The organism is Anoxybacillus ayderensis, from assembly GCF_013761015.1.
Classification (GTDB): domain Bacteria; phylum Bacillota; class Bacilli; order Bacillales; family Anoxybacillaceae; genus Anoxybacillus; species Anoxybacillus ayderensis.
Genome location: NZ_JACDUV010000008.1, coordinates 32,533 through 90,203 on the forward strand (window position 1 = coordinate 32,533; position 57,671 = coordinate 90,203).

The 57,671-nt window shown below is 39.1% G+C and carries 53 protein-coding genes, 3 pseudogenes and 1 CRISPR repeat array (1 of these 57 running past the window's edge); of the genes and pseudogenes, 35 read left to right on the plus strand and 21 right to left on the minus strand.

Annotated features, from left to right (window positions below):
- The coding region (locus tag HNR63_RS11685; protein WP_246316793.1) for a BLOC-1 subunit 2 family protein at positions 1–387 on the minus strand (387 nt) is incomplete at its 3' end.
- A gap of 365 nt (positions 388–752) precedes the next feature.
- On the opposite strand from HNR63_RS11685, the gene HNR63_RS11690 reads away from it, so the two are divergent.
- Entirely contained in the window at positions 753–1,055 is a 303-nt protein-coding gene (locus HNR63_RS11690) for an ArsR/SmtB family transcription factor (protein WP_009360715.1), read from the plus strand.
- 80 nt (positions 1,056–1,135) lie between these two features.
- On the plus strand, positions 1,136–2,485 hold the full coding sequence (locus HNR63_RS11695) for an aldehyde dehydrogenase (RefSeq protein ID WP_181520816.1): 1,350 nt from the start codon (positions 1,136–1,138) through the stop codon (positions 2,483–2,485).
- Positions 2,486–2,630: 145 nt separating this feature from the next.
- Positions 2,631–3,521: a CRISPR direct-repeat array (repeat unit 36 nt; unit sequence GTCATAGTTCCCCTGAGGTTGTTGCTGTGGTATGAT).
- 99 nt (positions 3,522–3,620) lie between these two features.
- Here the strand turns inward: HNR63_RS11695 and cas2 are convergent.
- The 3 genes from cas2 to cas9 are packed head-to-tail and all read right to left on the minus strand — an operon-like array spanning position 3,621 to position 8,026.
- Positions 3,621–3,941: a CRISPR-associated endonuclease Cas2 gene (cas2, locus tag HNR63_RS11700; RefSeq protein ID WP_343047749.1), complete on the minus strand. Its 321-nt coding sequence runs from the start codon at positions 3,939–3,941 to the stop codon at positions 3,621–3,623.
- The gene (cas1, locus tag HNR63_RS11705) at positions 3,934–4,833 is read right to left on the minus strand and encodes a type II CRISPR-associated endonuclease Cas1 (protein ID WP_246316794.1); all 900 of its coding nucleotides are present in this window, start codon (positions 4,831–4,833) and stop codon (positions 3,934–3,936) included. The genes cas2 and cas1 overlap by 8 nt, the downstream gene beginning before the upstream one ends.
- Entirely contained in the window at positions 4,763–8,026 is a 3,264-nt protein-coding gene (gene cas9, locus HNR63_RS11710; RefSeq protein ID WP_181520818.1) for a type II CRISPR RNA-guided endonuclease Cas9, read from the minus strand. The genes cas1 and cas9 overlap by 71 nt, the downstream gene beginning before the upstream one ends.
- A gap of 577 nt (positions 8,027–8,603) precedes the next feature.
- Here cas9 and qoxA point away from each other — a divergent pair.
- From qoxA to qoxD, 4 genes are read left to right on the plus strand one after another with little or no spacing between them, the layout of a single operon-like run.
- Positions 8,604–9,575, plus strand: a complete 972-nt coding sequence (gene qoxA, locus HNR63_RS11715; protein ID WP_181520819.1) for a cytochrome aa3 quinol oxidase subunit II — start codon at positions 8,604–8,606, stop codon at positions 9,573–9,575.
- Positions 9,565–11,541 carry a cytochrome aa3 quinol oxidase subunit I gene (gene qoxB, locus HNR63_RS11720; RefSeq protein WP_181520820.1) on the plus strand — a complete coding sequence of 659 codons (1,977 nt, stop codon included), beginning with the start codon at positions 9,565–9,567 and terminating at the stop codon, positions 11,539–11,541. The genes qoxA and qoxB overlap by 11 nt, the downstream gene beginning before the upstream one ends.
- Positions 11,531–12,136, plus strand: coding sequence for a cytochrome aa3 quinol oxidase subunit III (gene qoxC / locus HNR63_RS11725; RefSeq protein ID WP_009361853.1), 606 nt, complete (start codon positions 11,531–11,533; stop codon positions 12,134–12,136). Before qoxB ends, qoxC begins: the two co-directional genes overlap by 11 nt.
- On the plus strand, positions 12,137–12,436 hold the full coding sequence (qoxD, locus tag HNR63_RS11730; protein ID WP_021094558.1) for a cytochrome aa3 quinol oxidase subunit IV: 300 nt from the start codon (positions 12,137–12,139) through the stop codon (positions 12,434–12,436).
- Between the two features lie 16 nt (positions 12,437–12,452).
- On the opposite strand, the gene pstA is transcribed toward qoxD, so the two are convergent.
- From pstA to HNR63_RS11750, 4 genes are all read right to left on the minus strand, one after another.
- Positions 12,453–13,364: a phosphate ABC transporter permease PstA gene (gene pstA / locus HNR63_RS11735; protein WP_021094559.1), complete on the minus strand. Its 912-nt coding sequence runs from the start codon at positions 13,362–13,364 to the stop codon at positions 12,453–12,455.
- Between the two features lie 3 nt (positions 13,365–13,367).
- On the minus strand, positions 13,368–14,288 hold the full coding sequence (gene pstC, locus HNR63_RS11740; protein ID WP_021094560.1) for a phosphate ABC transporter permease subunit PstC: 921 nt from the start codon (positions 14,286–14,288) through the stop codon (positions 13,368–13,370).
- Between the two features lie 62 nt (positions 14,289–14,350).
- Entirely contained in the window at positions 14,351–15,226 is an 876-nt protein-coding gene (locus HNR63_RS11745; RefSeq protein ID WP_085788652.1) for a phosphate ABC transporter substrate-binding protein, read from the minus strand.
- 22 nt (positions 15,227–15,248) lie between these two features.
- Entirely contained in the window at positions 15,249–16,979 is a 1,731-nt protein-coding gene (locus HNR63_RS11750) for a copper amine oxidase N-terminal domain-containing protein (RefSeq protein WP_181520821.1), read from the minus strand.
- 199 nt (positions 16,980–17,178) lie between these two features.
- Here HNR63_RS11750 and HNR63_RS11755 point away from each other — a divergent pair, with 199 nt between their 5' ends.
- Both HNR63_RS11755 and HNR63_RS11760 read left to right on the plus strand, forming a co-directional pair.
- A complete protein-coding gene (locus tag HNR63_RS11755) occupies positions 17,179–18,687 on the plus strand; it encodes an HD domain-containing phosphohydrolase (RefSeq protein WP_181520822.1) in 1,509 nt (502 codons plus the stop codon).
- A gap of 64 nt (positions 18,688–18,751) precedes the next feature.
- Complete coding sequence (locus tag HNR63_RS11760) at positions 18,752–19,438, plus strand: hypothetical protein (RefSeq protein ID WP_343047751.1); 687 nt, start codon at positions 18,752–18,754, stop codon at positions 19,436–19,438.
- 38 nt (positions 19,439–19,476) lie between these two features.
- On the opposite strand, the gene HNR63_RS11765 is transcribed toward HNR63_RS11760, so the two are convergent.
- The 4 genes from HNR63_RS11765 to HNR63_RS11780 all read right to left on the minus strand — a co-directional run bounded on the left by HNR63_RS11765 (position 19,477) and on the right by HNR63_RS11780 (position 22,710).
- Complete coding sequence (locus HNR63_RS11765) at positions 19,477–20,109, minus strand: PspA/IM30 family protein (protein WP_181520823.1); 633 nt, start codon at positions 20,107–20,109, stop codon at positions 19,477–19,479.
- A gap of 1 nt (position 20,110) precedes the next feature.
- Complete coding sequence (locus tag HNR63_RS11770; protein WP_181520824.1) at positions 20,111–20,593, minus strand: hypothetical protein; 483 nt, start codon at positions 20,591–20,593, stop codon at positions 20,111–20,113.
- 85 nt (positions 20,594–20,678) lie between these two features.
- Entirely contained in the window at positions 20,679–22,049 is a 1,371-nt protein-coding gene (locus HNR63_RS11775) for a sensor histidine kinase (protein WP_181520825.1), read from the minus strand.
- The gene (locus HNR63_RS11780) at positions 22,039–22,710 is read right to left on the minus strand and encodes a response regulator transcription factor (protein ID WP_181520895.1); all 672 of its coding nucleotides are present in this window, start codon (positions 22,708–22,710) and stop codon (positions 22,039–22,041) included. Before HNR63_RS11780 ends, HNR63_RS11775 begins: the two co-directional genes overlap by 11 nt.
- Positions 22,711–22,881: 171 nt before the next feature.
- Between HNR63_RS11780 and HNR63_RS11785 the strand changes: the two genes are divergently transcribed.
- From HNR63_RS11785 to rlmD, 8 genes are all read left to right on the plus strand, one after another.
- Positions 22,882–24,081, plus strand: a complete 1,200-nt coding sequence (locus tag HNR63_RS11785; protein WP_085788647.1) for an FAD/NAD(P)-binding oxidoreductase — start codon at positions 22,882–22,884, stop codon at positions 24,079–24,081.
- A 12-nt stretch (positions 24,082–24,093) separates the two neighbouring features.
- Complete coding sequence (locus tag HNR63_RS11790; protein ID WP_181520826.1) at positions 24,094–24,618, plus strand: hypothetical protein; 525 nt, start codon at positions 24,094–24,096, stop codon at positions 24,616–24,618.
- 16 nt (positions 24,619–24,634) lie between these two features.
- Positions 24,635–26,044: an MBL fold metallo-hydrolase gene (locus tag HNR63_RS11795; RefSeq protein WP_181520827.1), complete on the plus strand. Its 1,410-nt coding sequence runs from the start codon at positions 24,635–24,637 to the stop codon at positions 26,042–26,044.
- A gap of 66 nt (positions 26,045–26,110) precedes the next feature.
- Positions 26,111–27,130: a PAS domain-containing sensor histidine kinase gene (locus HNR63_RS11800; protein WP_085788644.1), complete on the plus strand. Its 1,020-nt coding sequence runs from the start codon at positions 26,111–26,113 to the stop codon at positions 27,128–27,130.
- Positions 27,111–27,743, plus strand: a complete 633-nt coding sequence (locus HNR63_RS11805; RefSeq protein ID WP_181520828.1) for a response regulator — start codon at positions 27,111–27,113, stop codon at positions 27,741–27,743. Before HNR63_RS11800 ends, HNR63_RS11805 begins: the two co-directional genes overlap by 20 nt.
- Positions 27,744–27,757: 14 nt before the next feature.
- Positions 27,758–28,546: a sulfite exporter TauE/SafE family protein gene (locus tag HNR63_RS11810; RefSeq protein ID WP_181520829.1), complete on the plus strand. Its 789-nt coding sequence runs from the start codon at positions 27,758–27,760 to the stop codon at positions 28,544–28,546.
- 100 nt (positions 28,547–28,646) lie between these two features.
- The gene (locus HNR63_RS11815; RefSeq protein WP_181520830.1) at positions 28,647–29,573 is read left to right on the plus strand and encodes a diacylglycerol kinase; all 927 of its coding nucleotides are present in this window, start codon (positions 28,647–28,649) and stop codon (positions 29,571–29,573) included.
- 65 nt (positions 29,574–29,638) lie between these two features.
- Positions 29,639–31,009: a 23S rRNA (uracil(1939)-C(5))-methyltransferase RlmD gene (gene rlmD, locus HNR63_RS11820; RefSeq protein WP_181520831.1), complete on the plus strand. Its 1,371-nt coding sequence runs from the start codon at positions 29,639–29,641 to the stop codon at positions 31,007–31,009.
- Here rlmD and HNR63_RS11825 read toward each other — a convergent pair.
- Both HNR63_RS11825 and HNR63_RS11830 read right to left on the minus strand, forming a co-directional pair.
- Positions 30,919–32,481 (minus strand): recombinase family protein, encoded by a 1,563-nt coding sequence (locus tag HNR63_RS11825; protein WP_181520832.1) that lies wholly within the window; start codon positions 32,479–32,481, stop codon positions 30,919–30,921. The genes rlmD and HNR63_RS11825 overlap by 91 nt on opposite strands.
- On the minus strand, positions 32,478–32,645 hold the full coding sequence (locus HNR63_RS11830; RefSeq protein ID WP_181520833.1) for a hypothetical protein: 168 nt from the start codon (positions 32,643–32,645) through the stop codon (positions 32,478–32,480). The genes HNR63_RS11825 and HNR63_RS11830 overlap by 4 nt, the downstream gene beginning before the upstream one ends.
- 454 nt (positions 32,646–33,099) lie before the next feature.
- Here HNR63_RS11830 and HNR63_RS11835 point away from each other — a divergent pair, with 454 nt between their 5' ends.
- The 3 genes from HNR63_RS11835 (at position 33,100) to HNR63_RS11845 (ending at position 35,386) form a co-directional block, all read left to right on the plus strand.
- A complete protein-coding gene (locus HNR63_RS11835; RefSeq protein WP_181520834.1) occupies positions 33,100–34,074 on the plus strand; it encodes a phage/plasmid replication domain-containing protein in 975 nt (324 codons plus the stop codon).
- A gap of 79 nt (positions 34,075–34,153) precedes the next feature.
- Positions 34,154–34,378 carry a hypothetical protein gene (locus HNR63_RS11840; protein ID WP_181520835.1) on the plus strand — a complete coding sequence of 75 codons (225 nt, stop codon included), beginning with the start codon at positions 34,154–34,156 and terminating at the stop codon, positions 34,376–34,378.
- A gap of 57 nt (positions 34,379–34,435) precedes the next feature.
- The gene (locus HNR63_RS11845) at positions 34,436–35,386 is read left to right on the plus strand and encodes a DNA-methyltransferase (protein ID WP_181520836.1); all 951 of its coding nucleotides are present in this window, start codon (positions 34,436–34,438) and stop codon (positions 35,384–35,386) included.
- Here the strand turns inward: HNR63_RS11845 and HNR63_RS11850 are convergent.
- Entirely contained in the window at positions 35,376–35,930 is a 555-nt protein-coding gene (locus HNR63_RS11850; protein ID WP_343047752.1) for a restriction endonuclease, read from the minus strand. The two genes, HNR63_RS11845 and HNR63_RS11850, sit on opposite strands and share 11 nt — an antisense overlap.
- Before the next feature lie 589 nt (positions 35,931–36,519).
- Between HNR63_RS11850 and HNR63_RS11860 the strand changes: the two genes are divergently transcribed.
- On the plus strand, positions 36,520–36,897 hold the full coding sequence (locus HNR63_RS11860; protein WP_181520838.1) for a hypothetical protein: 378 nt from the start codon (positions 36,520–36,522) through the stop codon (positions 36,895–36,897).
- Between the two features lie 254 nt (positions 36,898–37,151).
- Positions 37,152–37,367 carry a hypothetical protein gene (locus HNR63_RS11865; protein WP_181520839.1) on the plus strand — a complete coding sequence of 72 codons (216 nt, stop codon included), beginning with the start codon at positions 37,152–37,154 and terminating at the stop codon, positions 37,365–37,367.
- A 99-nt stretch (positions 37,368–37,466) separates the two neighbouring features.
- Here HNR63_RS11865 and HNR63_RS11870 read toward each other — a convergent pair whose 3' ends face one another.
- Complete coding sequence (locus tag HNR63_RS11870) at positions 37,467–37,973, minus strand: hypothetical protein (RefSeq protein WP_181520840.1); 507 nt, start codon at positions 37,971–37,973, stop codon at positions 37,467–37,469.
- 134 nt (positions 37,974–38,107) lie between these two features.
- Positions 38,108–38,719 carry a hypothetical protein gene (locus HNR63_RS11875; protein WP_181520841.1) on the minus strand — a complete coding sequence of 204 codons (612 nt, stop codon included), beginning with the start codon at positions 38,717–38,719 and terminating at the stop codon, positions 38,108–38,110.
- A gap of 260 nt (positions 38,720–38,979) precedes the next feature.
- On the opposite strand from HNR63_RS11875, the gene HNR63_RS11880 reads away from it, so the two are divergent.
- The 11 genes and pseudogenes from HNR63_RS11880 to HNR63_RS11930 all read left to right on the plus strand — a co-directional run bounded on the left by HNR63_RS11880 (position 38,980) and on the right by HNR63_RS11930 (position 48,816).
- A complete protein-coding gene (locus tag HNR63_RS11880) occupies positions 38,980–39,186 on the plus strand; it encodes a helix-turn-helix transcriptional regulator (RefSeq protein ID WP_181520842.1) in 207 nt (68 codons plus the stop codon).
- Between the two features lie 1,454 nt (positions 39,187–40,640).
- The gene (locus HNR63_RS11885) at positions 40,641–41,165 is read left to right on the plus strand and encodes a hypothetical protein (RefSeq protein WP_181520843.1); all 525 of its coding nucleotides are present in this window, start codon (positions 40,641–40,643) and stop codon (positions 41,163–41,165) included.
- 105 nt (positions 41,166–41,270) lie between these two features.
- Positions 41,271–41,513: a hypothetical protein gene (locus HNR63_RS11890; RefSeq protein WP_181520844.1), complete on the plus strand. Its 243-nt coding sequence runs from the start codon at positions 41,271–41,273 to the stop codon at positions 41,511–41,513.
- Positions 41,494–42,204, plus strand: coding sequence for a S8 family serine peptidase (locus HNR63_RS11895; protein WP_181520845.1), 711 nt, complete (start codon positions 41,494–41,496; stop codon positions 42,202–42,204). The genes HNR63_RS11890 and HNR63_RS11895 overlap by 20 nt, the downstream gene beginning before the upstream one ends.
- A 271-nt stretch (positions 42,205–42,475) precedes the next feature.
- Positions 42,476–43,294, plus strand: a complete 819-nt coding sequence (locus HNR63_RS11900; protein ID WP_343047757.1) for an IS982 family transposase — start codon at positions 42,476–42,478, stop codon at positions 43,292–43,294.
- 127 nt (positions 43,295–43,421) lie between these two features.
- Entirely contained in the window at positions 43,422–44,393 is a 972-nt protein-coding gene (locus tag HNR63_RS11905; RefSeq protein ID WP_181520846.1) for an ATP-binding cassette domain-containing protein, read from the plus strand.
- Positions 44,390–45,190 (plus strand): annotated as a pseudogene (locus HNR63_RS11910) (ABC transporter permease). Before HNR63_RS11905 ends, HNR63_RS11910 begins: the two are co-directional and overlap by 4 nt.
- Before the next feature lie 114 nt (positions 45,191–45,304).
- Positions 45,305–45,976: pseudogene (locus tag HNR63_RS11915) on the plus strand (response regulator).
- A pseudogene (locus tag HNR63_RS11920) lies at positions 45,973–47,021 on the plus strand (sensor histidine kinase). The pseudogenes HNR63_RS11915 and HNR63_RS11920 overlap by 4 nt, the downstream one beginning before the upstream one ends.
- A gap of 153 nt (positions 47,022–47,174) precedes the next feature.
- A complete protein-coding gene (locus tag HNR63_RS11925; RefSeq protein WP_181520847.1) occupies positions 47,175–47,660 on the plus strand; it encodes a sigma-70 family RNA polymerase sigma factor in 486 nt (161 codons plus the stop codon).
- A complete protein-coding gene (locus tag HNR63_RS11930) occupies positions 47,647–48,816 on the plus strand; it encodes an immunoglobulin-like domain-containing protein (RefSeq protein ID WP_181520848.1) in 1,170 nt (389 codons plus the stop codon). The genes HNR63_RS11925 and HNR63_RS11930 overlap by 14 nt, the downstream gene beginning before the upstream one ends.
- A 19-nt stretch (positions 48,817–48,835) precedes the next feature.
- Here the strand turns inward: HNR63_RS11930 and HNR63_RS11935 are convergent, their stop codons facing one another.
- On the minus strand, positions 48,836–49,282 hold the full coding sequence (locus HNR63_RS11935; protein WP_181520849.1) for a hypothetical protein: 447 nt from the start codon (positions 49,280–49,282) through the stop codon (positions 48,836–48,838).
- A 202-nt stretch (positions 49,283–49,484) separates the two neighbouring features.
- Between HNR63_RS11935 and HNR63_RS11940 the strand changes: the two genes are divergently transcribed.
- Positions 49,485–50,570, plus strand: coding sequence for a nitric oxide synthase oxygenase (locus HNR63_RS11940; RefSeq protein WP_181520850.1), 1,086 nt, complete (start codon positions 49,485–49,487; stop codon positions 50,568–50,570).
- 119 nt (positions 50,571–50,689) lie between these two features.
- Entirely contained in the window at positions 50,690–52,171 is a 1,482-nt protein-coding gene (locus HNR63_RS11945) for a methyl-accepting chemotaxis protein (RefSeq protein ID WP_181520851.1), read from the plus strand.
- Between the two features lie 66 nt (positions 52,172–52,237).
- On the opposite strand, the gene HNR63_RS11950 is transcribed toward HNR63_RS11945, so the two are convergent.
- The 3 genes from HNR63_RS11950 to HNR63_RS11960 all read right to left on the minus strand — a co-directional run bounded on the left by HNR63_RS11950 (position 52,238) and on the right by HNR63_RS11960 (position 56,897).
- Positions 52,238–54,136, minus strand: a complete 1,899-nt coding sequence (locus HNR63_RS11950) for a protoglobin domain-containing protein (RefSeq protein WP_181520852.1) — start codon at positions 54,134–54,136, stop codon at positions 52,238–52,240.
- Positions 54,137–54,156: 20 nt separating this feature from the next.
- Positions 54,157–56,280, minus strand: a complete 2,124-nt coding sequence (locus HNR63_RS11955; RefSeq protein WP_181520853.1) for a bifunctional diguanylate cyclase/phosphodiesterase — start codon at positions 56,278–56,280, stop codon at positions 54,157–54,159.
- Positions 56,281–56,447: 167 nt separating this feature from the next.
- On the minus strand, positions 56,448–56,897 hold the full coding sequence (locus tag HNR63_RS11960) for a C40 family peptidase (protein ID WP_181520854.1): 450 nt from the start codon (positions 56,895–56,897) through the stop codon (positions 56,448–56,450).
- 225 nt (positions 56,898–57,122) lie between these two features.
- On the opposite strand from HNR63_RS11960, the gene HNR63_RS11965 reads away from it, so the two are divergent.
- Positions 57,123–57,671, plus strand: partial view of a TerC family protein gene (locus HNR63_RS11965; RefSeq protein ID WP_085788628.1) — the 5' portion only. 141 nt of this gene lie beyond the right edge of the window; the window shows 549 of its 690 coding nt (coding positions 1–549); it begins with the start codon at positions 57,123–57,125; its stop codon lies off the right edge, out of view.

Consider the following 57,671-nt stretch of genomic DNA (forward strand, 5'->3'; position numbering starts at 1 on the left):
GTCTAGCGCTTGGACTTTTCCGTCGAGTGTTTGCACTTTCTCGTCTAGCGCTTGAACTTTTCCGTCGAGTGTTTGCACTTTCTCGTCTAGCGCTTGGACTTTTCCGTCGAGTGTTTGCACTTTCTCGTCTAGCGCTTGAACTTTTCCGTCGAGTGTTTGCACTTTCTCGTCTAGCGCTTGCACTTTTTCGTCTAGTGCTTGCACTTTCCCATCGATTGCTTGCACTTTTTCGTCTAGTACTTGAACTTGTTTGCGTAAGGAAGATACTTCTTTTTCAATGGATTCCACCTTTTTCTCAACTGCTTCCACTCGTTTTTCTAGCGATTCGACTTTTTCTCGTGTTGCTTTTACTTCGTGAAGAATTTCGTAAAGCAACTGTTCCACCATGTCATTCACCTCCTTTTCGTTTCCATTTTACACGAATCGACAACGGATGACTAGCGAACATTTTCATTTTTTAGGCAAGCTGCTTATAGATGAGCACATTTTCTCAATGATGTTTTAGTAGAGAACGGCTGGCAAATGGGTGACAAGAAGTAGAGGAAATAAGTAGTGATTGAAGCTGATTATTGTAACGCTTCATGATTTTACAGCTAGTAAAACAAGAAATGTTGTGGCGGAAAAAAGTAGGAGACTAAAAGGTAATTTTGGAATAGTTGAGGAGACAAAGGAGAGTTGACAAACAGGGAAAAAGAGAATATGATGTTTTTATCAAATGTTTAAACTTTTAAACAAAAGAAAGGAAGAGAGGAATGGGACAAAAAGCGATCGAGGTGTTTCGATCGTGCATACCGTTATTTCAAGCGTTAAGCGATCCTCACCGTCAAGATATTGTATTGTTGCTTGCAGAACATGATAAGCTGACAGTCAATGAAATTACAGAACGGTCAAGTTTATCCCGTCCAGCGATTTCGCATCATTTAAAAATTTTGCGCGATCAAGGACTAGTGTCAGTAGAACAAAAAGGGACATTGCGATATTATGTGTTGTCTATTGAAAAGGCCGTTGAATTATTAAAAGAATTGATTCAAGCTGTAGAAAATGAGTGCCTTTAGATAACTAAAGGCCGAATTTTTCATTTTATATGTTTAAGTTTTTAAACATTTGAAAAATAGGTGTGATAAGGGTGAGAAATATGGAGCAGCTACTTCAAAAACAAAAGCATTATTTTCAAACAGGCGAAACACTTTCTCTTGAGTTTCGCTTAAAGCAATTAACACGTTTGAAAGAGACAATAAAAAAGTATGAACAGGCCGTTACGGACACGTTAAAAAAAGAGCTGCATAAATCCCCATTTGAAGCGTATACGACGGAAATTGGCATCGTTTATGAAGAGATTCGTTTTGTAATGAAACGTCTAAGCGATTGGATGAAGCCGCAACGTGTACCGACGCCATTGACACACTTTGGTTCAAAAAGTTACATATATCCAGAGCCATACGGTGTCAGTTTAATTATTGCGCCATGGAATTATCCATTTCAGCTCGCGATAAGTCCGTTAATCGGAGCGATCGCCGCAGGAAATTGTGCGATTGTCAAGCCATCTGAATATACACCAGAGACGTCGTCTTTGCTGAAAACGATTGTTTCTGAGGCGTTTTCAGAGGAATATGTTGCTGTGGTAGAGGGAGGTGTAGACGTTAGTCAAAAGCTACTTCACTTGCCTTTTGATCATATTTTTTTCACGGGAAGTGTGCCGGTAGGGAAAATGGTGATGGCTGCTGCTGCAAAACATTTGACGCCTGTCACATTAGAACTTGGTGGGAAAAGTCCAGCGATCGTCGATGCTTCTGCCCATCTCGACTTAGCTGCCAAGCGGATCGTATGGGGGAAGTTTTTAAATGCTGGGCAAACGTGCATTGCACCTGACTATGTGTTCGTGCATGCGTCTGTTAAATCGTTGCTTATTGAACGAATGAAACAGTATATTGAGCAATTGTACAGTGATAAAAATACGTACAGTCGTATAGTGACGGTGCGGCATACAGAACGGCTCGTTCGCTTCTTAGCAAACGGTACAGTTGTACACGGTGGAGCATACGACATTGAGCAACGTTGGATTGAACCGACATTGCTTGATGATATAACATGGGATGATGACGTGATGCAAGAAGAAATTTTCGGCCCTATCTTGCCCATTCTCACGTTTGAAACGATTGATGAAGCCATTCAAATGATCAACGACTACGAAAAGCCGCTTGCGCTTTATTTGTTTACAGAAGATCGCGACGTACAACAACAAATATTACAGCAAGTTCATTTCGGTGGGGGATGTATAAACGATACGGTTATGCATGTTGCCAATCCTCATTTACCGTTTGGTGGTGTTGGACAAAGTGGCATCGGTGCATATCACGGAAAAGCAAGCTTTGATGCGTTCACTCACTACAAGAGCGTGTTAAAACAAACAACGAAATTCGATATCCCGTTGCGCTATCCAAACTTTCCAAATGCGCTCAAGTGGGTACGGAAGTTGTTGAAATAAAGAGTGTTCCTTAAGGGGCACTTTTTGTTTTAGTGGAAAGTGCATTGGTTATAGTTGAATTTAGTAGTAGGCTGCAATTATATGAGGATGTCTGAGGTTGTTGCTGTGGTATGATGCAGACAGGCGTTGTAAGCGAAGGTTTTTCGTCATAGTTCCCCTGAGGTTGTTGCTGTGGTATGATGGGCGTATAAGTGATTTAGAAATGGATTTAGTCATAGTTCCCCTGAGGTTGTTGCTGTGGTATGATAAACTACTCAAATACGAGATAAAACTACCTGTCATAGTTCCCCTGAGGTTGTTGCTGTGGTATGATCACATGTATGACGAGCAGGAGGTTATAATGGTCATAGTTCCCCTGAGGTTGTTGCTGTGGTATGATTCCCGTTCCAGCAAAATGACCGCCTAGGCTGTCATAGTTCCCCTGAGGTTGTTGCTGTGGTATGATGAAAAAGCGAGATTAAAGTTAAGTATATTGTCATAGTTCCCCTGAGGTTGTTGCTGTGGTATGATTTCAAATGAAACGATAGCGTGTAATATTGAGTCATAGTTCCCCTGAGGTTGTTGCTGTGGTATGATAAATAATGATACGATTTACATAAGAAAAAGGTCATAGTTCCCCTGAGGTTGTTGCTGTGGTATGATTTGACGCTGGGGGGTCGCCCCTGCTAGCAGTCATAGTTCCCCTGAGGTTGTTGCTGTGGTATGATTCCTTTTCCGCACGATCACGCAATATTGGAGTCATAGTTCCCCTGAGGTTGTTGCTGTGGTATGATATCAGGAAATGACAAAGTTGGTTGCTGAAAGTCATAGTTCCCCTGAGGTTGTTGCTGTGGTATGATTTAACGAAGGTGCTTCGAGGTGAAGAAACGTCATAGTTCCCCTGAGGTTGTTGCTGTGGTATGATCTCATTTGTCCGAATACGAACAGGATTTCGGTCATAGTTCCCCTGAGGTTGTTGCTGTGGTATGATGCGCGGACGCAAGGCGTGCCTTGTTGCATAGTCATAGTTCCCCTGAGGTTGTTGCTGTGGTATGATACGTGTGTCAAAAAGCCTGTAATATCAACGGTTACAGGCTTTTTGATCATTTTAAAAAGGCTGAGAAGATGGAAAAAAGATTTGTCCTCCATCTGTTTTTTAAAAAAGTGAAAGTTGTGTTGCCGTAATTGTTTTTTCTCTTGGAGTAGGTTCTCCCAAAAGAAATTGCATTTTTGCATATTGTTTTTCCGTGACAATCATCGCTCGTATTGATCCTTTTGGTGGTAGGTTTCTTTTTAGCCTATTAAGATGTTTATCAGCAGATTCATGCCCATTGCAGATCCGACTATACACAGAGAATTGTAACATATCATACCCTTCGTTTAATAAAAATGTACGGAATTGTCTGTAGTGCCGTTTCTCCTGCTTAGTAACGACAGGTAGGTCAAAAAACACAAGCAATCTCATAAATTTACTCATAGTTGTGTACTTGGATAGGGAGAAGTTCCGGCAATTTTAAAAATGAAGGGTTTTCGTTTCGACTAGCTGTTACGAAGCTCTTCACCATTTCTTCAACTGCATTGGTGACTGTTAGCTTCTCCTTGCCTATTAGTATATCCACATTCACCAAATTATATAAGTCGGATCGAATGGATGATGAAAATTCGTCATCCTCTTGAATATGTTGGGCTACATGCAAATCAATGAGTGGGCGAAGAACTTCCATGAAATCATCTGCTAAATTAAACTTATTTAATTCATTGTCATGATAAATTCCTATACATGGAAAAAATCCGTAATTGACTAATGATCTAGCAACAATTCCTCTCATAATGGCATATCCATAGTTTAATGCAATATTAATTGTGTTATCATTTCGCCGATTGAAACGATCTCCAAACAAGTAACGAAAATATTTTTTGGCTCCATAAGCTTCACGATTGTTTGTATCTCCGGAATCGACCGTTTTACTTATACGATATAGATCATCAGCACCATCCTTACTTAAAAACTCTAAACACTTTCCTTGATTCGTTAATTTTTGTGATACAATTTGTTGCCATATCCTTTTCTTAAACGGTTTAGAGTAAGCGTACTGCATTTGCAGCACGCTTAGTTGACGAGAATGCTTTTGAAATGTATTTAACAGTCCATTTGGAAGCCGTTTTTGATCACATGTAAATAAAGCAATATTATACTCTGCCATTTTACTTAATGCAGCAGCAGTAATGGTGACGACATGTTCCTCAATGACTATGGAACATAAGTCTTCTAAAGGAATAGAAATCGTATCTTCTTGCTCAATCACTAACTGATTGTAACGAATGGACAATTTGCTTGCCTTTCTGATCATGATGTGACGCCAACCCAACCCTCTTTTCCCCTTTCACTTTGTAGACGTTTCCTAACACATCTACTTGGTATTTCTCGAATCGCTTGAGGGTTTTTGAACCGACACCGCGTAAAGAAAAACTTTGATCATGACTTATTAAATCTAATCCGCCGTTTGCAGAGTCAATTGTTTTAAAGTATACGAAAATATCTTTGATTTTTAGTTCTTTTCCTAACGAATCTTTAATGGTTTTTTCTTTCGGTAACTCCACTCGTATAAGATCATTTGGATAAAGACTAAATCGGAAAGTATACTCTTCGGTCATTTCTCTCCATTCAGAATATGGCTTATTTGCTTCGATTGCCTTATTTGGTAGAACCCCTCTCATGATATCCATTGTGTATACTGGTACACAATAAAACTTCCCATCTCTTTCGAAAACGTCAGTACGAACGATATTGCTATTGTAAGCGACTGTTTTCCCATCGTCTAAATGAACGACTAAGTTTTTGACATCAACGATTTTCACAGTTCGAATGATTGGACCAGGCTCCCCGTTTTTCTTTGGTTTATATAATGGTTGTTGAAAAGCTTTTTTTGGATCGTTGCCATGTTCAAGAAGGCGCTGGCGGATCGCCTCATATGTTCTTGGATCGCTTTCTTTTCCATACATTGGGAAGTGACCGTTAGAATCCAACTTAATATCTGTGAGCTTTGTTTTTACTGCTGTTTGGATTTTACCGCTTTTTTTATCTACACCTACGTAACGTCTCAACGTTTCTTGATGAGCGGATCCTGTGATACTTCTTTTTGGCATCCGTGAAACAAAAACTGGTTTCAACGATTCGAGTTTGTTATTATCATAATTTCCGATTTTTAAAGATTTTATACTTTCTTTTGGAAATTTTGATAACCTTGCCTTCAATTCATCTGAAAAGGACGGCCAAGGTTGAGGAAAGAAAGACTCTTTCTTCTTAGCAAGTTCTTTGTTTTGTTCTCGATTTTTATAAAAATTAGTGACTTTTTGTATTATGTCAGGTGAAGCGCAAGCAACGATAACTGCGTCTACTGCATGGTGTAAATCAGATTGTTCACGATTTTTGTTGAAATCCCAACGGCTGCGGAGATGAGCAGTAATTTTCCCATTGACGGTGTATACTTTTTGTTCTTTACCTCCATCGGCAAACTTTAAATGCTCTTTTATGAAGTTAGCAAAAAAGCGTGAAATGTATCTTGTGTCATTTAAATTTCGCTCTTTGAACTCTTTTTCTTCTGTTTCTTGATAATGTAAGCGAAGCAAGTTTCTTTTTTTGGCTTTTGAAAATTGCTTATTTGTTAAAACAAAATTTTCGAACCTCTGCCAACGATCTGTGCCGAATCCCAGATACTCTACCGGTGTGCGGTTACCTTTTTGTCGATTTTCTCTCGTTAGCACGAGTGCTTTGTTGGCATAACCATCATCTAAACTACGGCTATAAGGTAAAATGTGATCGACTTCAACATATCCATCTTCAAGTAGGCGTTCTAACTCAATCCGCTCTAATGAGTACATACATTGACCATTTTGCTCACTCCATAGTTTAAATTTCACAATATCCAATCCAGAGGGGTTTTTTGTTAAACCATACTCTACTAATTGTTTAATAGCTGTTTCATTTTTTTTGCGATTGTCATCTTGAGCCTTCTGTATTTTGCGTCTTTCATCATACGAATGTGATAGGTCCCGAGCTAATTCAATGTGGATAGATACAGGTGATCCATATTTTTTAATAATTGCGTTAACGACTTTACGTGCTTGAGTTAAAGCCCTCATAACGACTGGATTTGTGATGTCAGGTATGTTAGGTAGTAGAACTGTTTTCTCTTTTTTTCTTGGACCATTAAAATTATATCCTGCCAGTTCACATGCCTTTGAATATAATTCTCCGTTCTCCATGTGAGGTAGTATGTTCCTCATAGCTTTCAACGATAGATGACCAAATTTCGAAAAAGATAGTTGAAGCAATTGCTCAATTAGAGGTTCTTCATAGATTTTATTAGTTAAGTTATGAATTACCTTACCGTCAGCACGTACATACACATTTTGTAAATAAGAGTAAATATCTTCATCATTTTTGAAAATTGTAAGAGCATAACCAAAAGTATCAAAATCATCACTTGAAAACATTGTTGATGCTTCTTTTCCATAAACTTGTTCAACACATTTTCGGATTTTATGGTAAGCGTCTAACTCGAGAAAACGAACATTCTCTATCTTTTTCAACGGTTGATTAGCATCATAAACGAGACCTTTAAATTTTATGTCATCTTGCAACTGAAGTAATTTACGGATGTCATAATATGTTACTTTATTTTTCAAAAAAGCTTGCCTGTAAATCAAACGTCTTTCTTCATCGGTTAACGCTCTTATTCCTTCTAAAGAAACTAATCTTAACTTGTTAATATGTTCCCATGCTACAAATGATTGAAATGTGTAAGTGGCTTTTGGAGCCCTTCTCTCTTCTGACTCAAACGTACAAAAACCAACTTTTTTCTCGATGTCATCTTTTGAAGCGAAAGGTCTTTGAGATGACCAAATGCGCAAATATTGTTTCTCAAATTGTTCAGAGCAAACAGGATTGTGAAATTCGCGTTGTTTACTAAAGATACATTGAATTTCTTGTTCTAAACTATGGCGAGCAATCATGTTTGAGTAGTCTTCAGATTTATTGCGTTTATGATTTTTAAATTTTTCATCATGGACAATCATATCAGCCACCGTTCGATAATGACTTAAAATGGACTGATTATGCTCAATCTGTTTAAAAATAATACTATCTTCGTTCGTATTATGTTCACTTTTTCGATTTGACCTAAATCCACGACGTTTGGCAAGGTGTAAGAGTACACGAGCAAGCTCATCGTTATTTAATTTTCTTTCTAGAGCATCAACACGCAATTGCCATACGTCAACTAAATGACGGTTCTTAAACAAGTTGTTCATTTCATTTTTTGTTAAAACACCTTCACGCACTAAAAGACGACGGATACGTTCTAAGCGATGTTTTCTTCGGCGTAATCTCCTGCGTGTAGATCGTGCGACTCGTCGTGGGAGAGAAAGAGGTTCTCCCTGTGGTTGTTCAGCTTTATCAAAAATACGTACTCCAAGATCTTCGATTCTAATCTTATCAAGGTTAATAATAGCCCACCCGACTGAAGTAATACCTATGTCCAATCCAATCTTGTATCTCACGTGTTTCCCCTCCTTATGTAACAAAAAAGACCCCAGCATTCTGCCGAGGTCTTAGTCTGTAGTGAAATGGGGAGTGCCCCTAAAGGGCTTAGGCGATCCCCAACGCCACGGGTCATCTACTCCCTGAAAGTAGAGCCCTTATCATAGTAACCCTGAGATCGTTGCTGTGGTACGATCTTAATGCTATAGTAAAGGATTTTATTAGAAATTTCAACATTAAATTCTATGAATTAGATAGATTTTATTTTTGAACAAATTTCGAAAAAATTTTAACGAAAATGTGACAAGTTTTCGAGTGAAAAACCTATTTCTTTTTTTATTTCCATGTATTATATAAAAGATAACGCTTTTCTCGCTCATTTTTTGAGATTGAGAAAAGTGTTTTTCTTTTTGTCAATCCATTTGCTGCTTATTTTTCCTCGATGCATTTTCTTCCTTCCTTTTTTCGTCACAATTATTTTTACAATACATGTTAAAATCATTTCAATAGTGTTAATACTACAAAGCTAATTAAATTCGTTCGTTTTGTATTTGTTTCTTTGTTCAATGAATCACAATTTTGTTGAGGTGAAGACAGATGAAGCGTTTGTTTGCCTTAGTTATAGCGGGATTGCTTCCGCTTCTTGGTGGCTGTGAGATGGTTGTGTTTCAGCCGCAAGGACCAGCTGCACGAAGCATTACAGAACTGATTAACTGGTCGATTTGGTGGATGCTTCTCGTTGTTGTCGTTGTATTTGCATTGTTTGCTTACATCGTATGGAAATATCGTGATCGCCCTGAACGGAAAGGGGAAGAACCGCCTGAAGAGCACGGAAGTACGGTGCTTGAAATTGTATGGACAGTTATTCCGATTTTGATCGTCATCGCACTAACGATCCCAACGATGAGAACGTTATATGATTTAGAAAAACCGCCGAAAGGGTATGAAGACAAAAAACCGCTCGTCATTCATGTGACGTCAGCCGATTGGAAATGGATTTTTAGCTACCCTGAACAAAATATTGAAACAGTAAACTACGTCAACATTCCAGCAGGTCGCCTTGTGTTATTTAAAATGACTTCCGCGTCCACGATGCAGTCGTTTTGGGTACCGGCGCTAGCTGGACAAAAATATACGATGAACAAAATGGAGACGGAATTGTACGTCGTTGCAGATCGTCCGGGTTCGTATGAAGGGCGGAATACAAACTTTAACGGACGCGGGTATGCGCATATGCAGTTTGAAGTGTTAGCGCAAACGCCACAAGAGTTTGAAAAATGGGTGGAAGAAGTGAAACAAACGGCACCGAAACTAACGAAAGAAAAATATGAGCAATTGTTGTTGCCGACACATTTAGGACGATTGACGTTTGTCGATACGCATTTACAATGGGTAAACCATGCTGATCCGCACTCGAAAACGTACACAAATCCAGAATTATATCGCGGACATGGATATCAAGGGAAAATTTTTATTCGTGAAGATAACTATAAAAACTCATCAACTTGTAACGATGAGGAACAAAAAGCTTTAGAGAGTGATAGTGGAGGTGAACATCATGGGCATTAAGTGGAATGAAATATTTGTTGGAGGAGACCCGCTTCTTGTCGGTTCACAAATTGCGATTGTATTGACTGTCGTTGCGATTGTCGTTGGGTTAACGTACTTTAAAAAATGGGGTTGGTTATGGCGCGAATGGCTTACGACAGTTGACCATAAAAAAATTGGGATTATGTACATTTTATCAGGTGTACTCATGTTTTTCCGCGGTGGGATGGATGGACTGTTAATGAAGGCGCAAACAGCTCGCCCAGAAATGAACTTTTTAGATGCGCAACACTACAATGAAATTTTTACAACACATGGCGTCATTATGATTTTGTTTATGGCGATGCCGTTTTTGATCGGTTTAATGAACGTTGTCGTTCCTTTACAAATTGGGGCGCGCGATGTGGCGTTTCCTCAGTTGAACGCACTTAGCTTTTGGCTATTTTTTAGCGGGGCGATGTTATTTAACATTTCGTTCGTTGTCGGCGGTTCACCAGATGCAGGATGGACGTCGTACTTCCCGCTTGCTGGAAAAGAGTTTAGTCCGGGAATTGGAAATAACTACTATGCCATTGCGCTGCAAATTGCAGGTCTTGGGACGTTAATGACGGGGATTAACTTTATCGTCACGATTTTAAAAATGCGTGCACCGGGCATGACGTTGATGAAAATGCCGATGTTTACATGGACAACATTCATTACATCAATCATTATTGTCGCAGCGTTCCCGATTTTTACAGTTGCCTTAGCGTTAATGACGTTTGACCGTTTGTACGGAACGCATTTCTTTACGCTTTCTTCAGGCGGAAGCGATATGCTTTGGGCAAACTTGTTCTGGCTGTGGGGCCACCCAGAAGTGTATATCGTTATTTTGCCGGCGTTCGGTATTTTCTCAGAAGTGATTGCGACGTTTTCACGAAAAACGTTGTTTGGATACACATCCATGGTCGTTTCGATCGTTGGTATTGCGTTTTTAAGTATGATCGTATGGGTGCACCATTTTTACACGATGGATGCAGGTCCTGCGGTGAACTCGTTTTTCTCGATTACAACGATGCTCATCGCTGTTCCGACAGGGGTGAAAATTTTTAACTGGCTGTTTACGATGCGAAAAGGACGCATTCAATTTACAACTGCCATGTTATGGGCGCTCGCTTTCGTGCCAAACTTCGTCATCGGCGGAGTGACAGGGGTTATGTTAGCAATGGCGGCTGCGGACTATCAATATCACAATACGCTATTTTTAGTCGCGCACTTCCATTACGTATTAATTCCGGGCGTTGTGTTTGCGGTATTTGCAGGATTGTACTATTGGTGGCCAAAAATGTTCGGTTTTATGTTAAACGAAAAGCTTGGCAAATATCACTTCTGGTTGTTTGTGATCGGATTTAACGTCACGTTTATGCCGATGTTTTTCCTTGGCTTAAAAGGAGCGGTTCGTCGCGCGTATACGTATTCAGCAGAATCAGGGTTTGCGCCGCTGTTTCTCGTTTCTGCGATCGGTTCTATTATTTTGGCGATCGGCTTTGCGGTATTTTGTTATAACATTTATTGGAGCTTCCGTTATGCGAAGCGCAATGTTTCCCACGATCCATGGGATGCGCGCACGCTTGAATGGATGACTGCATCGCCAGTACAATTTTATAACTTTGCGGTCGTTCCAGAAGTGAAACAATTAGATGCGTTTTGGCATATGAAAAAACGTGGCGAAACGCTTACGTTGAAAGAAAGCGACATCAAAAAAATTCATATGCCGAGCAACTCCGGTTTGCCGTTTTATATGGCGGTCGTGTTTGGGATTACAGGTTTCTTCCTCGTCTTTGAAGCGCACATCGCAGCAGCTGTTGCGGCAATTGGGATTGTCATCGGGCTTGTCATTCGTTCGTTTGATTACAATGATGGCTATTATGTAAGCGTCGATGAGATTAAACGAACAGAACGTACGTGGAGAAACGTAGAAGGGGGGACGGAAAATCATGTCGGCTAACGTCAATCATTCGCTTCCACTCGAATATCAAACGGAACAAAACCGATTAAATATTTTAGGTTTTTGGATTTTTCTCGGTGCAGAAATTGTGCTATTTGCGACGTTGTTTGCCGTCTATGGTGTATTAGGTCACCGCTATGCCGGTGGCCCAACACCAAGCGACATATTTAAGCTGAACGATGTGCTTATTGAAACGTTGTTGTTGTTGACGAGTAGCTTCACGTGTGGGTTAGCTGTCTTTTTCATGCGACAACGCGATATGAAAAAACTGCTCGTTTGGTTTATTATCACCCTTTTATTAGGGGCAGGCTTTTTATTCATGGAAATTCGCGAATTTATTCATTACGTGCATGAAGGAGCGACGATGCAAACGAGCGCATTTTTATCGAGCTTTTTCGTGCTGCTTGGCACGCACGGTGCGCACGTGACGTTCGGAATCATTTGGGCGATTATGCTCATTATTCAACTCCTTCAACGCGGTTTGACGCCAATGACTGCAAGAAAAATGTTTATCATTAGTTTATATTGGCATTTCCTTGATGTCGTTTGGATTTTCATTTTTACGTTCGTTTATTTAAAAGGGATGGTGGGGTAAATGGAACATAAAAGCAAATATCCCGTTAGCCACGTTGTTGGGTTTTTCTTTTCGCTTATTTTAACGTTTGTCGCGGTGTTCGTCGCATTAAAAATGAACGTATCATATACGATCGTCATGTGGATCATCGGTTCACTCGCGGTCATTCAAGCGGGACTTCAACTATTTATGTTTATGCACGTCACAGAAGGAGAAGATGGAAAAACGAACGTTATTAATATGGCATATGCGGTGTTCGTTGCGATCGTCATTGTCGCAGGATCGATTTGGGTGTTAACATCTGGACATGCGGCGCATTAAAATGAGAACCCCTCGCTTAACTTTTGCGAGGGGTTGCTTTTATTTTTGTAATTAGCGTTTGAATCCAAAGAGGGAAACGAACAGTAAAGCTAATCATTAAAACAATAAGAACAAGAATGGCCGCAGACTTTTCAGCAATTTCTTTTGCATCTGGTACGAGCGCTTCTGATTGAACATACCATAAGTGGACAGGAAGTGTACCGCCTTGTGATAACAAGTTGAAATCCCACATAAATCCTGATGTCGATGTTCCGCCTGCCAAAATAATGATGGCTGATTCACCAAAGGCGCGACACGCAACGAGGCTAATTCCAGTTAAAATACCATTTAATGCAGCCGGGAGTACAACTTTTAATATCGTCTGTGATTTTGTCGCTCCCAGCGCGAGAGATGCTTCACGAATGTCTTGTGGCACTGCTTGAATCGCTTCTTCTGTGACGCGAGCTAGCACAGGTAAGTTTAACAACGCGAGTGTAATGGCAGCTCCAATGATCGTTAAGCCGATGCCGACATATTCAACAAACAATACGTAACCAAACAAACCGAAAACGATAGAAGGAACGGATGCTAAGCTTTCGACAGATGTGCGCACAAACTCCGTAAATCGGTTGTTCGGTGCGTATTCTGCAAGAAAAATGCCAGCTCCAATGCCAATTGGCAACGACAAAATGAGAGATAAAATGAGAACGTAAAAGGAGTTGAATAAGAATGGTCCGATCCCACCGCCAGCTTCTAATTCATCAGGTAATTTTACAAGAAAATCGAGCGATAGTTTCGGCAAACCTTTTCCTAAAATGTTATACAATAATCCGATGATGAGTAGAAATGTCGTGACTGTAATAATAGTAACAAAAATATGAAACAGACGGTTTGTATAAATCGCACTGGCGATTGTTTTCCGATGATTATGAAACAACGAATCTTTCATGGATTACTCTCCCTTTGGACGAAGTTGACGAATAATAATAATTAATACGAGAGAAATGAATAAAAGTAAAAATGCCATCATGTATAGTGCATAGTTCCATGTCGAGTCAAATTGAACGTTTGTAATTTGCATAACAATGTTGCTCGTTAACACTGATGTTGGTGTAAGCAAGTCCCAACCGAACTGTGCAGTATTCCCGATAACCATAACAACAGCCATCGTTTCACCGATTGCACGTGTCATGCCTAAAATAATAGCTGTTAAAATACCTGGTCGGGCAGCTGGAAGAACGATGCGTGTAATGACTTGAAGCTTCGTGCTCCCAAGCGCGTAGCCCGCCTCGCGCAAATGTTGCGGTACCGCACAAATGGCATCATCACTAATGCGAGTGACAGTCGGTAAAACCATCATCGTTAATACGAGAGCAGCAGCGAGAAAGCCATCACCAACGAGCGTGCCTGTCGTTTCACGAATGAATGGAATTAAAATCGTTAACCCTAAAAATCCGTACACAATGGAAGGAATGCCGACTAGTAAATCTAGCATCGGGCGCATGATGTTTTTTAACCAGGTTGGTGCAATCTCAGCGATGAAAATGGCGATTGCTAGGGCAATAGGTGTACATATTATTAACGTTAAAAAAGTTAAGTACAACGTGCCGAGAATAAATACAGCTGCTCCGTATTTTTCTTCAAAAGGCTCCCACGTAGCTGAAAAAAAGAATTCTTTCCATGATACATCTTTAAACACGAGAAACCCCGTTTGGCTAATAAAAATGACGATCGAAAAGAGAGCGACGCCTAAAGAAAGTGCACTTGCTAAACAAGCGTAACGAAAGGCATTATTTTTCATATACTTTGTGCGCCATTGTTTTGTTTTCGTTTGTTCATGTTGGATGCGAACATGTTCGGCAGGTAACGCCATGTTGTTTCCTCCTCGTTTATCATATAAAAGACAGCCCCCTCATGAAGGAGGCTGCAAGTCACTTATTTCTTTTTCATTGCTGTAATTGGGATAAACTTTAATTTTTTCAGCGAACCTTCTTGGAACTTTTTGCTTTGAACAAAGTCGATGAACGCTTTATTTGCTCCTGTTGCAGGACCTTTTGTTAACAAATAGCCGTAACCCCAAACAGGATATTTCCCGTTAATGACGTTTTGTACTGTTGGCTCGACACCGTTATATGCTACTGCTTTAATATCACCTTTAATGTATGCAAGGTCTGTGTAACCAATTGCGTTTGGCGTTGTACGAACAGCTTCAATCATATTTCCGTTTGAAAGAACTTCTTTATAATTTTCACCTTGTGTCATAAAAGGAGCACCTTTAAGGGCGCCAAGTTGGTAGTTTACGCGCGTTCCCGACCCGTGCACGCGGTTGACAACGATAATTGGTTCATCTTTTCCGCCGACTTCTTTCCAGTTTTTAATTTTTCCAGCGAAAATGTCTTGCAATTGTTTTGTAGTTAAGTTTTTGACAGGATTGTCTTTATGGACAATTGTTGCAAACGGAATGACTGCAATTGGGTACGCGTTTAACCCTTTAAATGCATTAAATCCAGGTACAGGTTTTGTTGCATCCCAGTCACAAGCTCCGATCGTTGATGATCCTTTTGAAACTGATTGAGGTCCGACGATAGATGCTGTCCCAGATACAGAAACTGCAACTTTTGGATTTGCTTTTTTAAATTCTTTTGCTGCTTGTTGTGTTAGTGGAAGCAGTGCTGACGAGCCAGCGATAACGATTTTACCTGTTTGTTGAGATGCTTCTGTTTTTTCTGTCACAGCAAGAGAAGAACCGAATAACAAACTAGTAGACAATGCGACAAGAGAGAACTTTTTAATAAATGATTTTAAATTCATTACTTTTCACCTCTTACAAAATTTATTTTGTGATATCAATTAATTTATTGTTCATGACGATAGCAATCTTTTCTCCTTCATCAGTTGGAATCGTTACAGCAATTTCATTACCGAATGGAGAAGGAGCAATTGCTGTTATCGTCGTTTTTGTGTTAAAAATGCGCGTCCATTGTGCTTGTGGTGCTGTGGCGCGATAGATTGAGTAAGATCCATCTTTCTCTTCTACTAAGACGAACACGATACTTCCTTTTGTTGCGACATATGTGATATTCATAGTTGTCGCCATGTTTTGCTCTTGACCGGAAACAATCGCCTTTAATACAGGAAGCGCGTCTTCATCGTCTGGATTAGCGCTTAAATAAACGATCGCATCACCAGCGAAGAAAGAAAATGTTTTATTGTTTGTATCTGTTGTTACTGCTGTTGGCTTTTTATCGGCTGTCGTTAAATCAACAACGTACAATTGTGGCTCTGTACCAGTTGTATCAATTGAGTCGATTTCTGTTTTTGAATCATCTGTATAGTTTGCCTTTGCTTCTTTTGCGGCCGTGTACATTAGTTTTGTACCGTCATTTGATAGACGAAGGTCGGATTTATATTTTACTTTGTCGTCAACAATTTTTGTCACTTCACCTGTTTGAACATTGATGGAAGCAATTACATCGCTATTATTTCCTTTAAAGAAGTAAATGATAGAACTGTCTGGTGACCATGTAAGTTCCACTTTTACATCGTCATCTGTGCCTACAGGAATCGCTTTTTTTGTTGCTAGGTCGACGATGAACAATTGACCATTATCGTCTACATATGCCCCTTTTTTCTTATCCGGAGATAAAGCAAGGTCTCCGCTTTCGAGCGTTGCGATCACTTTACGCGATGGAATGTGCACAATTTTCGATACAGGCTCATCGTTTTCGTTTGTGACGATGACGTATTCATTGCTGAGCCATTGCGGGTTAAAGTTTGTTCCTTTTAAAAATCCATTTGTGGCGATAAATAATGGATTACCGTGCTCGATTTCACCGCCTAATTTTGTTACCATACCGCGTAAGTCAGCATAAAACTTACCGTTTACTTTGACTACCGACGAGCCTTGTTGATGAAGAAGGAAAGAAGCTTTTTTTCCTTTTCCACTTAAAGTGATTGTTTTTGTTTTCCCATCGACATTCATCGCTACACCAAATGCTTTTGCCATATCAGACAGAGAGTAGAGTGTTTTTTGACCGATCGCTATCGCGTCGAATGGAGTTGCTTGTCCATCAACTGAAAGGGTCACTTTTTTTGTTTGCACGTTTCCGTTTGTGGAAAGAAGAATAGGGCTCGCATTTGTTTGCAACTGTCCGCCAAACGCTTGAACGATCGCTACAGCTGGGACGTATAACGTGTTGTTTACCATTTTAGGTGCGACGTTCATCGTTACTTTTTTCCCATTGATGACGGCAACTTTGTCATTGGCTTTGACTTGAACAACTGCTCCTTTTTTCGCTAGTTTGTATGTTTTTTCCTTCTTGTCATAAGAATACGTAGCTCCTAATAATTTAGCGAGCTCTGGAGCAGCTATAATCCAATTTCCACCAGAAATCGTCGTAGCGGAAATTGGTATCACCGTTCCGTTAACACTCCAATTTGTTTTTTGGATTGTTTGTTTTTCGACAGCCTTTGCTTCCACGTTCCATGTTGTCGTTGAAACGAGTGGAGAAGCAAGAACAGCTGATGCGATCAGCGTATGTGCAAGCACTTTCTTAACGGACATTCTTTTCCCTCCTAAGTTTGTATATCAACACCGTTGATTATAGAAGGTGAATATTAATGCAGTTTAATAGTTTTGTATAGTTTGTAAAAAATATGTTTAATTTTTCAGAATTTTTATGAATGATATGTAAAGAAAAGGATCGTATCGGATTTTTTTCATTCTTGTTATAATGAAAAAAGAATAGGGAGGAGGGACGGGTGTGCACGTATATGAAGAAACGTTAAAGAAATTGTTTATAAACTATACGATTGGCTCGGTTTTAGCCGTTGTCGGTGTCGGTAGTACGCTAATGGTCATGGCGCTGCATATTCGGCAAGTGGATTTAATGATGTTGTTATTTATTCAATTTTTTTCATTTTGCATCATGTTATTTATTGAATATCGCGCCTTTCAAAAAGATATTGATCCGATTCGGCGTATTTTTTATGACAACAATATAACGGAACAACAGTTTTATTGGGCGCTTGTTCAGGCGAAGCGCTTTCCGCTTCTTACAGTGAGACGTATTGCGCTTCCACACTTTTTAGGGCTTTCTATTCCGGCCATTGCGTTGACGCTTTCGCTTATTTTCATAGATGTGTTGCGCATTCCATATATGTATGTTGTTTATGCTTTGTTTGGCGCGTTGCTTATCGCGATGCTTCATGCGATGATTGAGTTTTTTTTAACGCTACGCACGATGCGACCGCTTATTCGCGAGATGATGCAAATCGGGAGAATGCACGGGTTTCATGAAACGATCCGAGCAACGAATGTCGTATATGTGCCGATGAAAATAAAAATAGGGTTAAGTGTGTTATTCATTGGTATTTTCCCAGTTTTATTATTTGTGTTAGCGACGGAAGTGAAGTTGTTTGCTGAGGGGAAAAATACGTTTTCAGGCTACTGGACGTGGACGATTGTTGTTTTAGTCATTTCTGTTTTGTTTTCTTTATTTGCGGCTCGTGTGTTGTCGGAAGATGTGGAACGAAGCATTGAAGATTTGCTTCAATATATGAACCGCGTGCAAAGAAAAGAGTATGAACTGATGTGCGACAACGTATATATTGATGAATTTTCCGAGCTTACAAACGGCTTTAACCATATGGTCGATGCGATTGTTGAACGAGATGAAAAAAATAAGCAATTATTAAATAGCTTTATTTCGGTCATGACGAAAGCGCTCGATGCGCGCGATGAATATACAGCTGGTCACTCGCAGCGTGTTGCAGTATATGCTGTAGAAATTGGTAAGCGTCTAGGAATGACAAATGAACAACTTGCGCGTTTATATCGTTCTGCGATTTTGCATGATATCGGCAAAATCGGTATCCCTGATCACATTTTATTGAAAGACGGAAAATTAACAGATGAGGAATTTGCATGGATTAAGAAACACCCGGTGCTCGGTGAAAACATTATTCGCCAAGTGCAGCCAATTGAGGAAGTAAAAGATTTGCTTCCAGGCATTCGATCACATCATGAACGGATCGATGGAAAAGGATATCCTGATGGCTTAAAAGGGGAAGACATTCCGCTATTTGGTCGCATCATTGCGGTTGCTGATGCGTTTGATGCGATGACGTCTGATCGTCCATATCGAAAAGGAATGCATATAGAAAAAGCCGTTTCGATTTTGTTAGAAGGTCGTGGAACACAATGGGATGCCCAAATGGTCGATTGTTTTATTTCTTTTTTAAAGGAGAGAGAACAAGAAAAAGTGAGTTAGATGCCAACGACGGCATCTATTTTTCTAAGTAAGTGATATACTAAAAGAAAAAGGATGTGAGATCGTGAAACGGCTCATTATTAGCTTTATTATTTTGCTTGCAGGATGCGCGAATGAGCAAGATACATCGAACGTGAAACAGTTAGAACAAACGATTGAAAAACAACAATCGGCCATTGAACAACTGCAAGAAAAAAATAAACAGCTTCAAAAAGAAAACGAGCAATTAAAAACCGAGGAAAAGCAAATTTCTTCTTCTCTTTTATCTGTTGCGTTAGATGTTGTGACCGCGTTAAAAAATAAAGATATGAATACGCTTGCTTCTTATGTCCATTCGACAGCTGGGGTACGGTTTAGTCCATATGGACATGTCGATGTTCAAAATGATTTGCAGTTTTCTGCTTCTCAGCTTCCTTCCCTTTGGGCTTCAATGCAAGTATATCAATGGGGAGTATATGACGGTTCAGGCGATCCTATTCAATTCACGTTTCAAGACTATTTTGATCGTTTCGTCTATGATGTAGATTTTGCGAATCCACATATGATCGGAAATAATGTTGTTGTTGGGACAGGAAATATGATCAACAACATTCAACAAGCGTATCCGAACGGCTCATTTATTGAATTTCATTTTACAGGGTTTGACCCTCAATATAGTGGGATGGACTGGCGAAGTTTGCGCCTTGTTTTTGAACAAGAAAACGGTCAGTGGAAACTTGTTGGAATTATTCATGATGAATGGACGACATAACATATACAAAAGGTGCCCGGATAGGGACACCTTTTGTATTATTCGCCTTTTAATTGCTTTAGTTGTTGCTCGACTTCTATATCAAATGATTGAGGGGGCATCGTTTGAATGACAGAGCGAGCTTTTGCTTCTGCTTCAAGCAACATTACTTTTTCTTCCATACGCGCAAAACCTTTTATGACATGATCGTAATGAAAAGACGTCATCGCTTCGTCCATTTGTTTCATCGTCTCTGCGACATAAAAGCGCGTCATTAACTGCATTTGTTTTAGCTTTAATTGCTCATATGTTTCGTACAGTTGCTTCACTTTTTCTGTTAAAACAGTTGTTTTTTCTTTTAATGTATTGTATTGTTGCGTATATAACTCTAATTTTTTTTCATAAGCGATTTTTTCTTGAAGAGCCATTTTTGCGATCGGCTCTTCATTTTTTTCAACGGCTAATTTTGCTTGACGAGCACGTTTTTCAATCATTTCTTTCGCATCTGCGATCAAACGTTCATATTTTTGTTCGAACACGAATTGCTGTGCCAATGCTTGTTGTGCTTTTTCTAGCTGTTCTTCTAGTTCGCGAATGTATTGTTTCGTCATGCGAATTGGATCTTCGCATTTGTCAATGATGTCATGTAAGTCGGCAAGGACGACATGTTTGACGCGTTTAAAAATGCCCATCTTATTTTTCCTCCTTGTTTATTGTTTTTTCCCATTCATCTAAAAAGCTATGGTTTTGAATAGGTGAAACGAACGGTTCAAATGCAGGCGCTCGTTTCGTTTTGCTTCTAAACAACACGTAAGCTGCAACAATAGCTACGATAGCAAGCAACGCTTTCGGTAAAAGACCAACGAGCCCGATCGCCATGAGCGCCCCGCCAATCCATTTTCCGCCGCTTTTTGTCGTTTTCCACACGATCCATCCGATGATGACTAATGTCAACTGAATAAGGAAAGGAATCCATCCGAACATTGGCATGCCGTGTGGTCGCATCATTTGTGGACCGTGGTGGCCAAATGCGCGATGATGTTTCCCCATTCCCATCATGTGCTCTGCCGGCATTCGTCCGCTCCAACCGATGTGAATGAAATAAGTAGCGACGTGTGCGAATACGGTGACAACAACTAGTCCACCTAGCAAAAAGAAAAGGGTTCGTTTTTTCACATCACTCACCTCCTTTGTTATTTACAATTTGAATTGTACAAGCGAAAAGAGAAAATTAGGTGAAAAAGAAAAAAACGTGCAACATTTATGCACGTTCATTCGGAAAAGTGAGAGTAAATGTTGTTCCTTTCCCCACGTCGCTTTCAACTTGAATGTGTCCGTTATGTGCTTCAACAATCCATTTTGCGATGGAAAGTCCAAGACCGTGGCCGCCAATTTGCCGTGTTCGCGCTTTGTCTGCACGGTAAAAGCGATCAAAAATATGAGGAAGATGTTCAGGTGCAATGCCAATCCCTGTGTCAGAAACAGAAATTTCTACAACTTTTCGTTGTTTCGTCACATGTTGTTTGAGAGAAAGGGAAACTGTGCCACCTTCAGGAGTATATTTGATGGCATTATCAAGTAAAATGTACAACAGCTGGGTACATTTATCTTCATCCCCGACGAATTCAATTTGTTCAGACGCATGAAACTGAAGTGTAATTTTCTTTTTGTTTGCAAGCTCTTGTAACGACTGCAACGTATGTTGGGCACATGCCCGCAAATCAAACGGTTTTTTTTCGATTTGGAGCTTTGCGTCGTCTGTTCGTGCAAGGGTGAGAAGGTCATTAATAAGTTTAGTCATTCGTTTTGTCTCATCCCCTAGACGTTCAATCGTTTTTCGACTAAATGCATCGGACGTTAACGACATATCCATTTTTAATGCTTCTACAGAAGAAAAAATGACGCTAAGTGGCGTCCGCAGTTCATGAGAAGCATCGGCGACAAATTGACGTTGGCGATTGTATGCGTCTTGAATTGGAACGAGCGCACGTTTAGACATGAAATAACTAAAAGCAACAGCGACTGCGATAAATAACACGCCGAGGCTGAGTAAAATGAATGTTGACCATTTGAGCAAACGAAACATGCTTGTCACATCCATACCGACATATAACACGCCGACGAGTTGTCGATCGACAATTAAGGGACGAGCGACAGTTAATATTTTTAATTCATCGGCACGAAATCGTTTCAATTCGTGTCGATGATGAGGGATATGAATATCTACATATCTTAATTCATTTTTTTCTGGCGTCCACGGCTGAAGGGTAGAGAGGAGAAGCGGTCGCAATCCTTCATTCACTTCATCCCCCATCATTAACCGTCCGCGCGCATCCATGACGTAAAAAAACAGTTGGTCTTCACTTAAAAAAATGACATTTTGATCTGTTGGCCAACCGATGAACGGCTGCTCTGTAAGCAAGGTTTGAATCGTTTGTCCTTCTTGTTCGGCGAGCATACGAATGCGTCGCTCTTGGTCATTTGTCATGACGGTATGAATAAGGAAAGAAACAACCGCAATGAAAATGGCCAAAAACGCGATAAGAATCCCGCTGTATGTGGCAGTTAAGCGCCATTGTGTGCGGCGAAACATATCGGAATGATTGAAAAAAGAACGAATGTTATTTTTCAATGGTATATCCCACCCCGCGCACCGTTTTAATGAGCTGTTGTTGTTCATCACCAATTTTTTTACGCAACAACTTGACTGTTGCATCAATCGTCTTCATCGAGACGTCTGCATCATAACCCCAAATACGATCAAGAATAATGTCGCGCGTTAACACCCGACCTTTGTTTTGCAGTAATAAATCGAGTAGTTGAAATTCACGTGGAGTTAATATCATTTGTTCTCCGTTTTTCGTTAACGTATGGGTTGTACGATTGACTTCAAACGCTCCCCAGCGGACAATTTCTTCTTGAATCGGTGCAAATGTGCGCCGCGATAACGCTTTAAGGCGTGCCATGAGCTCATCGATTTCAAACGGCTTCACTAAGTAATCATCTGCTCCGGCTTCTAACCCTTCGACGCGGTCTTGTACCGCATCTTTCGCTGTTAACATTAAAATGGCTCCATGATAGCCATGTTTTCTTAAACGTTGACATACGCTAACGCCATCACCGTTTGGTAACATCCAATCTAAAATAATAACATCATAAAACGAAGCGAGTGCATAATCGTAAGCCTCTTCTCCTTCTTGTACCCAATCAACATGTTCGACACCTTTTTTCTTCAACAAATGGACGGTCAGTTCACCTAAATATACATCATCTTCTGCGAGCAACACTTTCATTCTTCTCACCTTTTTTTCTTTCATCATACCAAATCCCGATGAAAAACAGGTGAAAACAATATACAAAAGATAAGGGAAATCCCCTATGGGTATATAGGTTAACAACATATACAATGTAATTAAGTTAAGAAAACAAAATTGAAAGCGGATACAAAAAAGGAGCGATGAACGATGGCGAACGTCTACGATGTGAAAGTAGCAATTGTTGGAGCTGGCTCAGCAGGCATTTCGATTGCAGCACGGTTATTAAGAAAAAATCGTCAATTGCGTGGACAGGTGTTGCTGATTGATCCATCAGATAAACATTATTATCAACCGCTTTGGACGCTCGTAGGGGGCGGTGCAGCTAAAGTAGAAGACTCCGTTCGCGAGCAAGCTACACTTATTCCAGATGGAGCGAAATGGCTAAAAGAAGCGGTCGATACGTTTTCACCAGAAAACAATACATTAAAAACGAAAGAAGGGTCAACGGTTCGTTACGACTATTTAGTTGTAGCGGCAGGTGTCGAAATTTATTGGGATCAAATTAAAGGGTTGAAAGAAACGATCGGCAAAAACGGTGTTTGCAGCAACTATTCATACGACTACGTGCAAAGCACGTGGGAAAACATTCGCAACTTCCGCGGAGGTACAGCCATTTTCACACAACCAAGCACACAAGTAAAATGCGGTGGTGCACCACAAAAAATTATGTATTTAGCAGACGACTATTTCCGTCAATCTGGTGTTCGCGAACAAACAAACATCATCTTTGCTTCAGGATTACCAAACATTTTCGCTGTCAAAAAATATGCCGATACGCTTGAACAAGTCATTCAACGAAAAAACATCGAAACGAAATATCGTGTCGAGCTAGTTGAAATTGACGGAAAAGCGAAAAAAGCGACATTTGAACATCTCGATACGAACGAACGCTTTACGTTAAGTTTCGATATGATTCACGTGACACCACCGATGGGACCACCAGCTTTTATTAAGAATAGTCCATTAGCGGATGCGGCCGGATGGGTCGATGTTGATCCGTATACGTTGCAACATAAAACGTATGAAAATGTATTTGGGGCAGGTGACTGCACAAATTTACCAACATCTAAAACAGGGGCAGCGATTCGAAAACAAGCACCAGTCGTGGCAGAAAATTTACTCGCACTTATGAACGAAAAACCGTTAAAAGCTCGTTACGATGGCTATACATCATGTCCACTCGTAACCGGTTATAATAAGCTCGTTTTAGCTGAGTTTGATTATGAAAAAAATCCACAAGAAACGTTCCCATTCGATCAATCAAAAGAACGAATGAGCATGTATGTCATGAAACGAAACGTACTACCGATCGTCTACTGGAACGGAATGTTAAAAGGACTTATGTAGAGGGGGGAGAACATGTTGCAATTAATTGAAAACGATGAACAACAAGAGGCACTCCGTTATTTTATTGAAAAACTCCCACAACTAAAACAAACAATGGAATCGCTAGAAGAAAAAGTCGCATTTGTTCAACATGTACTAAATGATAAACAATCGCTTGAAGCGATGTTTACGGAATGGGAGGAAAAAGCTGCGCCATTTCGACTGACACCGGAACACCTTGAAGCGCTTGCGACGCTCGTTCAGCTGCTGCCAACGCTTGTCCAATGGCTACAAAAAGCAGAACAGTTCATTTTATTTGTGACAAGCGTGATCAATGATCGTGAGTCGATGGCGTATGCGATACAAGGGGCAAAAGATATCGTCCCAATTGAAAAAGGATTAACAATTTTAAAAGAAACAAACGAACGCTTTCAACGCGAACGCGATTCGTCTGCCGTATCACTATTACGTATGTACCGTTTGTTAAAACACCCACTCATTCAAGATGGGGTGAAATATATAGAAACGCTACTTGATGTAGCAAGCAAACATAAATAAATTGGAGGGGATGTATATGTTATTTCGTTCATTTTTCGATGAGCAATTAGCGCACATGTCTTATTTAGTTGGATGCCAACGCACAGGGGAAGCAATCGTGATCGATCCAGGTCGCAATGTCGACTGGTACATCGACACAGCGAAAAAAGAAGGATTGCAAATTGTCGCCGCAACAGAAACGCACATTCATGCAGACTTCGTTTCAGGTGCAAAAGAACTAGCAAAACGTTGTGGCGCAAAGCTGTATTTATCTGATGAAGGAGATGCGAATTGGAAATATCAATATTTGGATGAAGTCAATTACGAACTTGTGAAAGAAGGAAGCGTTTTTACTATTGGAAATGTCGAGTTTCAAGTGCTTCATACACCAGGACATACGCCAGAACACATTTCCTTGATCTTAACGGATAAAGGTGGCGGTTCAACAGAGCCGATGGGTATTTTCACAGGCGACTTCGTTTTCGTTGGTGACATCGGTCGCCCAGACTTACTTGAAAAGGCAGCAGGAGTGGCTGGCACGGCAGACGTTGGCGCACGACAAATGTTCCAATCGCTGAAAAAATTTAAAGCGCTCCCAGATTATTTACAAGTATGGCCAGCACATGGGGCGGGAAGCGCATGCGGCAAAGCGCTTGGTGCAGTTCCAGTTTCAACGGTTGGATATGAAAAGTTAAACAACTGGGCATTAAAAATTGAAGATGAAGAAGAGTTTGTGAAACTATTGCTTACAGGGCAACCAGAGCCGCCAAAATATTTTGCGATGATGAAAAAAGTGAACAAAATCGGTCCAGCGTATGTAAATGAAGATGAAGTGCCAGCGTTGCAAACGCGTGAGCAGCTCGACGAGTATAAAGCAAACGGAGCGTTTATTTTAGATGTTCGTCCGTCTCAACAATTTGCGAATGAACATTATGTAGGATCAATAAACATTCCGTTTAACAAATCATTCACAAATTGGGCAGGTTGGTTAATCAACTATGACCAAGATATCGTAATCATCGCAAATAAAGAAGATGTACAACCGATTCGCAAAGCGCTTGCTTATATTGGATTGGATCGTGTCGTTGCTTACGTAGAGCCATCCGTTGCATTAAACGGTGAGGTTGAAAGCTACGAAGAAATTGATGTACATCAGTTGCAACAATATATAAAAGACGATCGTTATCATCTCATTGACGTACGGAATCAAGCAGAATGGGACGAAGGGTATATTGAAGGTGCACAACATATTATGCTTGGCACACTTGCCGATCGTTTACATGAGATTCCAGAAGGAAAAACATATATTGTTCAATGCCGTTCAGGTGCGCGCTCAGCCATTGGCGCAAGCATTTTACAAGCAAAAGGATTCAAACAAGTACTCAACTTAAAAGGCGGATATTTAGCGTGGACGAGAGAAAAGCTTCCTGTTGTGAAACAATCATAAGGGCTGACGATGTCAGTCCTTTCTTTTCATCTTTCTCCTCTCCTATAATGGAAGAGAGGTGAGAATATGCAATTTTTAGATAAAATTTTTGCATACATTCAAGATGGGATTATTGTCATGAATCATGAACGAACGATTGTAGAAATGAATCCAGCTGCTAAACGACTTACAGGCTGGAAACTAGGTGAGAAAGTGCCGTATTGCTCGTTTTGTCAACAGCGCAATGTACGTGAAGGACAAGAGCGATGTTATTTAATCTCAACGGAAGAAGTACCGTATTTTTTATCCGAAATGCCGACGTATCATGGACAGTTCATTGATGTAGAAATGAGCACAGCGCTCATCCTCGAACAAGATGATGCGAAATATTATTTGCTTGTTTTGCGCGATCAAACGGCAAAGAGAAAAGAAGAGGAAGCACGTCGTTCAAAGTGGATGGTGAAAAAACTAACCGAAGCAAAGGAAGAGGAACATAAACGTTTAGCGCAAGAATTGCATGACGGTGTCGGACAGTCGCTCTACAGCATTTCCATCGCGTTAGATAATATTATTCAACGCGTGCAAGACGAAAAGCTCCATGCATACGTCAAAGAAGTGCGCGAAGAACTTGGGCGCGTCATGGAAGATGTAAAACTATATGCTCAACAACTTCGCCCAAAAAGTTTAGATGCGCTCGGGCTTATTCCAACGATTCAATCGCTTATTCAGTCCCTTCAATCGAAAATGCCAAATACGTTATTTTCATTTCAAACAAACGTATATACACGTTTGTCACCAACGATGGAAATTAACTTGTATCGCATCATTCAAGAGGCGTTACATAACGTGATGAAATATGCAAAGGCAACAGAAGTGCGTATTTCGATTGAACAGACGGAACGGGAATTACTTGTATCTGTTGTAGATAACGGTGTTGGTTTCCACGTTGAAGAAAAGCGTGAAGGGCTCGGCTTAAAACATATTCAAGAACGTGTTTTTCATCTCGGGGGAGAAACGACTATTACATCAGCACCAATGAAAGGAACAACGATTTTTGTGCGCGTGCCGTTAGAGGAGGGCGGAGAGGATGAAAGTGTTAATCGTTGACGATCATGATTTAATTCGAAAAGGTATTCGCCTCCTTCTTGAAGGATTTTCGGATGTGGAAGTCGTCGGGGAGGCAAGCAACGGTTGCGATGCCATTACACTGGCATTAAAACATCGTCCAGATGTCATTTTGCTCGACCTTTCGATGCCGACAGGGCTTGACGGATTTACAACCGCCAAAACGATTATGGATGAATTAGAAGATGTGAAAATTATCGTTTTAACGATGCATGATGAAGAAATATATGTACAAAAAGCGATTCAATATAATATTCACGGTTACTTGTTAAAAAACAGCCAAACAAATGATTTGCACGAAGCATTGCAAGCAGTATATCACGGCAAGCGATTTTACCGTACCCATATTCCTGAGGAACGGCTTGAAAAAATGTTTGCGGAAAAAGAGCCGAAGTCACCACTTACTAATCGCGAACGTGAAATTGTTCGGTTAACCTTTTTAGGATATACGAACAACCAAATCGCAAACAAGTTAAAAATTAGTCCGAAAACGGTCGAAAATCATAAAACAAACATTATGCAAAAACTTGGCATTAAAGAAAAACATGAACTCATTCAATACGCCTTAAAAAATCATATTGCCGACTTAGTGTAAAGGGAGCGTTTGATATGGAATATACATTTTTCCATTTGCTTGTTCTTTTCTTTATTGGTGCCATCGGCTCGATTTTATCAGGTATGGTCGGCATCGGTGGCTCGGTCATTAAATATCCGATGCTTTTATACATTCCACCTCTCCTTGGCTTGACTGCTTTTACCGCGCAAGAAGTGTCCGCCATTAGTGCGGTGCAAGTATTTTTCTCGACACTTGCCGCTCTTGTCGTGTTTAAAAAAGGGGGATATGTATCGGGTCGGCTCGTTGGCTACATGGGAACAGCCATTGTCATTGGCAGCTTCATTGGTGGATACGGTTCAAAGTTTTTAGCCGATGAGACAATTAATGTTGTATATGCCATTTTAGCTTCGATTGCAGCCGTATTAATGTTTTTCCCAAAGCCAAAGAGGAGCGAACATGTCTCATCAGAGCAACTTGTATTTAACCGATTGTATGCGGTTATGTTATCTTTTATTGTTGGAATTGCTTCCGGTATCGTCGGAGCAGCAGGAGCGTTTATTATTGTACCGATTATGCTTGTCATTTTAAAAGTGCCAACGCGCATTGCGATTGGTTCATCGGTGGCCATTACGTTCATTTCATCGATCGGGGCGACGGTTGGAAAAGTGATGGGGGGGCATATGCTTCTCGTTCCATCGCTTGTGATGGTCATTGCTAGTTTACTAGCGGCGCCGATCGGGGCAAAATGGAGCCAAAAAATGAACACAAAAGTGCTCGAATACATTTTGCTTGTATTAATTGTAGCGACTGTGATAAAAATTTGGTATGAAATGTTTGCGTAAGCTGGCTCATTTGAGTCGGCTTTCTTTTGTTCGTTGCAACATCAATGAAAATTTGGTATGATGTTAAATAGTGGAAAAATAAAGAAATAGGATGATGAGGATGAAACGAGCACGTATTATTTATAACCCGACGTCAGGAAGGGAAATATTTAAAAAACATTTGCCTGATGTACTGATTCGACTTGAACAAGCAGGATATGAAACGTCATGTCATGCGACGACAGGGGCAGGGGATGCGACGGAGGCGGCAAGAAAAGCGGTAGAACGCGAATTTGATCTCGTCATTGCTGCAGGTGGAGATGGAACGATTAACGAAGTAGTAAACGGGCTAGCTGAGGCTTCGTATCGTCCAAACCTTGGCATTATTCCAGTCGGTACGACGAACGATTTTGCGCGTGCGATCGGCGTACCACGCTCGATTGAAGGAGCGTGTGATGTCATCGTAAACGGGGAAGCGGTGCCGATTGATATTGGCGCAGTTACGAACGAAGGGAAAACACATTATTTTATTAACATCGCAGGTGGTGGGCGCTTAACGGAATTAACGTACGAAGTGCCAAGCAAATTAAAAACGATGATTGGTCAACTTGCCTACTATTTGAAAGGAATTGAGATGCTCCCTTCGCTCCATCCTGTTCATGTAAAAATTGAGTACGACGGCAAAATGTTTGAAGGTGCTGTGATGCTTTTTCTCGTTTCGCTTACGAATTCTGTTGGCGGCTTTGAAAAATTAGCCCCAAATTCATCGTTAAATGACGGCATGTTCGATTTAATTATTTTAAAAGAAACGAACTTAGCAGAATTTATTAAAATCGCAACGCTCGCACTACGTGGGGAACATATTCACGATCCACACATCATTTATACGAAAGCAAACCGTGTAAAAGTGTATACGGAAGAAAACATGCAGCTCAATTTAGACGGCGAGTATGGCGGAATGCTTCCTGGGGAATTTGTCAACTTGTATCGTCATATGAACGTATTTGTTCCGAAAGAAAAGGCTGAACAAATGAGAACAGGGGAATAAACCTGTTCTTTTTTATTCGACTATGCTACAATCTTGACAGCAATTTTGCGGAAGGGGAAAGAAGCATGGAAGCACCAGTAACAAAAAACGAATATTACGATGTCATCTTTGAAGATTTAACGCACGACGGTGCAGGAGTAGCAAAAATTGATGGCTTTCCAATTTTCGTTCCAAACGGTTTACCGGGCGAAAAAGCGAAAGTGAAAGTTGTCAAAGTGAAAAAAGGGTACGGCTTTGGCCGTCTAATCGAGCTATATGAACAAAGCGAAGAGCGCATCGATGCGCCTTGTTCGATTTATAAACAATGCGGTGGATGTCAGCTTCAACATATTCGTTACGAAGGACAGCTAAAAGCGAAACATAAACATGTCAAAGAAGTGCTTGCTCGCATCGGGAAAATTGAACATGCGATCGTTCATCCTGTTCTTGGCATGAAAGACCCATGGCGATATCGCAACAAAGCGCAAGTGCCGGTCGGTGAGCGCGAAGGCGGTCTTGTGGCAGGCTTTTATAAAGAACGAAGCCATGACATTATTGATATGGACACCTGTTTAATCCAACAAGAAATGAACGATATTGTCGTTCAGACGGTTAAAGAAATTTGCGAGCAATACAACATTCCAGCCTATAATGAACAAACGCATAAAGGCGTTCTTCGACACATCATGGCGCGTTACGGGGCGACGACGAAAGAAGTGATGGTCGTGCTTATTACGCGCACAGAAGAGTTGCCTCATAAAAAGAAAATCATTGAAGCGATTATTGATCGTGTGCCGAATGTGAAATCGATTGTACAAAATATTAATCCGAAGCGAACAAATGTCATTATGGGAGAAGAAACGCGTGTGCTTTGGGGTTCTGAATATATTTATGATTATATCGGTGACATTCGTTTTGCCATTTCTGCCCGTTCGTTTTATCAGGTAAACCCTAAACAAACGAAAGTGTTATATGATCAGGCGATTGCATATGCGAACTTAACAGGCGAAGAAACGGTCATTGATGCTTATTGCGGCATCGGCACCATTTCTCTCTTTTTAGCGAAAAAAGCGAAAAAAGTGTACGGCGTTGAAGTCGTTCCAGAAGCGATTGCCGATGCTAAACGAAACGCTCAACTAAACGACATCACAAATGTAGAATTTGCGGTTGGGGAAGCAGAAGTCGTCATTCCGACATGGTACGAACAAGGAGTGAAAGCAGACTGTATCGTGGTCGACCCACCACGAAAAGGATGTGACGAATCGTTATTGCAAACAATTATCGCGATGAAGCCAAATCGCGTCGTATACGTCTCATGCAACCCAGCAACCCTCGCCCGTGACTTGCGTATGTTAGAAGACGGTGGCTACAAAACAATGGAAGTCCAACCTGTCGACATGTTCCCACATACGATGCATGTGGAGTGCTGTGCGTTGATAGAAAGAATCAAAGAGTAAGCAGATGGGTTCGAGAATCGATAAAAGATTCTCGGACTTCCATCTGCTTTTATTTCAATGCGGTCAATTAAGCTGTGAAGCATTTTAGGAGTAAGCTCTTTAAAAGATAAAAATTGTTCAAGATTTTTCTTTAATTCGGTAATAGCCAACATGTCATCTTGGCTTTTTAAAGACTCTTCAAGGATTTGTTTTGATTTTAGCAATTCATTTATTTCCTGATTTATAGAGCTGATATAATCATCAAATTCATGTTTAGGCATTTCTCCGTCAAAAAAGCTGTTATGTGCTTGTCTTTTTCTGTTTTTGAGTTTTTCGATTTTATTGTCGAGAGCCTTTATTTGTTTTTCATTTTGCTGTTTTTGTTTATTTAGTTGTGCTTCCAACTTACCGATAATACCTTCATTGTTCAAATTGGAGGCAAGATTTTGAATATCGTTTAAAATGGCTAAGATTAAGTCTGATTCTCTTATTAAGTGGTCGCTACAAGCCTTTATACCATGCTTATTATAGTTGCCACATACATAGCTCTTACAATTTTTTTTATAGTGCATTCCTCTACCGCAATCAGCACAATAAGCTGTATTAGTGAATAGATGCACTTCTGCTTGTGGTCTTGTACGTTTTCGGCTCTTAATAAGCTGTTGAACGGTCTCAAAGTCTTTTTTAGAAATAATTGCTTCATGTGTATTTGGTACGATAATGAAGTCTTTAGGGTCATTATATTTGCGATTTTTCACTGTAACACTTTTAGTTGTTGAACGTCCTTGCGCTAAGTCACCTGTATAATGTTGATTTTCCAGTATTATTCTTACAGATGAACCATGCCATTTATCACTACTATTTGATTTTCCTGCAAATTGAGCTGGAGTAGGGATACCTTCTTCGTATAACTCTCTTGCGATTCGGTCAAACCCTTTACCAGCTAAGTAATCTCTAAAAATTCTCCTTACAATATCTGGTGTTTCATCTTGTCGAACATATAGTTTTCCATCCTTTACTTCATATCCAAGAGGAGGTACTGACCCTTTAAATTCGCCTTTTTCAGCTTTAACTTTTAATGAATATTTAACACGGTTGCTTGTTCTTTGGGATTCCTCTTCATATAGCCAAGCATACAAACCGAATTTGTCCATATTTCCTATTGTTGTATCAATTGCACCATCTAATGTAATAATATGGATATTGTTTAAAATAGCCACGTCACGAATTTGATAAGATAGTCCTCCGTTTCGAGCAAGGCGGGATAATTCTTTTGAGAGAATAGCATCAAATTTTTTTGCTTTCGCATCTTCAATTAGCTTTTGCAATGCTTCCCTCTTCGAAATTGTTCCCGAATCAATATCCACGTAAAAGTCGTAAATATCCCAGCCCCTTTCCGTAACATATTGAATAAAACCTTCTTTTTGGGATACCAATGAGTTTTTCTGTTCTTCTTTCTTTGTAGAAACACGAATATAGATTGCACATCTCATACTAATACATTCCCTTCTTCATGAGATGTAGCAGTATCCACCTTAAACTTATTTTGATGGTAATAATCATCTATTAATCTGTCAACTTCCTTGCCAATTAAAGAAAAAATAATATCTTCAAAAGTAATGTTGCTATTATTATTAAAAATACGTTCAACTTCCACATCGTTCCCTCCTTGACGTTTTTTTTATCTATTTAGCAGTCTGCGTTTAAGTTTTAATTAAATGGATTTAAACCAAGTTTGGAGCTCCTATGGTTTTAAGTATATTGATATGCAATTTTTAGTTCTATAGCTTTCATGTTTGAGGGTGTTTTATGATAAATTAAAGCGTTAAAGTAAATAATTATAAAGAAGAGATCAGTTGAATTTTTTTAGCTGGTCTTTTTTATTGTCAAACATGGTTAGGCACAAATCGGGTTTTTAAATTTCCTCTATGAATCTATGATTTTCATTGAAGCTGTAAATGGCTCAAACGGAAACAATAAATATGTTCGGTTCGGGGAAAAAATACTCTTGAAAAACTCTATTAAAACCTTGATATAAAAGGATTCTTAACGTTCCCTACTACTGTTATAAAGAGAAAATAATCAAAAAATAAAGGAGGAGACACATAATTATGATACACACTGCAAAGTTTCAAGTAGTACTGAAAGATGATGAAATCGGATTTCTTAGTAGGAAGTTTAAAGAAAAAATAACTCTTTTAGGAAAGGTTATTGACAAAAATTTCAATGGAATATCTACTTCGTTTAAAAAATTTTTCAGTCTGTGGCGAATGGATGTATATGTGGATTTTATCAAGTTGATAGGAACCTCAGATATTAAAGAAAAGGATTTGGATAAAATTCAAATGAAACTTAATGAATATCTGTATTTTATCTTTGGAAGTAATGATAAAGAATTGACTCTCTTGAGACTGGATTTCAGATTTGATGCTGTTATACCAAACAAAAAACATCGGGAAATATTGCTGAAAATCTATAAAAAGACCGTAGAAAAGCATGGATTTAAGAAAAAGAATGACCATTATAAATCTACTATTTATTTTAATTCAAAGTCGGTAAAAGTCATGATTTACGATAAAGAAACTGAACGTGAAAAAAAGGGTGAGAAAATAGAAGACTATGAAAAAGATGTTTTGAGATTTGAAGTTAGTCTTCAAAATAGACATTTAAATTATATGAAAAGAACTTATGGCTTAGATAGGCAATTAGAAAATTATTTAACAAATGATTTTTGGACAAAGTATATGACAAAAAACATTTGTCCGATTTTTTTCACAGGAGACTACTATCCTATCGGTGTCTCGGAAAAAATCATAGAGAAGAGCAATATTAAAAAAGGCGACAAGAACAAATTAAGAGAGTTTATGTGTGATGTATCCCGTTATGGGTTTGATAGATTGAAAGACTTAAAGTTAGATTTCAAGGGTATTAAAAAGAAAAAGTATAGCAAGTATAAAATAGATAAGTTTACAAAAATGTTGGAAGACCTAAATATAAATCCAATTCCAATACCTAAGCACGATGGAGAAAAACTTGGGAAAGAGAAATGGATAAGTAATCCTTTTCCCATTAAAAATTTCAGTTAATTCCGCTATATCTTTATGTTTTAGCTTTTCTATAGTATGTTATCATTGTGAAAGTTAAGTAAATGTAAGGGGTGAGTAGATGAATAGAGAATACACTCTCACTGAGGCGGCAAAGAGATTGGCTGAGCTTAAAGGTAAAGAAAAGCCTTATACCAGACAATATATTCATAAATTGATTAGGGAAGGGAAACTAAATTATAGAGAAGTTGGTCAAGAAGGAACGTTTTATGTAACAACAGAAGAAGACCTTCAGTTATTGTTGAATACACCAATTAAAAAGGGAAGACCAAGAAAAAATAGTTGACAATTGTAAACCAATTTATTACTATCAACTTAGGTATTATTTTGAGGAGATGTAAATATGGATTTTAAAAATAAGATACTGAATGGCGATTGTATAGAAGTAATGAAGCAATTACCAGATAATTCAATTGCAGGTTGTATAACTGACCCACCTTATAATTATGAATTTATTGGTCGTAATTGGGATGTTGAAGAAATAAAGAGGAGAACAGAACGTGTTCAAAATTCAAATACGTTAGTAAAGAACATTCCTTATGGTAGTGGTTTAGCTGGGGGAGTAAGAAACGAAAGATGGTATAAAAAGAATCGTGAGAATATACTTGAGTATCAAAAATGGGTTGAAGATTGGGGGAGAGAACTGTACCGTATATTAAAACCTGGAGCTTTTGTATTTACTTTCAATAGCACAAGAACGATTGCTCATGTACAAGTGGGGCTTGAAAATGTTGGTTTTTATGCAAGGGACATTATTGTTTGGAGAAGGCATAGTGGAATTCCAAAAGGATTAAATGTAGCAAAAAAGTTGGAGAAAATGGGTGAAGAGAATCCAGAGCGTTGGGAAGGGTGGCATAGTGCTTTAAGAAACGAGTGGGAAGCCATCTCTGTTGTCCAAAAACCATTGGTGAATAATTACATTGAAACTCTCAAAAAATATAATGTAGGTTTATTTAAGGCAAAAACAGAAGAAGGCTTCCAGTCTAATATTATAGAAAATGTAAAAAGGGATAAAATTGAAGATTTTAATATACACGTTACCGTAAAACCATTAGAATTGATAAAAAAACTAATAGATTTATCTATTCCTCCAATAGATGGTAATGTTGTCATTGACCCTTTTATGGGTTCAGGAACTACAGCTTTAGCGGCCGCTGAACTTGGAATAGACTTTGTTGGTATAGAAATTGTTGATGAATACTGTAAAATTGCTACCCAAAGATTAGATAATCTTAAAAACAGGTTGAAAACTGAAGGTGAGCAACAGGATATTTTTTCTATACTTAACGATTAATCGCAAATTCGTTCCCGAAACTTTTGAATAATTGTACTATATTAACACCTGTTTGATTTTGAATGTAATCAAAAGTATCTTGTCCTGTGAGTATTTTCCAACCTCCCACTTCACAAGCCTTAATGGCGGCAGGTAGATTATCTTCTCTAAGAATTAAGAGGACAGGTCGATAACCTTCATCCCTTAATAATTTTCCATAGGTCTTAAATTTTTTTAATGTACCCGAATCTCCAGAACCAATTCTATATTTAGTATCAATTGCATCTGAACCTGCAACTAAATCACATGGTTCATCTGCATCATACCTTAGAGCATCCCCGTATTGGGGGTGTTTTTCTTTGAAGATTTCTGTAATGATAAGTTGCCATAGCATCCCTAACTCTCTTCCCCAATACTGTCTGTTTTCTCTTTTTAAATCAGGGGAAATCCCAAAAAGCTCCATCAAGATGTCATAATCATTATTTTCATCAGAATACGTTTTGGTAGAAAATGACTGATGATAGTTTGATAGTATTCTTTTTATTTTGTCTTCCAAAATACTCACTCCTTTTCTCCTATATATAATAGCATTAAATAAAGTTTGATTCATAACTTTATTAAAAGGATAAATTTGGAATATAAAAGGAAGTTTGTGTGATATTTTCTCCAATTTTGAGTATTTTAGGTTTGTTGCTGTGAATGGGGCAGATATGCTAAAAAGAAGAGTCAATAAATATACTATTTAATACTTCTGTATAGTAATGTCTGGTTGCCATACAAGGATTTAACGTTTTTTCCTAAATCTATACCTCTGCTCCAAAGGTTCTTTGTTATGCGGTTTTCCAGCTCCGACTGTGAACTAATGGATTTCATTGTTTTGCTTCTATTTTTTTAGACATATTATCTGCCATCAGTTTTCACTCCTTTATAGTTACAGTTACTTTACCCTAATACATTCGGTAGCCATCTTATTCTGCATAGCAAAATGGCAGAAAGTTATGTATAATAAATAAAAAATCTATTTTGCTTTTAAAGGCTTTGACTATTCGTGTCGTTATAAAAAAACGACTTTTATCGACTATAGTCAAAGCCTTTTTTCTGTTTTAGGAAACGGTAATTTGAATAAAAAATCTGTAATTGAAGGAGGTGATGGAATGACAAATGCAGGAGAAAGTGAATTGTCTTTTATGGATTTCCTTAAAAGATTGAAAAAAGAGGTAGAATTGCAACAGAAATGTGGTACAAGTTGGGGTAAGGAAATATCCTCCATAGGCTATTTAATTGCAACAAAATCCAAAAGCCTTTCTATATTTATGGACGTGGAAACTTCCGAAAAAACAATTAGTGATTTGATGCCTACACTTTCAAGAGAAAAAGTAACGGATGTAGCAAGAATGTTATATAAAACAGTTAAACAATTACATCATAATGCTACACTTCCAGAAGAAATTAGAGAATATGTACGACATAAAAAGCAAAATCAAAAACCCTTAACTTTTATTGGAAAATCAAAGCAAGATAAAAAGGGATGATATCAGATGTTTGAAAAAATAATTATACCAAAAAATGATGCAAGTCTTTGGCAGTGGGAGGGGACAAAAGTATCACATTTTGCATGTCATCGAGAGGTTTTAGAAGAGCTCATCTGTTCGTACAAAAATACGTTTTGGAGCACGGTTATCAAATTATTGATATGTATGTAGAGCAAGAATATATGAATTGTATTGTTAAATTATTGATAAAACCTCTACCAAAATAAATCAGAACCGAAGAAAGAGTGAATAATATGATGATAAAGGAAGAAGGACAAAGAATTACTTACTCTATGTTGGAAGCTCTCGCTGAAAAAATAGAAATTATCGATGGAAAATTAGAAGGTGCGGAGGAGTTTTTATTACTTTCTCTTTATGGATTGGGTATTCGTGAACTCCTACGGATATTGCCAGAGCCCTCCACAGAAATACTTATAGACTTATTAAAGGTGAATTCCAAAGATAAGTAAATCCTTAAAAACCATGTGCTTTCAAAAAAGAAAACATCTCTGCAGCGGAGATGTTTTCTTTTTAAAGAGTTGTACCAGTGTAGACGTTCTTATTAATAGTCAAATTTTATTCTCCATAGAAGAGTATTTTGAAATAAAATCCACAAATGCTTGAGCTATTAAATCTTGTATTTTTAAATGTGGAAATTGCCTTTCGCAAGTCGAAGTGAATTCTTGATAGATAGAATCATTTACTTTGATATTTTTATTCACGTATTTTGCTTTAGAATCGTATATTTTTTTATCAAGAATCAATAAGTTGCTCATTTCTTGATTCGATACAATGTTTTTTAGTATATCAAAGTTCCTTTTAATGAATAAAAGCTCCTCATTATAATCAGAAGTGTTTAATTCATCTTTTGAGCTATTTTCATCCCTCAAGAACTTAAAATATTTTTTTTCCCTTTTAATATACACATAGTCCCCTTTTTGCATTTCAGCAGAAAAGGTGCTTGAAGGCATATCAAGTAATTTTGCAATATCGGGCAACTGCATAGTTTCAAGCATTTTGTTTATTCTTTTGACACGTAAATCTGGATTCATTGATAAAAATTCATCTTTATTCAAATCAGTCGACTCCTTTACTAAAATAATTTTTTATAATTATAGTAGGATTACTGATTCTTTATTCAATGATTAGGTAGGACTCCCTTTATAAGAATGGGTGAAAACTTTCTTCATATTGCTTTTGTTGCCATTCTTCAAAATTTTAGATATGAATAATAGGGGGACTTTTTATATAATTCATCTAATAATAAGTCTCTCTCGACTTTATCACAAGAATCAATTTTTTCGACTGTTTTAAAAAAATCTTCTAATTTTGGGATTATATTTAAAGTACAACTTTCTTCGTTGCCATAATTCAAACCGAAATCCTCCTCATAAAGATAAAATATTGGTTCTTTAATTATCATAAAATGTTGTAATTTTAAAGCATTTTTTATTTTGCTATCGTCATCCTCATAAGAATGCCAATTCTCGAGCACCTCTAAGAAAAAACGAGTTGAAAAAAGTAGGGTAGGATAAAGACGAAAATCAATATAAAGTGGTTTTTTATAGAAGCATTCCTTGGATGAATACTGATATTGAACCTCATAGTTTAGTTCCATGCGTTTTAATGCTACAGCTGTTAAATATTCACAAGTTTTGTTGCCGAAACATGATTTGCATTTATATCTTCCGTTTTCCTCCTTTTCTGCGTCAAAAAGATTACAATAAGTACATTGAAGATGGAAATTTCCTTTATCAAATGCTTTTGTATAGACTTGTCTAAAAATTGGACCATGTAATAAAGGTGATTTTTTATATAACATTTTTTAACTCCCTCTTTTTAGGGATTAATATTTATTTCTTTTAGTTGAAATATTCATTTCGATTGAATTTTTTATGTGAAAGTTGGAAAAGGTAATAATTTGATGACTATAGTAGATGGAAAAATATATACATGCTAAAACTCAGTTACTCCAATCATTTTGAACTTAAATTGATTAAAAAACGAAGATAAAGTATATAATAAATAAATTTTCAAAAAGGTTTCTTGTTTAGAGAAAACTTTTTAGGGAGGAATTGAATAATGCAGAGGGATTTTGTTGAAAGGTTGAAGAAAATTAGAAATGAAAAAGAAATATCAATTGAAACATTGGCAAACGAAACTGGAGTATCAGTACAAGTTTTAAAAGCAATTGAGCAAGGTGAGAAAAAACAACGTTTTAGTTACCCAATTGTACAAAGGATTGCAAATGTCTTAAAGATTGAGATTGAAGATTTAATTAAGGTATAGATATAATAAATACGAATATTCAAGAATATTCAATCAGAGGAGGAGGCATTAGGTTTATCTAATGCCTGATTTTATTTGTTAATTGACAAATGTTTAAAGGTGAATATCTACATCTCAATTTATTTTATTCTATCGTCAGCACACAACACATGTCGAATGTGTAGCGAAATTAGAGCTTAGTTTGTACACTCAAAATAAACTCGTTCCACTGAAAAAATAACCGTTCATCATGAGAAATAAAGTCGGAATTTGGATGATATTTACTGGAAAAAGAAATCGCCCTTTTCCCGCTCTTTATCGGGAAAAAGATGGGGAGAAAAGAAGAAGAAAAAGCGTGGGAATCATTGAGAGAACAAGGAAAAGGGAAGAGAAAAATAAAAGGGAAGAAGCGGGAGAAATCATCCACTCTTCCTTTTTCTTTTTCCAAAAATTGAAATAAAGTGGGATGGTTTTAAGGAAAAAAGCGGGAAAAAAACAGAGAAAAAAATCGCAAAAATCGGTGAAGGATGAACGAGTTTATTTCAAATGTAAATAAATGGGTACGTAACAATAAGGGTTGGAGCGGGGGAGGGATGAACGAGTTTATTAGGAATTTACAGAGAGAAAATTAAGGGGCTGACCCAAAAGTCCGCTAAAAAGCGGACTTTTGGAGTCAGCCCCTTTTCGGTAGATCTTGTTCAACTATCGTACCCGCTAGCCAGCATAAAGCCAGCTTCACCACAGATGATGAAATAAATTTTATTATTCCATGGGAGTTTAGGAAAAAGCCAACAACATTTCTTAACAGATCCATTTTATGAATACGCAAATACAACAAAATAGTTATTTTATGGCATGGAACTTGTGATTAACTCAATGATTATAGCAATAAGACCTAGAATAATTACCATCAAAGTAGAAAAAAGTATTGCCTTCTTGGCAATTACAAATATTTTCGTATTCGATTTTAAAATTCGGTAAGTCATATAGATTAAAATGCCTAAAAAAGTTGAACCAATCCATATAATTAAACCATAGTTAGTAATCAGTTTTTTCCAATCAAAAACCCAAAAATAGAGAATAGTTATGTGACAGATCACTAATAGCAATGTTATTGAAGGTAATATTATTCTTTGAAATATCATTTATTCTACCTCCTATGTAGATTTTATTATTTGTTTAATAAAAAATTACCACAATCTTGTATTAGAATACAGAGTAAATTATGTAAATGTATTGATTTTTTGTAATATTAATGTATTTATTTTTTGTAATATTTATGGTAATTTGGTATAGAAATCAAAAAAGGGTTATTTATCTATGAACAAAGTCCTAAAAATAGTAAGTGTGTTCGCACTTCTTTTTGTTTTTATTAGTCCACTGTATGCTCGTGCGGACTCACACGACAACATAGGGGAGGCTAAAAAAGAAGAGTACAAAAAATTGCAAAAGCCATGATTGAGATGTATGATTCGATGAACATGCATGATGAAAACAAAACAACTAAAGATCCTCGATTTACTAACGACATGTTTGAAAAGCAAAAGAAACTGAAATCAGAATTAGCACAAAAAATTGAACAAGCTAAGGAAAATAAAGAAAAGTTTTACATGATGGATGAAATCCTAAATGCAAGTGCAGAAGATTTCGGCATTAGTGAAGAGGATATGCAAAGAATAAAAGATGGTGTTTATATGTATAAACAGGAACTTACCCTTCTTGTAGAATCTTTTGATTCTTTGGGTAAGGGCGATCATGAGATTGTTAAGAAACTCAAAAAAGAGCTTGAAATGAAGTGGCCTAAATCCTTAATTTATGTAGATCATTCTAAAGACAAACAAGATGGAATAATATCAGGTGGAGGATGGCCATATTGTTTGGATGATAATGGTTGGGGATATAAAAACTTTATAACTTCGGATTGTTATAAGGCAATAGTAGCATTTGCTATTTGTGCTGCTGATTCCACTCTAGGTAAAATGGCTCCTGATTTACGATAATGCAAAGCCTATGTTCGAAATTGTTCACCGCTTATTGGTCATAGTAAATATTGGCATGAACATTCATGGTGGCAACAGATTCCATAAAGTTAGGAAGAAAGGAAAATGAAAAAGATTAGCATTACAGCACTGATCTTTATTCTTAGTTTTGTTTTATTTGCTGGATGTTCCAGTCATAATCATACTACAACTGCTACGAACCATAATCATGAAAGTCATATGAACCATCAAAACCACTCAGAAAACACTTTAAAAACCGTAGATCAACCAGAGATTGTAGAACAAGAAATTAAAAACTCCCTACATCAATGGTATAGAAAGAATATTTATGGTAATAGCTATACTTGATACAGGTATTGATAAAACAAACAAGGATCTTGTTTATGTAAAAGGTATAAATTTTATTAGTGAAAAGAAAGATGAGTTTGATGACGAAAATGGTCATGGCACAAAGATTGCCGGTATTATCGGGGCACGTAAAAATAATTATAATTTACTAGGGATTGCCTCCGAATCTGATTTGTATATTGCCAGAGTTGCCGATGAAAACGGAAACGTAAAATTTGAAAATCTCATTAAAGGTATTAATTGGGCGATAGAACAAAAGGTGGACATCATTAACATTAGTTTAGAATTTCCAAAAGACAATCCTCAATTACACGAAGCAATAAAAAAAGCTGTTGAAAATAACATCATTGTAATTGCTTCTTCTGGAAATATTAAATATCCGGGTGATACCGATAATGTCTATCCGGGATCATATCCCGAAGTTATTAGCGTGGGGATGTTGAATACTAAAGGGAAAATCTATTCAAAAGAGTTTGAGAAGAAAAAAGTAGATGTGTTTGCACCAGGGGAAGATATTATTTCTCTTTATTTTAATAATAAAATGACTCTTGATACGGGTGTCTCATTCGCAACGGCCTATACATCGGGTTATTGTGCATTATTAATTCAAAAACACAAAATGGACGGTGATAACTACAATAAAGAAAAGATAAAGAGAGAATTGAAAAAAAACCTAGAGAATAATTTGTAGAAATTCCCTTTTTAACAAGGGCAAGCAGTAAACATCAGTTACTGCTTGTCCTTGTTATCTACATTTATTTATTTTTGTTGCTTTTGCAGCTGTTCAATTAATAACTATTCCACGTGGTGCTAGATAAAATCGAGTAAGCATAAAAATAGCCCTTGCTTGTGGATGTCCTGTAGAATGAAAGTGCGATCCAACATTCGAAAGGAGAATCCCTATGCAAGAGCACTTTCATTTTACTACAGATCAAGCAAAGATTTAAAAACAATATGCAGCCATTTTCTTTTTTGTTTCTGCCCAGCTGTCACAAATTCCATTCTATCTTCAACGTCGCAATCGTCATTTGGTGAAACAAGAAGATGCGGTGATCATTGCTATTCATCTTTTAGGGAAGCTGCTTGGCTTCTCTTCCGAACGGGAATGGCATCGCTTTGTGACTGGGAACTTGTTTACGGATGGACATTTTCTCGAACGTTCTCGCTACCATCGTCGTTGTCGAGCGCTGCGCTTTGCGATCAAATGGATCCGCCATGAGCTAGCCAAACGTGGTCAACACCACGCCTATGCAGTCGTAGACAGTATGCCGATCGAGTTGTGCCATGCCGCAAGAATGTACCGCGTCAAACGATTTCAAGGAATCGCGGACATCGGGCTCTGTGCATCGAAAAAGCAGTGGTACTATGGATTTAAGCTCCATCTTCAGGTGACCGACCAAGGACTGCCCATGGGATACGTGGTAATGGAGGCGTCCTGTCACGATCGAACCGCAGCGGAAACCGTCAGGACTCAAATTCCTCATCCCTTTAATTTGGGTGACAAAGGATTCATCAGTAGCGAATGGCAAAAAAAGTTGTATGAAGCGTACCAAATCGCTTTTTGGACTCCATCTCGCAAAAATCAGAAACATCGCCCATCTGAATCATGGGAGAAATGGCTCAAACAAAAACGGAAAGTCATTGAAACGGTGTTCTCTGTCCTCGTCGACCAGTATCGTATCACAGAAATTCGTGCTAATTCGATTGCGGGATTTGAAGTAGCACTAGATGGTATCTTGTTGGCATATTCACTTGTAACACTTGGGATAGTTGAGCGCTAGCGCTCAACTAGCACCACGGGTAAATAAAAACCTGCCGATATTGGTGGGTTTTTTCATTTTGCTTGTTCATATTCCGTTCATAAAAGCGTGTTACGATTGCCATGTACGAAGCGATAAGGAGGAAAGAATGATGCAAAGATTCAATAGTGATTGGGCGATTGAGGCGAATGGGCTTGTGAAAATATTTGGCGACAATCGTGCAGTGGACGGTGTTGATTTGCAAGTTCGCGCCGGTACGATTTACGGTGTGCTTGGACCGAACGGGGTAGGCAAAACGACGACGGTTAAGATGCTCGCGACGTTGTTGCGGCCAGATGGCGGTTCAGCGCGCATTTTTGGCTATGACGTAGTAAAAGAGCCACAAATCGTCCGGCAATTGATTGGAGTCACTGGGCAATATGCCTCGGTGGATGAATCGCTTACCGCGATGGAAAACTTAATCATTTTTTCTCGATTGCTCGGGCTGAGTCGCACCGAGGCGCGGCGCAAGGCAATGGAACTGTTAGAAGAGTTTGGTTTGACTGAAGCGGCGAAACGTCCGCTTAAGCAGTTCTCAGGAGGCATGCGGCGCCGGCTTGATCTTGCTGCGAGCTTAATTGCTCAGCCGCCGCTCATTTTCCTTGATGAGCCGACGACAGGATTGGACCCTCGCACACGCAATCAAATGTGGGAAACGATTCGCCGATTAGTTAACATGGGTTCAACCGTATTATTGACGACCCAATATTTACAAGAAGCAGATGAACTCGCCGATCGTATCGCTGTGATCGATCGTGGTCGTGTCGTGGCAGAAGGAACAGCAGATGAACTAAAAACGTCGATTGGCAATTCATCGCTGCAATTAAAAATTGACAATCCACAACATGTAGAAATGGCACGTCGAACAGTAGAACGTGTGCTAAACGCCCGTGCCAATGTCTCAGCGGATACAGGAAAAATTACGGCATCGATGGTGGATGCTGACCGAGTGACCGATTTACTGATTGCCCTTCGCGAAGCAAACATCCAACTGGCGGAATTAAGCGTACAAAAACCGACGTTAGACGAAGTTTTTTTAGCGATTACAGGCCACGGAGTAAAAGGGGAGGAAAGCGCATGAATCATACGGTGAACCGCGAATTAAAAAACTATACAAGTTTTCGGCAAACGGTACAACAAACATTAACGATGGCGTATTGAAGTTTATTAAAGGTGCGGCGTACGCCAGAGCAATTATTTGACGTTACTTTCCAACCAATCATTTTCACGTTGATGTTTACTTACATTTTTGGCGGAGCGATCGCTGGAAATGTGCATAACTACTTGCCAATGATTATCCCAGGCATCCTTGTGCAGACGTTAATTGGGGCTTCTGTCGCCTCCGGTGTCCAACTTCGCGATGATATGGACAAAGGCGTTTTCGATCGATTTAAGTCTTTGCCAATTGCTCGCATTGCACCGTTGGCAGGAGCTTTATTAGCTGATACGGTTCGCTACACGATCGCTACCGTGCTCACTTTTGCGATGGGGTTTCTCATTGGTTATCGCCCAGAAGGAGGAGTTACGAGCGTTGCGTTCGCTGCTGTTTTTGCCATCGGATGCGCATGGGCTGTTAGCTGGATTTTCGCTTTCTTTGGCGTTACAGCACGCAATGCGGCGAGCGTACAAGGAATTTCTATGCTAGCGTTGTTTCCGCTCATGTTTCTTTCGAATGCGTTCGTTCCGGTAAAGACGATGCCTGATTGGCTACAATGGTTTGCGAACATTAACCCGATTTCACATATGATTACAGCCGTTCGCGAGTTGACGAATCACGGAACGATTGGTTCGGACTTTGCAATTTCGCTTCTTGGAGCTGCAGTCATTGTCGCCATCTTTGCACCTATTACCGTACGCGTCTATATGAGCCGAGCATAAATATCGTGCCCGTGCCCGAAACGGTGCACGATATTTTTCGATACAAGATTCGAATGCGATAGATGACAAAATGCGCTACAATGAAGATATATTTGGAAAAGAAAGGGGATAAGCATGCCACAGGTGTTAATTGTCGATGATGACGCACATATTCGCGAGCTTGTCGGGCATTTTTTAAGCCTTGAAGGGTTTGAGACACACGAAGCAGCAACTGGAAAAGAAGCGCTCGCGGTATTGGAAGAGGTCAAAGTCGATTTAGTCGTATTGGACATTATGATGCCCGAAATGGATGGATGGGAGTTATGCCGCGAACTTCGCCAATATGACGATGTGCCAATTTTAATGTTGACGGCTAAAGGGGAAACGGCGCAAAAAGTAAAAGGATTTGAGCTAGGGGCAGATGATTATCTTGTCAAACCGTTTGATCCGCTGGAACTTGTCGCGAGGGTCAAAGCGTTGCTCAAACGATACCGAATTGCCACGTCGTAAACGGTGCAAATGGGTGATTTATTGTTAAATCGCCAGACGTACGAATGCCGATTAGGAGGCGAAGAGATTGCTTTGCCACCTAAAGAATTTGAGCTACTTTTTACGCTAGCTAGCTATCCTGGAAAAACGTTTACTCGCGATGAACTCATTGAACAAATTTGGGGCTATGATTACGAAGGGGACGAACGAACGGTCGATGTGCACATTAAGCGGCTGCGCGAGCGGTTCGCTGATTGCCACGTATTTATCATTCGGACGATTCGTGGGCTAGGCTATCGGTTGGAGGTATGCAAATGAAGCGGCTTTCGTTTGTGCTCAAGTCCGTGTTGACGATCATTGCGGTGATGGCGGTGATCAGCCTCTTTTGGATTGCCGCCTACTTTATTACAGAAGCGATGTATGCCCGATTTGCCTGGCAGCCGCAGCCGTTAGTTCGACAAATTATCACATCCGTCTCGGGCTTTTTTTATTTGGCATTAGTATGAGCATCGTCGGACCTTTCATAAGAAAGCGGGAAAGAGTGTTCTGGAAACACTTGATGGATGCGATCAATCGAATTGCGAAAGGAGATTTTCACGTAAACCTCCGTGCGGACTGGGGCGAACGGAATCACCCATTTACAGAACTAGTCGAAGGGCTGAACGATATGGCGGCAAATTTGCGAGCGATGGAAGAAATGCGGCAAGAATTTATCTCAAATGTTTCGCACGAAATTGGTTCGCCGCTTACTTCGATTCGTGGGTTTGCTCGGGCGTTAAAAAACGAAAATTTGCCTTACGAACAGCGAATGCATTATCTCGACATTATTGAAACGGAGTGCATCCGTCTGTCAAAGTTGAGCGATAATTTGTTGCGCTTGGCGATGTTAGACTCCGAGCGATACCCATTCCAACCAATCTCCTATCGCCTAGACACACAATTACAATCGCTCATTCTCCATTGTGAGCCGCAGTGGATCGAAAAAGAAATAGAGATGTGTGTAACGCTTGAGAAAGTAGTTATTACTGCAGATGAAGATTTGCTGAGCCAAGTGTGGTTGAACTTACTTCATAATGCGATAAAGTTTACGCCAAACGGTGGAACGATTACGGTTCAGCTTCAGCAACAAGACAACAACGCCATTGTTACTGTTTCAGACAATGGCCCAGGCATTGCCGAGGAAGATCAGCCACGTATTTTTGAACGCTTTTATAAAGCGGATAAATCGCGTAACCGTGCCGCTGGCGGTAGTGGGCTAGGGCTAGCCATTGCAGACAAGATTGTAAAGATGCATCAAGGGAAAATTTCTGTCCGCAGCCAATTAGGACAAGGGACGGAATTTATTGTTCAGTTGCCACTTTAGTTTAGGGTTAAGAGATATTTTGCATTGTTTTAGTTTAAAGACAGCGACCGCATCACTCGCTGTCTTTTTGTATACTTAAAAGATAAAAAGTTTCGATTGGCTGCAACATTTTTATTTGTTCAGTTGTATATGAAGTGAAAGGAGGTCGTTTCTTTGTGCACAAAAGAACAAATCCAGTGTGCTATGGATGAATATGGGAATATGGTGTTGCGCCTCGCGTACATGTATATGAGGAATGAACACGATGCAGAAGATGTCTTTCAAGATGTGTTTATTAAGCTATATGAGCATATGGATCGGATACAAAGTGAAGAGCATATGAAGGCGTGGCTTATTCGCGTTACTGCAAATGTATGTAAAAACAAATTAAAATGGTTTGCGTATCGAAAGGTCGATGTATATGAAGAATGGTTGCATTCTTCTGATGTTGATGCCAACGATTACTTCGAAGTCATGTCAGCAGTCACATTGCTTCCGACAAAATATCGGGAAGTCGTCCATTTATTTTACTATGAAGGGTATCAGACGAAGGAAATTGCCGAGTTGTTGAAAAAGCGGGAAAGTACGGTTCGTTCGCTGTTAGCACGTGCGAGGGAAATGTTAAAAAATAAACTGAAAGGGGAGTATGATTTTGCGTGAGCGATATAAAAAAGAGATGGAACACATTGTCGTGACGGAAGAATTGAAAAATAAAGTCATTGAACGGATTGAAGAAAGAGAAAAACAACAGAAGCGAAAGTCGCTTCGACCAGCTTATGTTAGTTTAGTCGCAGCAAGTGCCTTATTGGTTATTAGCTTGTATCCGACGCAACCAGCTAAAGAAAAAACGACAGAAGAAGCGGAAATGATGATGGAACATGGGCAAAGGGAAGATATGATGACGACAGAAGCGACCGATTCGTATGTAACTATTCATGATGTCACATATGATTCAAACAAACAAAAGCTCCAGTTCTCTGTGACGAATAAAAGCGATGGTGTCATTTCGTTCGGGTATGCATATACAATTGAGCGATACGATGACAAAAAACAGACATGGTTGCCGACAACGTTAACGAATGATATCGCAGTCATTGAAGTTTTAGCATTAGTTGAAAAAGGACAAACGGTGAAGGATGTTATTGATTTTTCATTGTTAAATGGACCGTTAGCAAATGGAAAATATCGCATCGTGCGTACGTATTATGCGGATACGGCTCATTTCATCGGCTATATTGAATTTGATGTTGTCGATCAAAAGCTGATGAACTTTCAAACGTATATGGAAGCAAAACTGATTGAGACGAGCGAAACGAAAGATGTGAAAATAGCATGTGAAAAAGATCGCCACTTTTCTGTTTATAGTAGCTATAACGGACTTGTTTTAACGAGAACGAACCGCCAAGGGTTGCATATATATCCGATGTACGAAGGAAAAGAACAAGTAAATTTTTCAATGGAAGCAAGTGAAGGAAAGTTATTTACGGATAAAATGGCTGATGATGCGTTCACGATTTATGAAGCGGAGCAACCTGTATCTTCTGATGAACAAATGATCGCTGAATCAATGCCACCTGATAGCAGACAGATTGAAGGCATCGAAGGATATGAAGGACCAAAAGTTTTATTTTTAAATGGAGAACGAGCTAATGTTGAGCCATCGATCATTTATTGGGAACCGAATGAAGCAAGTAAAAAAGAGGAAGTTAAAGTGAAAGTGACTGTGATGAATGCCCGAACAAACGAACAAATAAATGTATTTTATGTCGTCATCGTTCGAAAAGGAGACGAATATGTATTAAGTCACATTGAGTAAACGAGGGGAGTTCCCTCGTTTATTTTGTTAAAATGAAACGAATGCTAGAAATAGCTGCTTCATGCTCGAGTGAGCGATGCGAAAGAAGAGTTAAAAGTTTTTCATGGCTGTCAATTTTCGTTTCTAGTTTTTTGACGATTTCATTTGTTTCAAGCACGGCTTGTTGGACAAGCGTGAAGTCTTGCTTCGTCGCCATGTTAGCTTTGACTTCTTGAAGTTCTTGCTTCGTCGCCATGTTAGCTTTGACTTCTTGAAGTTCTTGTTTTGTTGCCATGTTAGCTTTGACTTCTTGAAGTTCTTGTTTTGTTGCCATGTTAGCTTTGACTTCCTCAAGTTCTGCTTTGATTTCTGCAAGCTCTTGCTTCGTCGCCATGTTGGCTTTGATTTCTTCAAGTTCCTGCTTCGTTGTCATGTTAGCTTCCATTTTGTCAAGCTTGTCCAAAATTTGTCGCAACGTATGCTCCATGAGGGAACCTCCTTTCGTTTAGAAGTGTAGAAAGGGAAACAGGTGACAGGCATGTACGGTGCTAGGAAGAGGTGTTTAGGATGTGTGGTGATGCGGATAAAGACTGTTTCCTGTATTTTATTATACACAATTGGTTCAAAGGGTGGAATATGCTCTTTGTTGTGATTTTGTTGCTAGATGGTGTATTGTATAAAAAGACAAGATGGTGGGGGGACTGACGTTGACAGCATTATGGAAAGAGGCAAAACAATTTATCACTTTATGCTATACAGAGTTAGGAAAAAACGATGATGAAATATATGAGCGGTTACAACAAGTGAAGCGAGAAATTGAACAAACGGGAACGTATGAACATACGTATGAAGAGCTTGAACATGGGGCGCGCATGGCATGGCGAAACAGCAATCGTTGTATCGGACGTTTATTTTGGCAAACGCTTCATGTGTTTGATGCACGTGCGATAGAGAGAGAAGAAGATATTGCGGAGCGTCTATTCCATCACATTGCTTTCGCGACAAACGAGGGGAAAATTCGTCCGACTATTACTATTTTTCGTCCTGAACGTGTTCGCATTTGGAATCATCAGTTAATTCGTTATGCCGGTTATGAAACAGAGTATGGAGTCATTGGAGACTCATCATCCATCTCGTTTACGAAAGCGTGTGAACAGTTAGGTTGGAGAGGGGAACGGACGCATTTTGACGTTTTACCTCTCGTCATCCAAGTAGATGGTCGCGAGCCGAAGTTGTTTCCGATTCCGAAAGATATTGTACTTGAAGTACCGATTGAACATCCGAAGTTTGCGTGGTTCCATGATTTGCAGTTAAAATGGTACGCTGTGCCGATTATTTCAGATATGTGTTTAGAGATCGGTGGTATACGGTATACAGCAGCTCCGTTTAACGGTTGGTATATGGGAACAGAAATCGGGGCGCGCAATTTCGCGGATGATTACCGATATAATATGCTTCCGAAAATTGCTTCATGCATGGGTCTTGATACATCGAGAAATAGCACACTATGGAAAGATCAAGCGCTTGTTGAATTAAATGTAGCTGTTTTATATTCGTATAAAAAAGCAGGAGTAAGCATTGTTGATCACCATACGGCAGCCCAGCAGTTTAAGCGCTTTGAACAACAAGAACAAGAAGCAGGAAGGAAAGTAACGGGCAGTTGGACGTGGCTCATTCCTCCCCTTTCCCCAGCGACAACGCACATTTTTCACCAATATTATGATAATACAATTGTAAAACCGAATTATTTTTATCAACAACGTCCTTATGAGTAACACCGCGTCAATGGCGCGGTGTTTTTTGCAGGAATATATTCCTAATTTTCAGAATAATATTTACTATCTTCTTATTTTTTTGATATAGTTATAGAAAAAAGGAAAAGGGGGAGGCATGATTGGATTTTATTGAGCAACTCAAGATGGAAGAAATGAGGAAGAAAAACTTTTTCCTGTTTCTTATTTATACGCTTAGTGCGTTAACAGGGGTGATTGGACTTATTTTGATCGGGGAGAAAGTGGAGAAGATTGCTATTTATGGGGGAAGTCTTTTACTCAATGTGCTCGTTTATATCGTGTTAAAAAAGATAAAAAAGCATGAGCACATATATCCATACTTTATTATTTTTATATTATTTTCTGCGACGTTAGGCAGTTTGTTTACGACAGGCGGGAGTTTAGGGACAATCGCCTTGGCTTTTTGTTTAGCTGTGTTGTCGGTGTTACATTTGTATCGCGTATTGTTTATGACAGGGATGTTGCTTGGAACAATTGTTTTAGTTGTCAGTGCACTTACTCCTTCACCGTTTCAGCAAGTGTTTCAAAAAACTGGGCATACCGTTTTTATCGTTTATGTGATGATAGGCATCGCGCTTTCTGTTTTGTTGCATTTAAGTCGTAAGCAGTTTCATCAGCTTGTTGAGCATGTTGGACAGACGCATGAAGAAAAAGAAAAGCAAAGTGCAAGAAGGTATGAGCTTGAACAACAATTAAGACACATTATTGAAAATGTGGAACATATTCATCAAAAGGTGCTTCAAAATGTGCAAGCACAAGAAGAAATGAAAGAAGCGATTCGGCAAGCTGCGGTGGCAGGTCAAGCACAAAGTGAACAAGTCGTTGATATTCATGACGAAGTAGCGGAAGCGAAAACGATGAGTGAGCGAATTTACGAGACTTCCAAACAATTAAAGGAACATTCAGCACAATCAAGTGAAATGGCGCAGGCTGGTATACAAAAAATGCATCTTTTACTAACACATACAGCAAAGTTCCATGAGGCGATTCATGCGACGAGAACGACATTAAATGCATTAACGAGTAAAATTGCAAATACAAATGAGTTAACGAAACAAATTAAACAAATTACAAATCAAACGAATTTATTAGCATTAAATGCGACGATTGAAGCAGCGCGAGCAGGGGAATACGGGAAAGGATTCGCGGTCGTTGCAGAAGAAATTCGAAAGTTGGCTGTATTAACGGAAGAAACGACACAACAAATCGTTTGTAATTTGGCAGAAGTAAACGAAAGTAACAATGAGCTGTTAGAGCGGATGGATGAAACGAGTGAACAATTAACGAAAAATGAATTATTGACGGATGAAGTGAATGTATATTTTGAACGATTGTATCAGTCGTTAACTTATTTGCAAGAACAACTTTCTCACTTTTTTATCATTAGCGAGAAGCTAGAGAAACAAGGAGAAAAAATGGATCGTTCCATTAGCGATTTTTCTGTTTTCATTCAACAATCGAGTGCAGCGCTTGAAGAAGTAAGTGCAACAGTAGAACACTTAAAAGATGCGAATGAAAAAATGGCGGCATATGTAACAGAAACTGCTCATCGTGCCGCAATGATTCAACAACAAATAGTATAAAAAGGAAAAGCACCCCGAATTTCACATGAAATATTTGGAGGTGCTTTTATTTTTGTTACATTACATTTACGCTAGGCGTTCCCTTGTTTCGAGAAAATCGTTCCACATTGTAATGAATAAGTCGATCAATTTCGGATCGAATTGTTTTCCGCGACCATCAAGTAAAATCTCTTTTACTTTCTCTGGAGGGAAAGCGTCTTTGTAAATGCGTTTGGACAACAAGGCATCGAACACATCAACAATGGCGACAATTCGTCCTTCTAGCGGAATTTCTTCTCCTTTTAATCCGTTTGGATATCCTTGTCCATTCCACCATTCATGATGGGTTTGGGCAATGTTTGCGGCCATTTGAATGACAGGTAAATCGAGATTGGCTAAAATTTGATGGCCAATGAGCACGTGCGTCTTCATCGATTCCCATTCTTCTTTTGTTAGCTTTCCTGGTTTGTTTAAGATGTAATCAGGAATACCAACTTTTCCGATGTCATGAAATTTCGCTGCAATTTGAATATTAGCCACAAATTGTTCGTCACACCCAGCAAGACGAGCAAGCATGCTGGAAAGAATACCGATGCGATGTACATGATTTTTCGTATCATCATCGCGATATTCAGCTAGTTGAAGCAATCGTTCAAGCGTATCAAACATCACTTTTGCCTCTTTTGTGACATCTTGAATGACGAGAAGGGCACGAGATAGCTCAAAAATTTTATTTTGCGGCAAAAGCCGAACTTTATAATAATGGGATCCACTTTCATTTTCAAATGTGGCAAGCAGTGGTTCGGACTTTTCTTCTAACGCTGGGCATCCTGAACAAGGGACGGTACGTTGATGAAATAACTCGTAACAACGACGCCCAATCGGATGCTCTTCCTCTATGCCGATGTGCTGCAACAATCGTTTCGTTTTCTCATCAATCCACGTAATACGACCAAAATCAATTGTGCTAATTTCGTAGGCATAAATATCAAGGAAATCGAAATCGCGTAAAAATAAGTACGGTCGAATAATTTCTTGCATAATTGAAAGTGTAAATTTCGTAAATCGCTCGAACGAGTGAATATATTGAACGACATGTGGGTCATGCAAATATTCTTTTGTTAAAAATATCTTTTTTATCGCTTCGCAAATGGATTCCGTTGTAATATGGAAAAAGCTTTCATGATATTTTTGATCGATAATTAATCGACTCCAGTCGCGAATGATGCGAAAGTATGCTTCAGTGTCATAGTAAATTTTCTCTTGGAAAAATTGTAACAAAAAGTTTTTAACATACTGAAAAAACTTTTCTCGTTCAAAAAAACTATATGAATACTCTTCCCATAGCCGTTGTGAAAACGATTGGCGAAATGCTTCCATAATCGCATCGACGCGAAACGAAATATAGCCGCTAAATTGATCAAGATGTTGCAAATCTTGTTCTGTAAATCCATTCACTTGTTGTAATTTGTGCAGTTCGTAACGAAGCGGGTGTGCTGCTTTTTCGATTTCAGCCATTTCATATGCTTCAAGGGTAAGCTGCATGTCAAATGAAAATAGTGCATGAATAGCTAATAAAATGTTGATTGCTTCATTCGGCAAAACGGGAGAGATATGTTTGTAAATAATTTCAACGTATTTCGTATACGTAGCTAAATACCATTTCAAATCAAGTCCGATTTCGGAGTGCACTTTGCCGATATTGTACCGCTTTTGAATATACTCGTCATCAATGACCCCTGCAAAGCATTCATTCAGATATGTGATTTGTGTTTTTTTCAACCGTCTTAATGTCGAGTGTTCTTCAATTAATTTGCGTAAAGAAGGAATAGATAATATCTCTTTATATAAATCTTCCACAATTCCTTTGACTAACGGTTGTAATACATTGCGATGATTGTAAATGGATTGTAGCTTTTCTTCCGTTACCCCTGTATAACGTAGCTGATGAAGTCGCTTTTTGTCTGTTACTTGTATATGTTTCATCCCCAAAATTCTCCCCTTTATTATATATGAGCAGCTTGAACTTGTTTCACAACTTTTTCAAACGGAACAGGTGGGCTAAAGAAATAGCCTTGCACTTTGTCGCAATGAGTTGATTGTAAAAACGAAACGTGTTGATCTGTTTCTACTCCTTCAGCGACGATATGCAAATGCAAGCGATGGGCAAGCGCAATAATAGCTTCGGTTAATTTTGCGGTATGTTCGTTTGTGGTGACTTCGAAAATAAACGACTTGTCAATTTTGAGTGTATCGACAGAAATATGGCGCAAATAACCGATTGATGAATAGCCGCTACCGAAATCGTCAATCGCGATGCGAATCCCCATTTGTTTTAGGGCATGAATCGTTTCGATGACTTGCTTTTCATCGCTTAACGCAATGTTTTCTGTAATTTCTAATTCAATATGGTTTGGTTGCAAACTCGTTTTCTCTAATAATTGTTGTACAAAAGAAAGAAACTGCTCGTTTTTCAATTGACGAAGCGATAAGTTAATGCTGACATATACGTGAGTTAAGCCTTGTTCATGTAGTCGTTTTAAGTCAAAAACAGCTGTTTGGAAAATATATTCTCCGAGCGGAATAATAAAACCATCCTCTTCAGCGATGCTAATAAATTCATTTGGTGGAACGAAGCCGAGTTCTTCATCGTTCCAGCGAGCGAGCGCTTCCATTCCAACAAGTTGATTTTTCTTCATGTCGATAATTGGTTGATAATATACAGAAATGGCGTGTTGCTCTAAAGCGACGTGTAATCGTTGGCGAATGAGTGATTTTCGGACGCGCTCTTGTTCAAACGTTGGATCGTACATCGCCCATTGATTTTTTCCTTTTTTCTTTGCCTCGTACATTGCCATATCCGCATGTTGAATCAAAGTCATTTCATCTTCCCCATCTGTTGGGTATACGCTTATGCCGAGACTTGTTGTAATAAATAATTCTTTTTGACGAATGAAAAAAGGTTCACCAAGTATATCAATCATCTGTTGTGCCACTTGTTCAAATGATGGAACATCAGCAACAATGACCGCAAATTCATCGCCCCCAAGGCGAGCGACAAAATGATCGTGCAAATGACTTAATCGTTTCGCCACCAATTGCAACAGAAGATCACCAGCTGCATGGCCAAGTGAGTCATTAATATTTTTAAAGTTATCTAAATCAAGGAAAAAAAGCGCCACAGTTTCGTTTTTTTGTTTCGCTATTTCGAGTCGCTCACGAAGTGTATCAATAAAATAGCGTCGGTTTGGTAAATTTGTTAGTTCATCGAATAAAGCTTGTTTTCTCAGTTGCTCTCTACTTTTAGCGAGCGCTTGCTCGGCGCGCTCTCTCGCTTGAAACGGTTCTTTAAACGATGCTAAATATAAACCGCGTAAAAAATAAGAAAAGCCGATCACTTTATATACGTGTCCGAATACATTTAACACATCATAAACGTTGCGATATAACGTAAAAATAAGCTCGCTTAAAAATAAAAAGACGAAACCGATGATGACATCAAGCGTTGGCGCTAGCCGTTTTTCTTTATAGTGTCGAATGAGTAAAATAATCGTGATGATGTGTAATGTTGTGATAATGTACTCTACTCCGTTTTTTAGTGGAGTCGTTCCTAGCCCTTCAACGACAAGCGGTGGCAAGGAGTCTGCAAGATGAACGATACTTATCGATAAAAGCCCCACATATAGTAAAGGAACGAAGAAACCGAGCAGCTTCTCTTTTTCTTGAATCGGTCCGTCAGGGAGCAAAAAAGCGAGCAATAAAAATACTGCTTGTGTGAGCCGAGCAGCTAGCCAAAAAGAAGTCGCAAGCTGAACGGAACTATCTGCAAACACAATGCCCGGCATTTCTTTATATGTAAGCGTGTGCAATAAATCGAGGCAGCCGACAGCTAAAAAAGTTGTCGCAATGCGCAATCGACGGCGCGATAACGCTTGCGGAAACGAAATCCATCCTTGAAACGCAATAGCCATCGCAACTGTAATGCTGAAAAACTCAAGCAATGTATGAATTGACAAAAAGTGATTTTGTTTAAATGTCATTGTTAGCGCTGAACTAAACAGCAAAATGGCTATGAAACAAATGAACGCCAACGAGCTAACTATCATGGACCATTTTTCTTTTTTTGTCATCGGTGCTATGTCCCTCCATCATCCCCACGTTACATATATTATATATCGCAAGAATAGGAGAAGAAATGAAAAAATAATGAAAAAAGCAGGGGGTCTCCCCTGCTTTGTTGTCGAGAGCAAGCACTTCGCGTCGAAAAGACGTTCGGCATGAAGTGCTTGCCTTCGCTTTATAAACGTTTCGCTCCAACAAAACGTTGTTTCCAATAAGATTGATGAATAGAGTCTATTTTGACTCCTTTTGATGATGTGGAATGAATCATACGCCCGTTGCCAATATAAATTGCAACGTGAGAGATCCCTTTATGTTTCGATGTTTTAAAAAACAGCAAATCCCCTGGCGCTAATTGGTTGAGGGAAACAGGCTTTCCGACCCCATACATCGCTCCTGAAGAACGAGGAAGCGAAATGCCTAATTTTTTATATGTATAACTAACAAAGCCAGAGCAATCAAATCCTTTTGGTGTCGTTCCTCCTGCACGATAAGGCGTACCAATCACTTTCTGTGCTTCAGCGATGAGCGTACTTGCTGAAAACGCAGCTTCTGTTTTGAAAGGGTTTGCAAAAAAAGTGAAACATAAAATCATGAAGAGAGCGGCAGTGGCTAGAGACTTTTTCATTGCTTGAACCTCCAAAAGACTTGTTCCGTCGACGAATACATTATAGCAAAAAAGATGTCGAAAAATTGTTACATAGCCATTAAATTATGTTACAAATACATTACAACGGTCGGTTTTTGTAAAAATAAAGAGAGAATTTAACATATATGTCGGAACAGAAAAGTTGAATGTAGACGAGCTTCGCGATAAGATAGGGGAGAAATATATTGAAAAAGGGGAGCTCAAATGCTTGATTGGATCATCTCATCAGAAGCGATTGTCGCTTTGTTAAAAATTATTGCGATTGACATTATTCTATCTGGAGATAATGCGATTGTCATTGCGATGGCTACGCGTCGATTGCCGGAAAAGCAACGCAATCGGGCCATTTTATTCGGGACTGCTGGAGCGGTCATTTTGCGCATATTGTTTGCTGCAATCATCGTCTTTTTATTACAAATTCCATTTGTTCATTTTGCGGGAGGATTATTGCTCCTTTGGATTGCGTATAAAGTGCTTGTGAACGAGGAAGAAGAAGCGAATGTACAAGCGGCCGACCGTTTATGGAAAGCGATTTGGACGATTATTGTGGCTGATGCTGTCATGAGCTTAGATAATGTTGTAGCCATTGCCGGAGCATCAGGGGGGCATATCGGCATGATCGCTTTCGGCGTCGCAATCAGCATTCCGATTATGATTTTCGGATCAAAGGCGATTGTGCTGGCGATGGAGAAATATAAATGGATTCCTTATGTTGGATCAGGTATTTTAGCGTGGACAGCGGGGGAGATGTTA

What these genes read in the sequence shown, in the direction of transcription:
- cas2 (WP_343047749.1), bottom strand. Translation starts at nt 3,941, where the DNA reads ATGAGTAAATTTATGAGATTGCTTGTGTTTTTTGACCTACCTGTCGTT.
- HNR63_RS11865 (WP_181520839.1), top strand. Translation starts at nt 37,152, where the DNA reads ATGATGATAAAGGAAGAAGGACAAAGAATTACTTACTCTATGTTGGAA.
- HNR63_RS11960 (WP_181520854.1), bottom strand. Translation starts at nt 56,897, where the DNA reads ATGAAAAAGTCTCTAGCCACTGCCGCTCTCTTCATGATTTTATGTTTC.
- HNR63_RS11895 (WP_181520845.1), top strand. Translation starts at nt 41,494, where the DNA reads ATGGTAATAGCTATACTTGATACAGGTATTGATAAAACAAACAAGGAT.
- rlmD (WP_181520831.1), top strand. Translation starts at nt 29,639, where the DNA reads ATGGAAGCACCAGTAACAAAAAACGAATATTACGATGTCATCTTTGAA.
- HNR63_RS11800 (WP_085788644.1), top strand. Translation starts at nt 26,111, where the DNA reads ATGCAATTTTTAGATAAAATTTTTGCATACATTCAAGATGGGATTATT.
- pstC (WP_021094560.1), bottom strand. Translation starts at nt 14,288, where the DNA reads ATGGCGTTACCTGCCGAACATGTTCGCATCCAACATGAACAAACGAAA.
- qoxA (WP_181520819.1), top strand. Translation starts at nt 8,604, where the DNA reads ATGAAGCGTTTGTTTGCCTTAGTTATAGCGGGATTGCTTCCGCTTCTT.
- HNR63_RS11935 (WP_181520849.1), bottom strand. Translation starts at nt 49,282, where the DNA reads ATGGAGCATACGTTGCGACAAATTTTGGACAAGCTTGACAAAATGGAA.
- HNR63_RS11690 (WP_009360715.1), top strand. Translation starts at nt 753, where the DNA reads ATGGGACAAAAAGCGATCGAGGTGTTTCGATCGTGCATACCGTTATTT.
- HNR63_RS11780 (WP_181520895.1), bottom strand. Translation starts at nt 22,710, where the DNA reads ATGAAAGTGTTGCTCGCAGAAGATGATGTATATTTAGGTGAACTGACC.
- HNR63_RS11790 (WP_181520826.1), top strand. Translation starts at nt 24,094, where the DNA reads ATGTTGCAATTAATTGAAAACGATGAACAACAAGAGGCACTCCGTTAT.
- pstA (WP_021094559.1), bottom strand. Translation starts at nt 13,364, where the DNA reads ATGAAAGATTCGTTGTTTCATAATCATCGGAAAACAATCGCCAGTGCG.
- HNR63_RS11905 (WP_181520846.1), top strand. Translation starts at nt 43,422, where the DNA reads ATGATGCAAAGATTCAATAGTGATTGGGCGATTGAGGCGAATGGGCTT.
- HNR63_RS11930 (WP_181520848.1), top strand. Translation starts at nt 47,647, where the DNA reads ATGATTTTGCGTGAGCGATATAAAAAAGAGATGGAACACATTGTCGTG.
- HNR63_RS11885 (WP_181520843.1), top strand. Translation starts at nt 40,641, where the DNA reads ATGAACATGCATGATGAAAACAAAACAACTAAAGATCCTCGATTTACT.
- HNR63_RS11880 (WP_181520842.1), top strand. Translation starts at nt 38,980, where the DNA reads ATGCAGAGGGATTTTGTTGAAAGGTTGAAGAAAATTAGAAATGAAAAA.
- HNR63_RS11950 (WP_181520852.1), bottom strand. Translation starts at nt 54,136, where the DNA reads ATGAAACATATACAAGTAACAGACAAAAAGCGACTTCATCAGCTACGT.
- HNR63_RS11795 (WP_181520827.1), top strand. Translation starts at nt 24,635, where the DNA reads ATGTTATTTCGTTCATTTTTCGATGAGCAATTAGCGCACATGTCTTAT.
- HNR63_RS11955 (WP_181520853.1), bottom strand. Translation starts at nt 56,280, where the DNA reads ATGACAAAAAAAGAAAAATGGTCCATGATAGTTAGCTCGTTGGCGTTC.
- HNR63_RS11765 (WP_181520823.1), bottom strand. Translation starts at nt 20,109, where the DNA reads ATGGGCATTTTTAAACGCGTCAAACATGTCGTCCTTGCCGACTTACAT.
- HNR63_RS11845 (WP_181520836.1), top strand. Translation starts at nt 34,436, where the DNA reads ATGGATTTTAAAAATAAGATACTGAATGGCGATTGTATAGAAGTAATG.
- HNR63_RS11840 (WP_181520835.1), top strand. Translation starts at nt 34,154, where the DNA reads ATGAATAGAGAATACACTCTCACTGAGGCGGCAAAGAGATTGGCTGAG.
- HNR63_RS11890 (WP_181520844.1), top strand. Translation starts at nt 41,271, where the DNA reads ATGAAAAAGATTAGCATTACAGCACTGATCTTTATTCTTAGTTTTGTT.
- HNR63_RS11695 (WP_181520816.1), top strand. Translation starts at nt 1,136, where the DNA reads ATGGAGCAGCTACTTCAAAAACAAAAGCATTATTTTCAAACAGGCGAA.
- HNR63_RS11785 (WP_085788647.1), top strand. Translation starts at nt 22,882, where the DNA reads ATGGCGAACGTCTACGATGTGAAAGTAGCAATTGTTGGAGCTGGCTCA.
- HNR63_RS11745 (WP_085788652.1), bottom strand. Translation starts at nt 15,226, where the DNA reads ATGAATTTAAAATCATTTATTAAAAAGTTCTCTCTTGTCGCATTGTCT.
- HNR63_RS11805 (WP_181520828.1), top strand. Translation starts at nt 27,111, where the DNA reads ATGAAAGTGTTAATCGTTGACGATCATGATTTAATTCGAAAAGGTATT.
- HNR63_RS11860 (WP_181520838.1), top strand. Translation starts at nt 36,520, where the DNA reads ATGACAAATGCAGGAGAAAGTGAATTGTCTTTTATGGATTTCCTTAAA.
- HNR63_RS11875 (WP_181520841.1), bottom strand. Translation starts at nt 38,719, where the DNA reads ATGTTATATAAAAAATCACCTTTATTACATGGTCCAATTTTTAGACAA.
- HNR63_RS11750 (WP_181520821.1), bottom strand. Translation starts at nt 16,979, where the DNA reads ATGTCCGTTAAGAAAGTGCTTGCACATACGCTGATCGCATCAGCTGTT.
- qoxD (WP_021094558.1), top strand. Translation starts at nt 12,137, where the DNA reads ATGGAACATAAAAGCAAATATCCCGTTAGCCACGTTGTTGGGTTTTTC.
- HNR63_RS11825 (WP_181520832.1), bottom strand. Translation starts at nt 32,481, where the DNA reads ATGAGATGTGCAATCTATATTCGTGTTTCTACAAAGAAAGAAGAACAG.
- HNR63_RS11835 (WP_181520834.1), top strand. Translation starts at nt 33,100, where the DNA reads ATGATACACACTGCAAAGTTTCAAGTAGTACTGAAAGATGATGAAATC.
- HNR63_RS11815 (WP_181520830.1), top strand. Translation starts at nt 28,647, where the DNA reads ATGAAACGAGCACGTATTATTTATAACCCGACGTCAGGAAGGGAAATA.
- HNR63_RS11940 (WP_181520850.1), top strand. Translation starts at nt 49,485, where the DNA reads ATGGTGGGGGGACTGACGTTGACAGCATTATGGAAAGAGGCAAAACAA.
- HNR63_RS11810 (WP_181520829.1), top strand. Translation starts at nt 27,758, where the DNA reads ATGGAATATACATTTTTCCATTTGCTTGTTCTTTTCTTTATTGGTGCC.
- qoxC (WP_009361853.1), top strand. Translation starts at nt 11,531, where the DNA reads ATGTCGGCTAACGTCAATCATTCGCTTCCACTCGAATATCAAACGGAA.
- qoxB (WP_181520820.1), top strand. Translation starts at nt 9,565, where the DNA reads ATGGGCATTAAGTGGAATGAAATATTTGTTGGAGGAGACCCGCTTCTT.